At 69.2% G+C, this 57,120-nt stretch carries 49 protein-coding genes (2 of these 49 running past the window's edge); 20 read left to right on the top strand and 29 right to left on the bottom strand.

Translation table 11 applies throughout. The features are described from left to right. The 3 genes in view from ABZW60_RS05115 to ABZW60_RS05125 are tightly spaced (at most 21 nt apart) and all read left to right on the top strand, a layout consistent with a single transcriptional unit that may run on beyond the window. Window positions 1-1,440, top strand: partial view of a tripartite tricarboxylate transporter permease gene (locus ABZW60_RS05115; RefSeq protein WP_355474177.1) — the 3' portion only. The gene continues 69 nt to the left of window position 1, outside the view; 1,440 of the gene's 1,509 nt are visible here — the last part of the coding sequence; the start codon falls outside the window, past its left edge; it ends in the stop codon at window positions 1,438-1,440. Between the two features lie 10 nt (window positions 1,441-1,450). Further along, window positions 1,451-1,885: an EVE domain-containing protein gene (locus tag ABZW60_RS05120; protein ID WP_355474178.1), complete on the top strand. Its 435-nt coding sequence runs from the start codon at window positions 1,451-1,453 to the stop codon at window positions 1,883-1,885. A gap of 21 nt (window positions 1,886-1,906) precedes the next feature. Then, on the top strand, window positions 1,907-3,208 hold the full coding sequence (locus ABZW60_RS05125; RefSeq protein WP_355474180.1) for an MFS transporter: 1,302 nt from the start codon (window positions 1,907-1,909) through the stop codon (window positions 3,206-3,208). A 1,023-nt stretch (window positions 3,209-4,231) separates the two neighbouring features. Here the strand turns inward: ABZW60_RS05125 and ABZW60_RS05130 are convergent. Continuing rightward, complete coding sequence (locus ABZW60_RS05130) at window positions 4,232-4,714, bottom strand: hypothetical protein (RefSeq protein WP_355474181.1); 483 nt, start codon at window positions 4,712-4,714, stop codon at window positions 4,232-4,234. A 664-nt stretch (window positions 4,715-5,378) separates the two neighbouring features. Continuing rightward, on the bottom strand, window positions 5,379-6,332 hold the full coding sequence (locus ABZW60_RS05135) for a phosphotransferase (RefSeq protein ID WP_355474183.1): 954 nt from the start codon (window positions 6,330-6,332) through the stop codon (window positions 5,379-5,381). Between the two features lie 42 nt (window positions 6,333-6,374). Between ABZW60_RS05135 and ABZW60_RS05140 the strand changes: the two genes are divergently transcribed. Further along, complete coding sequence (locus tag ABZW60_RS05140; RefSeq protein ID WP_355474185.1) at window positions 6,375-7,706, top strand: crosslink repair DNA glycosylase YcaQ family protein; 1,332 nt, start codon at window positions 6,375-6,377, stop codon at window positions 7,704-7,706. Here ABZW60_RS05140 and ABZW60_RS05145 read toward each other — a convergent pair. From ABZW60_RS05145 to ABZW60_RS05160, 4 genes are read right to left on the bottom strand one after another with little or no spacing between them, the layout of a single operon-like run. Then, the gene (locus ABZW60_RS05145) at window positions 7,637-8,881 is read right to left on the bottom strand and encodes an MFS transporter (RefSeq protein ID WP_355474187.1); all 1,245 of its coding nucleotides are present in this window, start codon (window positions 8,879-8,881) and stop codon (window positions 7,637-7,639) included. The two genes, ABZW60_RS05140 and ABZW60_RS05145, sit on opposite strands and share 70 nt — an antisense overlap. A 4-nt stretch (window positions 8,882-8,885) precedes the next feature. After that, complete coding sequence (locus tag ABZW60_RS05150) at window positions 8,886-10,283, bottom strand: GH1 family beta-glucosidase (protein WP_355474189.1); 1,398 nt, start codon at window positions 10,281-10,283, stop codon at window positions 8,886-8,888. Continuing rightward, window positions 10,273-10,857, bottom strand: a complete 585-nt coding sequence (locus ABZW60_RS05155; RefSeq protein WP_355474191.1) for a YbjQ family protein — start codon at window positions 10,855-10,857, stop codon at window positions 10,273-10,275. Before ABZW60_RS05155 ends, ABZW60_RS05150 begins: the two co-directional genes overlap by 11 nt. 27 nt (window positions 10,858-10,884) lie before the next feature. Further along, the gene (locus ABZW60_RS05160; RefSeq protein WP_355474193.1) at window positions 10,885-14,037 is read right to left on the bottom strand and encodes a penicillin acylase family protein; all 3,153 of its coding nucleotides are present in this window, start codon (window positions 14,035-14,037) and stop codon (window positions 10,885-10,887) included. A 116-nt stretch (window positions 14,038-14,153) separates the two neighbouring features. Here ABZW60_RS05160 and ABZW60_RS05165 point away from each other — a divergent pair, with 116 nt between their 5' ends. After that, complete coding sequence (locus ABZW60_RS05165) at window positions 14,154-15,242, top strand: aminotransferase class V-fold PLP-dependent enzyme (protein WP_355474195.1); 1,089 nt, start codon at window positions 14,154-14,156, stop codon at window positions 15,240-15,242. A 59-nt stretch (window positions 15,243-15,301) separates the two neighbouring features. On the opposite strand, the gene ABZW60_RS05170 is transcribed toward ABZW60_RS05165, so the two are convergent. Next, on the bottom strand, window positions 15,302-17,209 hold the full coding sequence (locus ABZW60_RS05170) for a DEAD/DEAH box helicase (protein WP_355474197.1): 1,908 nt from the start codon (window positions 17,207-17,209) through the stop codon (window positions 15,302-15,304). 369 nt (window positions 17,210-17,578) lie between these two features. Here ABZW60_RS05170 and soxR point away from each other — a divergent pair, with 369 nt between their 5' ends. After that, on the top strand, window positions 17,579-18,055 hold the full coding sequence (gene soxR / locus ABZW60_RS05175; protein ID WP_355474198.1) for a redox-sensitive transcriptional activator SoxR: 477 nt from the start codon (window positions 17,579-17,581) through the stop codon (window positions 18,053-18,055). Here the strand turns inward: soxR and ABZW60_RS05180 are convergent. Next, a complete protein-coding gene (locus ABZW60_RS05180) occupies window positions 18,052-18,636 on the bottom strand; it encodes a helix-turn-helix domain-containing protein (RefSeq protein WP_355474200.1) in 585 nt (194 codons plus the stop codon). The genes soxR and ABZW60_RS05180 overlap by 4 nt on opposite strands. A gap of 54 nt (window positions 18,637-18,690) precedes the next feature. Here ABZW60_RS05180 and ABZW60_RS05185 point away from each other — a divergent pair, with 54 nt between their 5' ends. From ABZW60_RS05185 to ABZW60_RS05195, 3 genes are all read left to right on the top strand, one after another. Next, window positions 18,691-19,581: an alpha/beta hydrolase gene (locus tag ABZW60_RS05185; protein WP_355474201.1), complete on the top strand. Its 891-nt coding sequence runs from the start codon at window positions 18,691-18,693 to the stop codon at window positions 19,579-19,581. A 163-nt stretch (window positions 19,582-19,744) separates the two neighbouring features. Next, window positions 19,745-20,428, top strand: coding sequence for a snapalysin (gene snpA, locus ABZW60_RS05190; protein WP_355474203.1), 684 nt, complete (start codon window positions 19,745-19,747; stop codon window positions 20,426-20,428). Window positions 20,429-20,564: 136 nt separating this feature from the next. Then, a complete protein-coding gene (locus ABZW60_RS05195) occupies window positions 20,565-22,343 on the top strand; it encodes a sialidase family protein (RefSeq protein ID WP_355474205.1) in 1,779 nt (592 codons plus the stop codon). Here ABZW60_RS05195 and ABZW60_RS05200 read toward each other — a convergent pair. Beyond that, window positions 22,327-23,355 (bottom strand): LacI family DNA-binding transcriptional regulator, encoded by a 1,029-nt coding sequence (locus ABZW60_RS05200; protein WP_355474207.1) that lies wholly within the window; start codon window positions 23,353-23,355, stop codon window positions 22,327-22,329. The genes ABZW60_RS05195 and ABZW60_RS05200 overlap by 17 nt on opposite strands. A 222-nt stretch (window positions 23,356-23,577) precedes the next feature. Between ABZW60_RS05200 and ugpC the strand changes: the two genes are divergently transcribed. After that, on the top strand, window positions 23,578-24,657 hold the full coding sequence (ugpC, locus tag ABZW60_RS05205) for a sn-glycerol-3-phosphate ABC transporter ATP-binding protein UgpC (RefSeq protein ID WP_355474209.1): 1,080 nt from the start codon (window positions 23,578-23,580) through the stop codon (window positions 24,655-24,657). Between the two features lie 18 nt (window positions 24,658-24,675). On the opposite strand, the gene ABZW60_RS05210 is transcribed toward ugpC, so the two are convergent. Further along, the gene (locus ABZW60_RS05210) at window positions 24,676-25,656 is read right to left on the bottom strand and encodes a glycosyltransferase family 2 protein (protein WP_355474210.1); all 981 of its coding nucleotides are present in this window, start codon (window positions 25,654-25,656) and stop codon (window positions 24,676-24,678) included. Between the two features lie 105 nt (window positions 25,657-25,761). Between ABZW60_RS05210 and ABZW60_RS05215 the strand changes: the two genes are divergently transcribed. Next, a complete protein-coding gene (locus ABZW60_RS05215) occupies window positions 25,762-28,269 on the top strand; it encodes a YfhO family protein (RefSeq protein WP_355474211.1) in 2,508 nt (835 codons plus the stop codon). Between the two features lie 546 nt (window positions 28,270-28,815). On the opposite strand, the gene ABZW60_RS05220 is transcribed toward ABZW60_RS05215, so the two are convergent. From ABZW60_RS05220 to ABZW60_RS05240, 5 genes are all read right to left on the bottom strand, one after another. Continuing rightward, on the bottom strand, window positions 28,816-29,904 hold the full coding sequence (locus tag ABZW60_RS05220) for a CU044_5270 family protein (protein ID WP_355474213.1): 1,089 nt from the start codon (window positions 29,902-29,904) through the stop codon (window positions 28,816-28,818). Further along, complete coding sequence (locus tag ABZW60_RS05225) at window positions 29,901-30,410, bottom strand: sigma-70 family RNA polymerase sigma factor (protein ID WP_355474215.1); 510 nt, start codon at window positions 30,408-30,410, stop codon at window positions 29,901-29,903. Before ABZW60_RS05225 ends, ABZW60_RS05220 begins: the two co-directional genes overlap by 4 nt. 262 nt (window positions 30,411-30,672) lie before the next feature. Beyond that, window positions 30,673-31,662, bottom strand: coding sequence for an ABC transporter permease (locus tag ABZW60_RS05230; RefSeq protein ID WP_355474217.1), 990 nt, complete (start codon window positions 31,660-31,662; stop codon window positions 30,673-30,675). A gap of 19 nt (window positions 31,663-31,681) precedes the next feature. Then, the gene (locus ABZW60_RS05235; RefSeq protein ID WP_355474219.1) at window positions 31,682-32,095 is read right to left on the bottom strand and encodes an ATP-binding cassette domain-containing protein; all 414 of its coding nucleotides are present in this window, start codon (window positions 32,093-32,095) and stop codon (window positions 31,682-31,684) included. A 576-nt stretch (window positions 32,096-32,671) separates the two neighbouring features. Beyond that, window positions 32,672-33,535: an aminoglycoside phosphotransferase family protein gene (locus tag ABZW60_RS05240; RefSeq protein ID WP_355474220.1), complete on the bottom strand. Its 864-nt coding sequence runs from the start codon at window positions 33,533-33,535 to the stop codon at window positions 32,672-32,674. Window positions 33,536-33,904: 369 nt separating this feature from the next. Here ABZW60_RS05240 and ABZW60_RS05245 point away from each other — a divergent pair, with 369 nt between their 5' ends. From ABZW60_RS05245 to ABZW60_RS05260, 4 genes are all read left to right on the top strand, one after another. After that, window positions 33,905-34,186 (top strand): metal-sensitive transcriptional regulator, encoded by a 282-nt coding sequence (locus tag ABZW60_RS05245; RefSeq protein ID WP_130383668.1) that lies wholly within the window; start codon window positions 33,905-33,907, stop codon window positions 34,184-34,186. Window positions 34,187-34,387: 201 nt separating this feature from the next. Beyond that, window positions 34,388-34,609, top strand: a complete 222-nt coding sequence (locus ABZW60_RS05250) for a heavy-metal-associated domain-containing protein (RefSeq protein ID WP_355474222.1) — start codon at window positions 34,388-34,390, stop codon at window positions 34,607-34,609. Then, window positions 34,606-35,607 carry a hypothetical protein gene (locus ABZW60_RS05255; RefSeq protein WP_355474223.1) on the top strand — a complete coding sequence of 334 codons (1,002 nt, stop codon included), beginning with the start codon at window positions 34,606-34,608 and terminating at the stop codon, window positions 35,605-35,607. The genes ABZW60_RS05250 and ABZW60_RS05255 overlap by 4 nt, the downstream gene beginning before the upstream one ends. Before the next feature lie 16 nt (window positions 35,608-35,623). Continuing rightward, entirely contained in the window at window positions 35,624-37,852 is a 2,229-nt protein-coding gene (locus tag ABZW60_RS05260) for a heavy metal translocating P-type ATPase (protein WP_355474225.1), read from the top strand. 63 nt (window positions 37,853-37,915) lie between these two features. Here ABZW60_RS05260 and ABZW60_RS05265 read toward each other — a convergent pair whose 3' ends face one another. The 5 genes from ABZW60_RS05265 to ABZW60_RS05285 all read right to left on the bottom strand — a co-directional run bounded on the left by ABZW60_RS05265 (window position 37,916) and on the right by ABZW60_RS05285 (window position 43,863). Continuing rightward, window positions 37,916-39,457, bottom strand: a complete 1,542-nt coding sequence (locus ABZW60_RS05265; protein WP_355474227.1) for a glycoside hydrolase family 13 protein — start codon at window positions 39,455-39,457, stop codon at window positions 37,916-37,918. Window positions 39,458-39,465: 8 nt separating this feature from the next. Then, window positions 39,466-40,335, bottom strand: a complete 870-nt coding sequence (locus ABZW60_RS05270) for a carbohydrate ABC transporter permease (RefSeq protein ID WP_355474228.1) — start codon at window positions 40,333-40,335, stop codon at window positions 39,466-39,468. Continuing rightward, window positions 40,332-41,339: a sugar ABC transporter permease gene (locus ABZW60_RS05275; RefSeq protein ID WP_355474230.1), complete on the bottom strand. Its 1,008-nt coding sequence runs from the start codon at window positions 41,337-41,339 to the stop codon at window positions 40,332-40,334. Before ABZW60_RS05275 ends, ABZW60_RS05270 begins: the two co-directional genes overlap by 4 nt. Next, window positions 41,339-42,697, bottom strand: a complete 1,359-nt coding sequence (locus ABZW60_RS05280; RefSeq protein WP_355474232.1) for an extracellular solute-binding protein — start codon at window positions 42,695-42,697, stop codon at window positions 41,339-41,341. Before ABZW60_RS05280 ends, ABZW60_RS05275 begins: the two co-directional genes overlap by 1 nt. A gap of 173 nt (window positions 42,698-42,870) precedes the next feature. After that, window positions 42,871-43,863, bottom strand: coding sequence for a LacI family DNA-binding transcriptional regulator (locus tag ABZW60_RS05285; protein ID WP_355474233.1), 993 nt, complete (start codon window positions 43,861-43,863; stop codon window positions 42,871-42,873). A gap of 100 nt (window positions 43,864-43,963) precedes the next feature. Between ABZW60_RS05285 and ABZW60_RS05290 the strand changes: the two genes are divergently transcribed. Together ABZW60_RS05290 and ABZW60_RS05295 are read left to right on the top strand one after the other, a co-directional pair. Continuing rightward, on the top strand, window positions 43,964-45,190 hold the full coding sequence (locus ABZW60_RS05290) for a DUF4032 domain-containing protein (RefSeq protein ID WP_355474235.1): 1,227 nt from the start codon (window positions 43,964-43,966) through the stop codon (window positions 45,188-45,190). 104 nt (window positions 45,191-45,294) lie between these two features. Next, window positions 45,295-46,263: a hypothetical protein gene (locus ABZW60_RS05295; protein ID WP_355474237.1), complete on the top strand. Its 969-nt coding sequence runs from the start codon at window positions 45,295-45,297 to the stop codon at window positions 46,261-46,263. On the opposite strand, the gene ABZW60_RS05300 is transcribed toward ABZW60_RS05295, so the two are convergent. Genes ABZW60_RS05300 through ABZW60_RS05320 form a run of 5 tightly spaced genes read right to left on the bottom strand, consistent with a single transcriptional unit; the run spans window position 46,252 to window position 51,062 of the window. Next, the gene (locus tag ABZW60_RS05300) at window positions 46,252-47,103 is read right to left on the bottom strand and encodes a glycoside hydrolase family 16 protein (protein WP_355474239.1); all 852 of its coding nucleotides are present in this window, start codon (window positions 47,101-47,103) and stop codon (window positions 46,252-46,254) included. The genes ABZW60_RS05295 and ABZW60_RS05300 overlap by 12 nt on opposite strands. A gap of 12 nt (window positions 47,104-47,115) precedes the next feature. Continuing rightward, entirely contained in the window at window positions 47,116-47,937 is an 822-nt protein-coding gene (locus tag ABZW60_RS05305) for a carbohydrate ABC transporter permease (RefSeq protein WP_355474241.1), read from the bottom strand. Beyond that, on the bottom strand, window positions 47,934-48,914 hold the full coding sequence (locus ABZW60_RS05310) for a sugar ABC transporter permease (RefSeq protein ID WP_355474243.1): 981 nt from the start codon (window positions 48,912-48,914) through the stop codon (window positions 47,934-47,936). Before ABZW60_RS05310 ends, ABZW60_RS05305 begins: the two co-directional genes overlap by 4 nt. Next, window positions 48,911-50,272, bottom strand: coding sequence for an extracellular solute-binding protein (locus tag ABZW60_RS05315; protein WP_355474245.1), 1,362 nt, complete (start codon window positions 50,270-50,272; stop codon window positions 48,911-48,913). Before ABZW60_RS05315 ends, ABZW60_RS05310 begins: the two co-directional genes overlap by 4 nt. Before the next feature lie 10 nt (window positions 50,273-50,282). Beyond that, a complete protein-coding gene (locus ABZW60_RS05320) occupies window positions 50,283-51,062 on the bottom strand; it encodes an NAD(P)-dependent oxidoreductase (RefSeq protein WP_355474247.1) in 780 nt (259 codons plus the stop codon). A gap of 145 nt (window positions 51,063-51,207) precedes the next feature. On the opposite strand from ABZW60_RS05320, the gene ABZW60_RS05325 reads away from it, so the two are divergent. The 3 genes from ABZW60_RS05325 to ABZW60_RS05335 are packed head-to-tail and all read left to right on the top strand — an operon-like array spanning window position 51,208 to window position 54,838. Further along, the gene (locus tag ABZW60_RS05325) at window positions 51,208-52,455 is read left to right on the top strand and encodes an ROK family transcriptional regulator (RefSeq protein ID WP_355474249.1); all 1,248 of its coding nucleotides are present in this window, start codon (window positions 51,208-51,210) and stop codon (window positions 52,453-52,455) included. After that, window positions 52,452-53,597 carry a galactonate dehydratase gene (dgoD, locus tag ABZW60_RS05330; RefSeq protein ID WP_355474251.1) on the top strand — a complete coding sequence of 382 codons (1,146 nt, stop codon included), beginning with the start codon at window positions 52,452-52,454 and terminating at the stop codon, window positions 53,595-53,597. The genes ABZW60_RS05325 and dgoD overlap by 4 nt, the downstream gene beginning before the upstream one ends. Next, on the top strand, window positions 53,591-54,838 hold the full coding sequence (locus ABZW60_RS05335; RefSeq protein WP_355474253.1) for an alpha-galactosidase: 1,248 nt from the start codon (window positions 53,591-53,593) through the stop codon (window positions 54,836-54,838). Before dgoD ends, ABZW60_RS05335 begins: the two co-directional genes overlap by 7 nt. Window positions 54,839-54,842: 4 nt before the next feature. On the opposite strand, the gene ABZW60_RS05340 is transcribed toward ABZW60_RS05335, so the two are convergent. The 4 genes from ABZW60_RS05340 to ABZW60_RS05355 all read right to left on the bottom strand — a co-directional run. Continuing rightward, window positions 54,843-55,109 carry a hypothetical protein gene (locus tag ABZW60_RS05340; RefSeq protein WP_355474255.1) on the bottom strand — a complete coding sequence of 89 codons (267 nt, stop codon included), beginning with the start codon at window positions 55,107-55,109 and terminating at the stop codon, window positions 54,843-54,845. A 97-nt stretch (window positions 55,110-55,206) separates the two neighbouring features. Then, on the bottom strand, window positions 55,207-55,659 hold the full coding sequence (locus ABZW60_RS05345; protein WP_355474256.1) for an NUDIX hydrolase: 453 nt from the start codon (window positions 55,657-55,659) through the stop codon (window positions 55,207-55,209). Further along, window positions 55,659-56,426: a 3-hydroxyacyl-CoA dehydrogenase gene (locus ABZW60_RS05350; RefSeq protein ID WP_355474258.1), complete on the bottom strand. Its 768-nt coding sequence runs from the start codon at window positions 56,424-56,426 to the stop codon at window positions 55,659-55,661. The genes ABZW60_RS05345 and ABZW60_RS05350 overlap by 1 nt, the downstream gene beginning before the upstream one ends. Continuing rightward, window positions 56,426-57,120 carry the 3' portion of an acyl-CoA dehydrogenase family protein gene (locus ABZW60_RS05355; protein ID WP_355474260.1) on the bottom strand. The gene runs 454 nt beyond the window's last position, so the window shows 695 of its 1,149 coding nt (coding positions 455-1,149); its start codon lies off the right edge, out of view; its stop codon occupies window positions 56,426-56,428. Before ABZW60_RS05355 ends, ABZW60_RS05350 begins: the two co-directional genes overlap by 1 nt.

Raw genomic sequence — 57,120 nt, forward strand, 5'->3', positions numbered from 1 at the left:
CTGCTGGGAGTCACCGTCGGGACGGCGGTCGGCGTCCTGCCCGGGATCGGGCCGGCGATGACGGTCGCGCTGCTGCTGCCGATCACGTACGGGCTCGAGCCGGTGCAGGCCTTCATCATGTTCGCCGGCATCTTCTACGGCGGCATGTACGGCGGCTCGACCACGTCGATCCTGCTCAACACCCCGGGCGAGTCGTCGTCGGTGGTGACGGCGATCGAGGGCAACAAGATGGCCCGCGCCGGGCGGGCCGCGCAGGCGCTCGCGACGGCCGCGATCGGGTCGTTCGTGGCCGGGACGATCGGGACCCTGCTGCTGGTGCTGGTGGCGCCGCAGGTGGTGAAGTTCGCGATCAGCCTGGGCGCGCCGGACTACCTGGCGATCATGCTGCTGGCGTTCGCCGGCGCCACGTCGGTGCTCGGCTCGTCGCGGATCCGCGGCTTCGCGGCGCTGCTGCTCGGCCTGGTGATCGGGCTGGTCGGGATCGACAAGGTGACCGGCCAGCAGCGGCTGACGCTCGGGATCCCGCAGCTCGCCGACGGGATCGACGTCGTGGTGGTCGCCGTCGGCATCTTCGCGGTCGGCGAGGCGCTCTGGGTCGCGGCGCACCTGCGGCGGAACCCGGGCACGGTGATCCCGGTGGGCCGGCCGTGGATGGGCAGGTCCGACTGGCGGCGCTCGTGGAAGCCCTGGCTGCGCGGGACGGCGTACGGGTTCCCGATCGGTGCGCTCCCGGCGGGCGGCGCGGAAATCCCGACTTTCCTGTCGTACGCGACCGAGAAGAAGCTGTCCAAGCACCCCGAGGAGTTCGGGCACGGCGCGATCGAGGGCGTGGCGGGACCGGAGGCCGCGAACAACGCGTCGGCCGCCGGAACGCTGGTGCCGATGCTCGCCCTCGGTCTGCCCACGAACGCGACCGCGGCGGTGATGCTGGCCGCGTTCACCTCGTACGGCATCCAGCCCGGCCCGCTGCTGTTCCAGCGCGAGCCGAAGCTGGTGTGGGCGCTGATCGCGAGCCTGTTCATCGGCAACCTGTTCCTGCTGCTGCTGAACCTGCCGCTGGCGCCGGCCTGGGCGAAGCTGCTGCAGATCCCCCGCCCGTACCTGTACGCCGGGATCATTTTCTTCGCCTCGATGGGCGCGTACGCCGTGAACGCGCAGCCGCTCGACCTGCTGCTGCTCCTGCTGCTCGGCCTGCTCGGGTTCGGGATGCGCCGGTTCGGGCTGCCGGTGCTGCCGCTGATCATCGGCGTGATCCTCGGTCCGATCGCGGAGCGTCAGGCCCGGATGGCGTTGCAGCTGTCCAACGGCGACGCCTCGGGGCTGGTCGGCGGCCCGGTCGCGTACGTCATCTACGCCGTCATCCTGCTGCTGATCGCGGCGCCGCTGCTCGGCAAACTGCGCCGCCGAATTATGACGAAAGATGTCGCATATTCGGCCTGACAGTTGGTGCATGAACGATCTGAACAAGGCCTGGCTGGGTGTGGTCTCCGCGGACCACACCCGGCGGGCCGTCGACGGCGGTTTCATCCAGCTCAACCACGGCAAGCGGTACGGCGTCGCCCGGCTCCGCAAGGGCGACGGTTTCGCGATCTATTCCCCGACCGAGCGGTACGGCGAGAAGTCGCCGCTGCGCGCGTTCACCGCGCTCGGGGTGGTCGCCGACGACGCGCCGTACCAGGCCGAACCGATGAGTATGGGCGCTCGCGGGACGATCGAGCCGTGGCGGCGGCGGATCGAGTTCCTGCCGGTACGCCGGGCCGCGCTGCGCGACCTCGACCTGAAGCTCACCCGCCAGGCGAACTGGGGTTACCAGCTCCGCCGCGGCCTCGTCCCGCTCGATCCGGACGATTTCGCCGTTCTTCGCGACGTCATGTCAATTCCGTGAAGCCGCGTTCGACGTAGGAGTATGACCACGACATTCCGGCGGTTGCTGATCAACACCCTGGTCGCGAACGTGACCACCACGTTCCTGAGCTTCGGCTTCGCGTTCTGGGTGTACCTGGTGACGCACTCGGTGCTCGCGGCGTCGGTCGTCTCCGGCGTCTCGATGCTGATCGGGGCCGCCTCCGGGACGATCTTCGGCGCGGTCGTCGACTCGCACCGCAAGAAGACCGCGATGGCGTTGTCGTCCTCGATCACGGGCGTCGCGTTCGCGCTCGCCGGCGTCCTGTACGCGCTGGTCGGCCGCCGGCTCACGGACTGGCACGGCGCTTGGTTCTGGGTGTTCACGCTGCTCGTCCTGGTCGGCAGCACGGCCGGCCAGCTGCGCAGCATCGCCCTCTCGACCGCCGTGACCCTGCTCGTCCCGGCCGACCGCCGCGACAAGGCGAACGGCCTGGTCGGCACGGTCAACGGCGTCGCCCACCTGATCACCAGCGTCCTCAGCGGCCTGTCCGTCGGGTTCGTCGGCATGGGCGGCACGGTCGCGATCGCCGTCGTGTTCACCGTCGCGGTGCTCGTCCACCTGCTGCTCGCGATCCACCTCGACGAGCCGACGCCATCGCATCACGAGCGCGGCCGGATCGACGTACGCGCCGCGTGGCGGACGATGCGCGGCGTACCCGGGCTGCTTCCGCTGGTCCTGTTCAGCACCTTCAACAACCTGATCATGGGCGTCTTCATGGCGCTGATGGACCCGTACGGGCTGAACCTGTTCTCGGTCCAGTCGTGGGGCGTCGTCCTCGGCATCACCAGCGTCGGCTTCATCGCCGGCGGCGCGCTCGTCGCCCGCTTCGGCCTCGGCCGCTCGCCGCTGCGGTTGCTGCTGCTGGCCAACGTCGGTATCGCGATCGTCGGCCTGGGCACGGCGGTGCGCGAGTGGCAGTCGCTGCTGGTGCTCGGGATGTTCGGCTTCCTGCTGCTGATCCCGATCGCCGAAGCGGCCGAGCAGACGATTCTGCAGCGGATGGTCCCGTTCGAGAAGCAGGGCCGGGTGTTCGGGTTCGCCCAGAGCATCGAGACCGCGTCGACCCCGATCGCCGCGTTCGCGGTCGGTCCGGCTGCACAGTTCCTGCTGATCCCGTACATGGACTCGGCGTCCGGTCGGGATACGTTCGGTTGGCTGCTGGGCGCAGGTCAGGCCCGCGGGATCGCCTTGGCGTTCGTCGCCGCGAGCCTGTTGATGCTGGTCGTCGTCCTGCTGGCCTTCCTGAGCGCGGCCTACCGCCGGTTGGACCTCAACTACCAGACCGAGCCCGTCCCCGCCTGACAAGCAGCCCACGCGTGCTACGCCGGCGATTCCTCGTCGCCCCGCTCCTCGTCACACCCGCTACGCGCGCTCCCACCCTCCGCGCGCTTAGCGCGGTGCATCCGCTTCCGGCTGACGCCGGGATGTTGCCGGCTATCACCGGCGAGCTGCGGGCTGCCGCCCGCGAGCGAACACCGCGCGGACGACAAGGCGACGGGCTCGTGACCTGGCGGCACCACGGTCCAGGGCTGACGTCCCCCGCAGGCTCCATCGCCGCCTGAGAGCAGCCCACGCGTGCTACGCCGGCGATTCCTCGTCGCTCCGCTCCTCGTCACACCTGCTACGCGCGCTCCCGCCCTCCCCCCCCGCTCAGCGCGGTGCATCCGCTTCCGGCTAACGCCGGGATGTTGCCGGCTATCACCGGCGAGCTGCGGGCTGCCGCCCGCGAGCGACCACCGCGCGGACGACAAGGCGACGGGTTCGTGACCTGGTGGCACCACGGTCCAGGGCTGACGTCCCCCGCAGGCTCCATCGCCGCCTGAGAGCAGCCCACGCGTGCTACGCCGGCGATTCCTCGTCGCTCCGCTCCTCGTCACGCCCGCTACGCGCGCTCCCACCCTCCCCCCGGCTTAGCGCGGTGCATCCGCTTCCGGCTAACGCCGAGATGTTGCCGGCTATCGCCGGCGAGCTGCGGGCTTCCGCCCGCGAATGAATACCGCGCGGACGACGAGACGACGGGTCCGCGGCCACCACGGCCCAAGTGCCTGCGATCCCGTGGCGGTGACGTTGCCGCGCTGCCCGGCGTCGTCCAGCAGGCCAACCCGCCAAGGACCGTGCCGCGCAGAACCGCCGCCAATGCCCAATCGCCCAGTGCCGAGGACGTCAGGCGCTAGTCCGCTCGCGATCCGCGGCGGATTGTGATCTGACAACAGATCCGCGACACATCTCCACCAACTGACGTGCGACAGCCAACAACCCTGTCCACGTGTCGGGAGCAACGTACGGATCTGCCGATGAGCGAGCAGTTCCCCGCGCGCTCGGCCGCTATTCCGTCGGCCCCAGGAATTCATGAAGTGCGCCCATCGTCCGGCCGGTGAGCTTGGCGCCGTCGTCGTCAGAGCTGACCTCGCAAAGGGCCCACGACGGGAGGTCGCTCGGGTCGTCAAGCTCGTCGTCGCGGGGGTCGCCAAGGAGGTATGCAAAGCCCTGCGCTGTGTCGGACGCGACGTCCTCGACAATCACCGCCAGCTCGTCCAAGGTGATCCCGGCCGCGAGACACTTCCCGATCACCTCTGCGACAGCAGTTGAGGGTGACCCCGGGCGACGATCTCGCTCACGTTGAAGGTTGGTCCACCAGACGTCCATGCTCTCGCGTCGGCCCAGCAGATTCGTCCGCACGAGTCGTTCTAGTCGGGCATACGCCAACTGGGGGATGTTTTCACTGATCTCGGACCGCGCCGCGGCCTGCCGATCATCGACACCCAGTCTCGTCAACTTCTCAATCAGCACACCTTCGTCTGCGTGCATCAGTTTCGCCTCCTCGTGGCCGCATGCCGACCCGTCGCAGCCTAGGACCGGACGGTGGCTGTCAGATATCCGTCCGCGCGCTCATGCCGCCCAGAGAGCGTGCGCTGCGGCGTCCGGAGCTGCCGCGATCAGCGCTCTCACTCCGACGTTGGTGAGACTCCCAGGGACGGCCGTTTCCGGGGAGCGGTGCGAGCTCTGCAGTGTGATCATGTGCTCGATCCAGCGGCGGTTGGCTGACGTGGCCACGGCCGCTACATGCTCGCGTGTAGGTCGACAACGACGGGAGTGCCTGGCGGATGCGCGGCGGCCCGCAGGATGCCAAGCAGGCCAGACGGCTCATGAGGCGCCCAGACGTTCACGTCGTACGCGCCCACGAGCTCACTGTGGCCGAGGTGCGCGGCGCCGAGCCAGGCGACGAGGTACGACCCTGGTGAAGTCGAGTAGGCGAACGGATTCCAGGCGAGAATCCGAGCGCACGGAACTCATCGTCATCTTCGACCAGGACCCTAGTCCCGTCTGGGCGTTGAGGGTCGCCTCTCAGTCGTTCTCAGGCAACACAAGCCGTCGGCCGTGGTTTCGCGGAGACGGCCGCCTATAAGCCCGCCGCGATCGGTGCCCGCCCAGGTCGCCGAGGGTGGCGGCTCTGGTCCCGGCTGGGCATCAGCTAGCCCGCACGGCCTTCCAGCTTGCCGGAAAGGTCTTGGAGGCGATTGCCGATAGCAGCGTCGATTGTTCGGTGGTCGCCCATCCAGGGGGCCGCGGCTGTCTGTCCAAGTGACGCCTGGACAAGGTCGCTCAGCACCTGGAGGTGATTTCTCGCCACGCTGAGGAACAGATCCGGGCCGGCCCAGGCCAGGGCACCACCAGCATCGACGTACGCAGCGAGTATTCCCCGGATCCGCTCGGGATCGCCCCCTCCGAAGATGTAGGCGGTGCGACCTGCCTCCAGGGCTGCGCTGTCGATGCGGACGCTGTCCCAATCCACCAGGACGGGTCCGGACAGAGAGCGCACGATGTTGTGGGGCTTGAAGTCGCCATGAGTTGTCACGAGGTCCGGTACTCCGTTGTCGCAGAGCTCGGCGAGGCGCGCGGTGGCGGCGTGGATGAGCGGAAGGCTGTCCGACAGCCGATCCGCCCACCCGACATCCCGGCTTGGTGCCTCGGCGATCCAGTCGTCCCAGACCGCGGGCGGTTTGATCGCTTGCCGCCACCACTCAGGCAAGTCTCCCCCGCCGAGTGGCTCCAACTGATGAACTTGTGCCATCGTCCGGCCGAGCCAGATGTCGACGTCGGGCGCGCAGCTCAACGGCTCGATCCATCGGTGGACCCGGAACAGCCGATCCTCGACTCGGGCGGCCCATCCCACCACCGGATCGGCCGGCTCGACCGGCTCCGGCATGTCCAGGCCCGCCTCGAGCGCGCGCCCCTCGAACGCCATCGCGACCGTCAGCTGGTCGGTCACGTCCTGGAGGTATCCCTTGACGAAGTAGCTTCCGGTGGAGGTGTCCAGCCGCCACGCGTCGGCATCGCCGCGCCGGACGTGGGTGAGCCCGCCGTCGGGATCCCCTAGCTCGAATGCGCGCGCAATTTCGTGCGGGGTGGGCGTGAGCAAGTCCATCTCCAGCGTCCAAGTGTTCCCGACAGCGTATAGGTTCGGTTCATGGCGGCCGTTGGTGATGACGTCTCGGTGGTGAGCGCGCGGCGGATCGCCCTGCGGGCGCAGGGGTTCGGCGGTGCGCGCGGGCGGACCGACGTACGGCGGGTGCGGACGGCGATCCGGCACGCCGGCGTCCTGCAACTGGACTCGGTCAACGTGTTGTGCCGGTCGCACTACCTGCCGGCGTACGCGCGAGTGGGCAACTACTCGCGGGCGAGCCTGGACCGGCTGAGCTGGGGTGCGGACCGGGAGCTGTTCGAGTACTTCTGGGGTCACAAGGCAGCGCTGCTCCCGTTGAGCGTCTTCCCGTTGCTGCGGTGGCGGATGCTGGCCGCCGAGCGGCAGGTGTGGGGCGAGGACCTGAGCCCGGACGTGACCGCACCGTGGTCGGTCGTCGCCGGGATGCGCCGGCTGACGGCGGAGCGACCCGGGTACGTCGACCAGGTCCTGCGGCTCGTGACCGAACAAGGGCCGCTGACCGCGGGCGAGGCGAGCCCGGACGGCGTCCGGCGCAAGCGCACCGATCCGGACCCCGATCCGACCACCGGCACGATGTGGAACTGGCAGGACGCGAAAATCGCGATCGAGTACCTGTTCTGCACCGGCCAGGTGACGATCGCGGGCCGCCGGCACTTCGAGCGGATCTACGACCTGACCGAACGTGTGCTGCCCGCCGACGTGCTCGACGCGCCGGTGCCGACCGCCGACGAGGCACGGCGTGAGCTGGTCCGGATCGCGGCGCGCGGTCTGGGCGTCGCGACGCTGAAGGAGCTCTGCGGCGGCAGCGGCCAGGCGCACTTCCCGTTGCCTGCCGCAACCGGTCGCGAGGTGATCGCCGAACTGGTCGAGGCCGGCGACCTGGTCCCGGTGCGGGTCGAGGGCGTGAAACAGCAGTCGTACCTGTGGCACGAGGCCGAGGACCGCCCGGTCGAGGCGCAGGCGCTGCTCTCGCCGTTCGACCCGCTGATCTGGAACCGCGACCGCACGCACCACCTGTTCGACTTCTTCTACCGGATCAGCATCTACACGCCGGCGCCGCAGCGCGTCCACGGGTACTACGTTCTCCCGTTCCTCCTCGGCGACCAGCTCGTGGCACGCGTCGACCTCAAGGCCGACCGGCCCAACTCGACCCTGGTCGTGCCGACCCTCACCGCCGAGCCGGGGGCACCCGACTTCGTCGAGCAACTGGCGGCCGAGCTCCACCTGATGGCGGACTGGCTCGGTCTGGAGCACATCGCCGTACCCGCCGACGGGCGGCTGGCCGCTCAGCTCACCGATCGGATCCGCGTGACGAGTACGCCGGCCAGAAGCGTGACCGCGGACGCCAGGAAGTAGAGCACCGGATAGCCGCCCAGGTGCTTGACGATCGGCGCGGCGATGGCCGGTGCCAGCACCTGCGGCAACGAGTTCGCGATGTTGATGACGCCGAGGTCCTTGCCGCGGTCGCGGGCGCTCGGCAGGACCTCGGTCAGCAGCGCGAAGTCCACGGACAGGTACACGCCGAACCCCGAGCCGAGGATGATCGCGCCGAGGATCGCGCCCGGCCAGGTCGGCCAGACCGCGAGGACGACGCCCGCCACCGCCATCACCCAGCCGGATGCGGTGACGAACACCTTCCGCCGGCCCGACCGGTCCGACCATCGTCCGGAGCTGATCGCGGTCACCAGCACACACACGCTGTAGATCGCGGTCAGGATCAGGACGCCGGTGTCCGGGTCGTCGATGCCGACCTTGTCCTGCAGGTAGTAGAAGAGGTACAGCGTGCCCAACGCGTTGCCCACGTTGAACAGGAACCGCGTCAGCCACGCCCAGCCGAAGTCCGGGTAGCGCCGCGGGCTGATCCAGAAGCCTTTCAGGAACGCGCCGAGCACGAACGGCGGACGCTCCGTCAGCGGGACGTCGTGGCTGCGGAGCAGGTACGGCACCACGGAAACCAGCAGGAACGCGGCGCAGGCGACGTACCCGAGCGTGTAGCTCTCGAACGCGGCCGCGAGTGCCGTTCCGACCAGGGCGCCGAGGACCTGGGAGATGGCCACCCAGCCGCCGACCACACCCCGTTGGGCGACGGGAACCCGGTCGGGTACGACGGCCGTGGCCGCGGCGAGGAGGGCGTTGCCGAACAGCTGCATCAGGCACCAACCGACCAGCATCAGCGCGATCACGTGTGCGCCGGACAGGATCCCGAGACCGATGGCCCCGCCAACGGCACCGGCGATCACCCACGGAACACGCCGGCCGTGCCGGGACGTGGTCCGGTCGGACAGCGCACCGAACGCCGGATTCGCCGCCACCGACACCGCCGCGCCGACGCCGGTCACCAGCCCGAAAACGTATTCCTTGTTGCCCGGTGCAACGGCTTCGGACTGCTTCGCCAGCAGCACCTGGATCGGCCCGAGCCAGGCCGCGAAGACGCCGACGTTCGCCAGCACGACGGCGGCCGTCCAGCCGCCGCGCACCCGGACCGTCGGCTCCGCCAGCGCGGACGGCACGACCCCCGGCTCGGGAAGCATTCCCCTAGTCCCCGCGGCTCTGGGCGATCACGTCACGGAACCAGTGGTACGACGCCTTCGGTGTCCGCTCCTGCGTCTCGAAGTCCACGTGCACCAACCCGAACCGCTGCGAGAACCCGGCCGCCCACTCGAAGTTGTCGAGCAGCGACCACTGGAAGTACCCGCGCACGTCGATCCCGTCATCGATCGCGGCCTTCAACGACCGCAGGTAGCCGTCCAGGTAGTCGATCCGCCGCTGGTCCGACACCACCCCGTCGACAGGCCCGTCGTTGATCGCGCACCCGTTCTCGGTGATGTAGATCGGCGGCAGCTTGTCGCCGTACCGCTCCTTGAAGGTCCGCAGGATCTCGCCGAAGGCCTCCGGCACCACCGGCCACCCGAAGTCCGTGGTCGGATACCCCTGCAGCTGTCGGGGCTCGAACGGCAACCCCGGCGGCAACAGGACCCCATCGGTCGCCGCGGTGTCCGGCTGACCGGTCGCGACGCCGACCGACACCGGCGCGTAGTGGTTGATACCGAAGAAGTCGAGCGGCGTCGAGATCACCGCCAGGTCGTCCGCGACCGGACCCGGCATCGCGTCCCCCATCCCCGCCGGATACTCACCGAGCAGGATCGGATCGGCGAACAACCAGTTGATCAGGTTGTCGTAGAGCGCCGCCGCTTCCTTGTCCTCGGGGCTGTCGCCGGCCGGCCAGGTCGGCGCGTGGTTGGACGCGATACCGATCGACTGCGCACCGGCCGCCCGCAGCGCCTGCACCGCGCGGCCGTGCGCGAGCAGCTGGTGATGCGCGACCGGGAGCGCGTCGAACAGCAACTCCTTGCCGGGCGCGTGCGCGCCGAGCGAGTACCCCATCAACGTGAGCACCATCGGCTCGTTGATCGTGATCCACTGCGGCACCCGGTCCGCGAAGCGGGCGCCCAGGATCGCGGCGTACTCCGCGAACCGGTCGGTGATGTCGCGCGACAGCCAGCCGCCGGCGTCCTCGAGCGGTTGCGGCGTGTCCCAGTGGTACAGCGTCGGCGCCGGCTGGATCCCGGCGCCGAGCAGCGTGTCGATCAACCGGTCGTAGAAGTCCAGACCGGCCGCGTTCCCCGGTCCGCTCCCCGACGGCTGGATCCGCGGCCAGGCGAACGAGAAGCGGTAGGTGTCGACCCCGAGCTCGCGCATCAGCGCGACGTCCTCGGCGTACCGGTGGTAGTGGTCGCACGCGACCGCACCGGTGTCGCCGTCGAGGATCCGGCCGGGCTCGGCGCAGAACGTGTCCCAGGTCGAGGGACCGCGACCGTCCTCGGTCACGGCACCCTCGATCTGGTACGCCGACGTCGAGACCCCCCACCGGAAACCGGGCGGCATTACCAGTTTTTCGCTCGCTGCGCTCGCCGGGTGAAGGTCAGCTGTCATGCGCATCGTCCTCGTCGGGTGTCTTGTCCTGGGCGCGCGGCGGCTCGGTCTTCCGGACGACGACCGCCGTACCGTAGGCGGCCACCTCGCTCATGGTCTGGGCGATCTCGTTGCAGTCGAAGCGCATCGCGAGGATCGCGTTCGCGCCCATCTGCTGCGCCATCTGGCACATCCGCATCACGGCGACGTGCCGTGACTCGGCCAGCATCTGGGTGTACTCCGGCACCTCGCCGCCGCCCAGCGACCGGAAGCTCGCGGTGAAGTTCGACCCGATGTTGCGGCTGCGCACCGTCAGCCCGAAGACCTCGCCGAACACCTGCTCGACGGTGAAGCCGGGCAGGTCGTTCATGGTCGAGACCAGCACCGGGTACGGCGACCCCTGCGGGGCGACGTGCGGCGCCGTCGGCTGGGCGGGCTGGGCCGGCTGGCCGTAGCCCTGCTGCTGGTACCCCTGCTGCGGCGGACCCTGCTGGTATCCCTGCTGCGGCGGACCTTGGTACCCGGCCGGCGGGCCCTGCTGGTAACCCGGCTGCTGCGGCGGATACGGCTGGTTCGGGGGAAAGTTCTGGTTCATGCGCCAATCCTGACAGGCGCCGGGGTATCACCATCTGAAGACTTGCAGCTCGTAGAGGGAATACCCGTACGACGTCGCACGCTGGGTGCCCGTCACGCGCACGAACCGGGCCGGTACGGCGCTGAACCGAACCACGTCCTGGCCGCCGTCACCAGCCGTCGTCGCGTACACCTGCTGCCAGGTGGACCCGTCCCGGGACACCTCGACCCGGTACGACCGGGCGTACGCGGCCTCCCAGTGCAGCACCACCCGGCCGACCGTCTGCTCGTTGCCGAGGTCAACCTTCAGCCACTGCGGATCGGACCAGTCGCTGGCCCACCGGGTGTCCAGCTTCCCGTCCACGGCCTGGGCCGGCGGCGAGTTGTACCAGCCCTTCTCGTAGCTGCTCGCGGTCGCCGTCTTCCCGGCCGCCAGGTTGCTGACGTCGTCGCCCCGCCGCGCCGGGAATTCGATCACCTGCTGGTACGTCGGCCGGTTCACCCACGCGATCCGGTCCTGGGTGATGCCGCCCATCGGGTTGTGCGCGATCTGGTCGGCACAGAACTGGTCACCCGCGGCGCAGTCCGCGGTCGCCGGGTACGTCGTCGACGCCGGCACCTTGGTCGCCGCGAGCAGCGTCTCGGTCAACGTGCTCCGGCACGCGGCGAGCGATCCGCCGCCGCAGAACGTGACCGGCTGCGGCGCCTGGACCGGATCGCCGAGGACCTTGCGGAGGTCACGCTGGACGAAGCCCCACCAGCCGCTCTGGAAGGCGGATCCCTGCGCGCTCGGGCGCTCGTCGATCTTCAGGTTGGCAGTCAAAGAGCCGTAGAGATCCGGTCCGAGGTCCTTGAACTGTGCGGGGACGAGCAGCGGCCACCAGGCGTCGAGGATGCGGATGGCGTCGGCGTTGTCGTAGGTGCGGGACGACGCGTTGGGGGTCTTGCGGTGGGCGCCGGCCTGGTCCCAGGCGGTCAGCTTCGCGACGGCGTCGGCGACGGCCGGATCGGTGATCGGCGCCGACTTGAGAACCCGCAGCAGATAGGGCAGGACCTGGTCGCCGCGGAGGTCGACGGTGGCCGCGTCCTCCATCGCCTCGACCAGCTTGCCGCGGGTGAACTTCTGGCCGCCGCCGATGACCGCCTTGATCCGGTCGTCGAGCGGCTGGCTCCGGTAGACCGCGTTGTAGCCCCACTGACCGTCCGACGCCGAGAACCCGGGCGCCTGCTTGTTGTTCCAGCTGGTCAGGTAGTCCTGGTTGACCACCTGCGGGTGCTGCGCCGCCGGGGTGTACGTCGCGCGGTTCGTGACCGGGTTCCAGCCCTGCCACTCGTACGAGCTCCAGGTCGGCAGGTTCGGGTCGGCGCCGGCCGCGCGGACCGGGTTGTCACCGGAGTTGAAATACGCGATCGAGTCCTTGTCGGTGTAGAACCAGTTGAAGGTGTACCCGATGTTCGCGGCCGCCTTCTGGAAGTCCGCGGCGGATTTGACCTTGTCCGGGTCGTTGAACTGCATGAACCCGAGCGCCGACCCCGCCTCGTTGCCGTAGGTCGACCGGTTCCTGGTGAACAGCACCGGCGTGCCGCCGACCGTGCCGCGGTGCGTGACGATGCCGTACTTGGTGCGCAGGGCAACCAGCGTGTACGACCCGGCGGGCTCCGACGACCCGAGGCTGGAGTACCACTCGTTGTGCCGTTCGAGCCGCTCGATCGGCACGCACTGGCCGCGGAAAACGTAGTACTGCGACGTTTTCGTCGGCGTTCCGCCGTTCGGCTCACACAGCGGGACGGCGAACGTGTCGGTGATGTCCTGACCCGCGGACGTGGCGCTCCACGAGTAGTCGGGGCCGCGGCCGATCAGCGTGTAGAAGTTCAGGCCGGCGAACGCGATCCCGCGCGAGCTGACGCCGGGGCCCTGCAACTCCTGGCGGAGCAGCAACTGCGGCGCGAAGTAGCCGGTCTGCGGACCGTAGACCGCGATCGGGTGGCCGGACTGGGTGTGCGCGCCGGAAACCAGGAGGGCGTTCGACATGCCCTTCTTTCCGAAACCTTCCGGAAAGAGTCCGCCGTCGAAGATTCCGCGCAGGCTTTCCGCACCCTTCGGCGCGGGCGCCGCGGTCGCCGTCCTCGCGGCCGTCTGGTCGATCACCTCGGGCTCCGGCGTGACCGAGCCGCGGTCCGGCAGCGCGCGGCCGGCCGGGTTCGGCCCGGTCGTCCCGTACGGGAAGGTCGTTCCGTTGTGCACCGTCGTACTGGCCTCCGGGTCGTTCTGGGACCGGAACGACTCCCACACCTTGGTGCCCTGGGCAACGCCGTACTTCGCCTGCGCCTCGAGCAGCGCGAGCGCCGACGTCACCTCGGACCCGCCGCCGGTGCCGAAGATGCCCGCGACCACGGCCGCGGTGGCGACCACGTCGGTCACCTTCCAGTGCGGCGTCGGCCACTGCAGCCCGAGGGCGACGTACTCACCGGGATACGCGATGCCGACCGTGTCGATGTAGTGGTTGACGCCGTCCACCCAGGCCTGGATGTCCTGCTGCATCTTGACGCCGTCGGCGCCGTACAACTCGTCGGCGTCGTCGAACTGCCGCTGCAGGTCCGCCTCGGTGTACGGCGCGGTCCGCCAGAACTCCTGCTCGAACGCCCGGTTCGCCGCCGCACCGCCCGCGAACGGGGTCAGTTGGCCGCGGCCCAGGTGCCGGAACACGTCCATCACGAACAGCCGGTCCTGCGCGCCGGCGTACCCCGCGCCGAACATCGTGCCCAGCCGGGTGGTCCCGGTGATGTGCGGGATGCCGCGTGACTTGTCGCGGACGATCGTCACGTCGCTGCGCGGCTGGACGGTGCTTGCCACGTCACCCGGCTTCACCCCGTACGACGAGTCGTCGAAGTACGGTGCGAGGCCCGCGTCGGTGACGCCCTGCGAGTTCCAGACCAGGTCCTGGTACGGCTTGACCGTGTCGCTGAAGTGCGCCGGACGGACCCCCAACGCCTTGAAAGCAAGGAGATCCGTGAAGGTGGCGTTGCCGTTCTGCCCGGGCGGCAGGATGTCGCGACATTGCTCCAGGCAATAGTCCGTGGTGTTGGCGGCAACGACCTGCGTGGCCGCTTCGGTCGGCGCGGGCAGGGCCGCGAGGACGGCGGTGACAGCAGCCGCTGCAACTGCCGTACGAAGGCGGGTTCGGAGTGCGGGGCGGGGCACGGTTCCCTCCTCAGGTCGGTAAAAGTGAGAATGACTCACGAGTAGCTTCGGGTCAATAACTCGCACGCTCAGACTCTCGCCAATTGCTGTCCGTGACCACTACGCTCGGCAACACCATGAGCATCCACGATCGTTATCGGTTGAGTGTGGTGATCAACGCCAAGGGGACGTACACCCCGCTGGGGGTGTCGAGGAGCTCCGACGGGGTGGCGGCGGCCGTCGCACAGGCGTTGCCCGAGTTCTTCGACATGGACGAGCTCGGCGACCGGGCCAGTGAGGCCATCGCGCAGGTCACCGGCGCCCAGGCCGGCGCGGTCGTGCACTGCACCGCGGCCGGCATCACCCTCGCGGTCGCGGCCACCATGACCGGCGGCGACCCGCGGCGGACGGCCGCGTTGCCGGACGCAACGGACATGCACAACCGCGTCATCCTGCCGGCCTGCCACGTGATCGACTACGGGCACTCCAACCTGCAGGGCATCCGGCTGGCCGGCGCACAGGTGGACCTGGCCGGCGACGAGGACGGCTGCACGATCGACGACCTGGAGGCCGAGCTCGACGGCCCGGACGTCGCCTGCCTGATGCTGGTGTCGTCGCGGCTGACGCGCGGCGAGCCGATCGACCTGGTCGCCGCGATCCGGGCCGCGCACCGCCGCGGCGTCCCGGCGATCATCGACGGCGCGGCGCAGTTCCCGCGGATCGCGGACCTGCTCGCGACCGGTGCGGACCTGGTGCTGGTGAGCGGGCAGAAGTACTTGGGCTCGCCGACCGCCGGGCTGGCGGCCGGGAGCTGGGGCCTGGTGCAGGCGCTGCGCGCCCAGGAGAAGGGCATCGGGCGGGTGATGAAGCCGACGAAGGAGGCGATCGTCGGTGTCCTCGCGGCGCTCGAGGAGTGGCAGGCGTTCGACCGGATGAAGTGGGAGGCCGACGAGCTCGCGAAGGTGGACGCGTTCGTCGACGCGGCCTCGCGGATCCCCGGCCTCACGGCCGAGGCGGTGCCGGATGCCACCGGCCTGCAGGTGTCCCGGGTCCGGCTGACGGTCCCGGACGCCAAACGCGTCGCGACCGAGCTCGAGGCCGGCACACCACCGATCTACGTGATGACGGACCGGATGGCCGACGGCGAGCTGCTGCTGGAGCTCGTCCCGCTCGACGCGGACGAGATCGCCACGATCCTCGCGCGCCTGTGGGCGGTGCTGACCTGACACGACAAAAGGTGGGCTGACGCAGGTCGTTGCCTGTGTCAGCCCACCTTTGCCTCAGCTCAGTGCTGGTAGGACTTTCCGTCAGTACGGCGGGGGCCGTTGCCGCCGCGGCGCGGACCGCTGCCGCCGCGCCCCTCGTGGCCGCGGCCCGGGCGGGTGCTGCCGAAGCGCTTGCCGCCGCCCTTGTTGAAGCGCTGCGGCTTCGGGGCGGGGAGCTTCACCGGGTACCCGGAGGGCTTGCTGCCGCCGGTCAGCTCGGTCACCAGTTCGTCGCCCGGACGGGCACGAACCGGCTCGGCCTTGACACCCGCGGACTCGGCCATCCGCATCATCCCGCGCCGCTGGTGCGGCAGGACGAGCGTGACGACGGCACCCTTGCCACCGGCGCGCGCCGTACGGCCGGCGCGGTGCAGGTAGTCCTTGTGCTCGGCCGGCGGGTCGGCCTGGACGACCAGACCGACGTCGTCGACGTGGATGCCGCGCGCGGCCACATCCGTTGCCACGAGCACCGGCACCGAACCGTCCTTGAACTGGTCCAGCGTCCGGTTCCGCATGCCCTGGGTGAGACCGCCGTGCAGGGCCGCGGCCATCACACCGCGGTCGCGCAACTGCGTCGCGATCCGGTCGGCGCCCAGCTTGGTCCGGACGAACACGATGGTCCGGCCCTCGCGGCTCGCCAGTTCGGCGGTCAGCGACTGCTTGTGCGCCGGCTCGATGACCAGCAGGTGGTGCTCCATCGTGCTGACCGAGGCCTGCCCGGACTCGGTCGAGTGCTGCACCGGGTCCTTCAGGTAGGTCTTGACGATCTTGTCGACGTCGTTGTCCAGCGTCGCCGAGAACAGCAGCCGCTGGCCCTCCGGAGGCGTCATGTCGAGCAGCGTGGTGACGGCCGGCATGAAGCCCATGTCGCACATGTGGTCGGCCTCGTCGAGCACCGCGATCTCCACGGCGCCGAGGTCGGCCGCGCCCTGCTCGCACAGGTCGATCAGCCGGCCCGGGGTGGCGATCAGCAGGTCGACGCCGCGACGCAGCGACTCGATCTGCTTCGGGTACGGCAGGCCGCCGGCGATCAGCTTCAGCGACACGTTCATCACGTGCGCGAGCGGCTCGAGGGCGTCGTGCACCTGCATCGCGAGCTCACGGGTCGGCACCAGGATCATGCCGCGCGGACGGCGCGACTCGGTCCGGCCGCCGGCCAGCCGCATCAGCGTCGGGAGGCCGAAGCCGAGGGTCTTGCCGGAGCCGGTCTGGCCGCGGCCGAGCACGTCCTTGCCGGCCAGCGCGTCCGGGATGGTCGCGGCCTGGATCGGGAACGGCGTGGTGATCCCGTCCCGGGCCAGCCGCTGCACCAGCCGCGGCGCGAGCCCGAGCGCGGCGAACTGGTTGTCCTCGGCAACAGTACCGAGATCCACCGGCTGCTCCGCCCGCTCGCTCCGCCGGTCGTCCCGCTGCACTCGCTCGTCCCTCCGATAGCTCTTGTCGTCCCGCTCGAAACGCGGCCGGTCCTGCGACCGGTTGTACTGCGGCCGGTCGTCGCGGTTGAACCGCGGCCGGTCGCTCCGCCCACCCTGCGAACGCTCGTCGCGGTTGTACTGCGGGCGGTCGTCGCGGTTGTACTGCGGACGGTCATCACGGTTGAACCGCGGACGCTCGTCACGGTTGTACTGCGAACGGTCATCACGGTTGAACCGCGGACGCTCGTCACGGCTGTACGACCGGTCGTCGCGGTTGTACTGCGGGCGCTCACCGCGGTTGTACTGCGGACGCTCGTCACGGCTGCGCTGGCCGCGGTCGGGGCGGGGCTGCTCGGAGCGGTAGCCCTTCACCGGGGCCCGGTCCGCGCGGGGTGCGTCGTACGTCGCGTCAGCGGCCATACGCTCGCCGTACGACTGGTTCTGGTGCTTCTTGTGCCGGGGCTTCTTGGCCCGCCCGTCGGCGGACTCGTCGTGCTGGTGGTGCTGGGTCACGCAAACTCTCTCTCGGATTCACGGACGATTGGCGCCGGATCGCAGCCGCACGTGAGCGCCGGTCACGAAACATGACCGGGCAAGCTACGTACTCAGCAGGAGACGGGCATCGACCTGCGGGTGCTATCGCGTTGCACCCATGTCGCCGGAATCTTCAGCCGGATGCTGAAACCGACGGGTCGGAGCGCCTGGGAACATCTCTGGTGACGCGACGCGCGCACCGACACCAGAAAAGTATAACCGATCGTGACGACCGCCCTGACCACCCCGCCGCGGACCAGACCACCCGCACAACTGGTGCTCCCGGCACCCGTCACCACACAGTTCAAGCATGGTTGAGTTTTTGGAATGCCGTCCTAGGGTGGCGGTATGGGTGAGGAGAACGTCCCCAGCAAAGAGCACTGGCTCTCGATCGGGGAGATCGCGCATCGGTCCGGGGTGGCGGCGTCGGCATTGCGGTTCTACGAGGACCAGGGCCTGATCGCGTCCCGGCGGACGGCCGGCAACCAGCGGCAGTACCAGCGCAGCACGCTGCGGCGGATCGCGTTCGTGCAGGCGGCGCAGCGGGTCGGCCTGGCGCTCGCTGAGATCAAGCAGGCGCTGGATTCGCTCCCCGAGGACCGGACGCCGACACGCGCCGACTGGAGCAAGCTCTCGAAGACCTGGCGCAGCCGCCTGGACGAGCGGATCGCCGAGCTCGAGCGACTCCGCGACGACCTCGACTCCTGCATCGGCTGCGGCTGCCTCAGCCTCCAGCGCTGCAACCTGTACAACAAGGAGGACCGCCTTTCCACCCGCGGCCCCGGCGCCCGCCTCCTCAACGTCGGCATCCCCGGCGAGGCCTAACTCAGGAAGCCACGCTCCACCACGCCGACCAGCAACTCGGCAGCAGCAGCGGCGTCGTACGACGGATCGGCGAGCGACTCGGCCACGATCGCATCGATGCCGCCGCCGACGAGCAGCGCGGCGGACCGTGCATCCAGCGCACCCGCCAGCCCACGAGCAGCACGCGCCGCCGTCAGCAGGTCCGCGACCGGGGACCAGCGAGCCTTCGAATCGGTCAACGGGGCGACCGACGTCATCGCCTCGACGAGCATCCGCACGTGCCGCGGCCGCTCGCGCAGATGCCCGACCATCGACCGGATGTACGCCGACGGACCATCGACGGGTCCCGCCGCGTCGACCGCCGCGGCCACCGACGCCACCAGCGCCGACAGCACGTGCTGATAGGCGGCCTCGACCAGGGCCTGTTTGGACGGGAAGTGGTACAGCACGCCGGCCTTCGTGATGCCGGCACTCTCCGCGATCCGCCCCAGCGAGGCCGCGGCGTACCCACGATCGGCGACAAGCTCGATCGTGACGTCGACCAGCTGCGCCCGGCGGGCCTCCTCGGTGAACGTGAGGTTCCGGCCGCGCGCTGAAGGCATGACCTCAACTTACCGTAGGGTGGGATTACCTACCACGCGGTTAGGAGAGCTCCGATGCCCAAGAATCTCGGCGGCTGGAACAGCGCGTCCGGGTACGACGACTACCGCTCGAAGTACGACGCGGCGATGCGCGCGGTCCCCACTCCGGACGCGGTGCGCGACATCCGTACGGAGTTCGGCCTGGTCCGCACGTACCGGTTCGCCGGCGCGGAGGGGAACCACCATCCGCTCGTCCTGCTCCCGGGCACCTCGTCGGGCACGCCGGTGTGGGCGGACAACCTGAAGTCGCTGCTCGCGATCACCGACGTCTACGCGATCGACCTGCTCGGCGAGCCCGGAATGAGCGTCCAGAGCCGACCGATCACCTCCGATGCGGACAAGGCCGCCTGGCTGGACCAGACCCTGGCCGCACTGCCGGAGAAGCGGTTCAACCTCCTCGGGCTGTCCATCGGTGGCTGGACCGCGATGAACCTCGCCGTCCGGCACCCGGAGCGGATCGCGACGGTCACCACCCTGGACGCGGTCTTCGTGTACGACGGACTGCCGCTCGAGGTCGTGATCCGCTCGCTGCCGGCCACGGTGAAGTGGTTGCCGCGCTCGTGGCGGGACAGTTTCAACTCCTACACGGCCGGCGGCAAGCCGGTGGAGCACGTGCCGGTGGCCGACATGATCGAGTCCGGCATGAAGAACTACACGATCCGCCAGCCGCAGCCGCACCGGATCACCGAGGAGCAGCTGGCCGGGCTGCCGATGCCGGTGCTCGCGATCATCGCCGGGCGTTCGGTGATGCACGATCCGGCGAAGGCCCGCGGCACCGCCGAGCGCGCTCTGCGCACGAAGACCGTCGCGTTCTACCCGGACGCGTCGCACGCGGTGAACGGCGAGTACCCGGACCGGATCGCGAGCGACCTGCGCGGTTTCCTCGGCACGTACGACAACTCATAACCGCGAAGCTATGGATGGCATAGAACGATCGGCCCGGTTCGCGGGTTAACCCGAGGGTTTTCCGCGATCCGATGCGAAATCCGGTGAGTCTTGGCAGCATCCGTTGGTAGCGATCGGTGATCCGCCCGTCGCTATCCGCCACCGATCCGGAGTGAGGCCCTCCATGTCGCATCGCCGTATCCTGACCAGCTTCGCGGGGCTCGCCGCCGCGGCGCTGGCCGTGCCCGCGTTGGCAGCGTCCCCCTCGACTGCCGCGCCGGCCACCGACCAGACCGTCTCCACCGCCAGCACCCGGGCGGCCTACGTCGGCTCGCCGCAGGACGAAGCCGCCACCAAGGCGTTCTACGACGCCGTCATGAAGTCCGCGCGGACCAAGATGGCGCAGCAGGCGAAGTCGGGCCGCAAGCCCACCGCGGTGACCGTCACGTACGCCGTCGACGCGCCGACGTTCGCGTCGCAGATCTCCTCCAGCACGCAGATCTGGAACTCGTCGGTGAGCAACGTGAAGCTCGTCGAGGGCAGCAACTACGACTTCTACTACACCGAGGGCAACGACCCGCGCGGTTCGTACGCGTCCACCGACGGTCACGGCGGCGGGTACATCTTCATCGACTACGCGCAGTCCCAGCAGTACGACAAGACCCGGATCGTCGCCCACGAGACCGGCCATGTGCTCGGCCTGCCCGACCACTACTCCGGCCCCTGCTCGGAGCTGATGTCGGGCGGCGGCCCCGGCCCGTCCTGCACCAACCCCTACCCGGACTCCACCGAGCGCTCGAAGGTGAACCAGCTCTGGGCCAACGGCTTCGCCGCCGCCGGCACCTCGGCCTTCCACACCTCCAAGTAGTCCCCCGAGTCCTCCGGCCCGGAGCCGCCCGGCAGGGGACGGCACCGGGCCGGAGCTTTCCCGCAAGACATAGGACGTACTACGACACGCCGCGGAACCCGTCGCTCCACGCCGGTTCTCCCGAAGACTGGTGCGCATGAGATTCCGCCGGGTGGTGCTTGCGCTTCTCGTGATGGTCACGGCCTGTCTGACGTCTCCGGCGTACGGAGCAGGTCTGGAAGGAAAGGCGATCCTGTCGCCCGGGACCGCGGGGTACACCTGTTTCCGGATCCCGGCCCTGGTGCGCGGGAACGACGGCACGCTCGTACTGTTCGCCGAGGGCCGGAAACCGACCTGTGGTGACGTCGGCACGCACGACGTCGTGATGGTGCGATCGACCGACGGCGGCGCGACCTGGAGCGCGCCGCGGGCCGTGCACGCGGGCGTGGACTCGACCGCGCACAACCCAGCCCCGATCGTCGATGCCGAGACCGGCCGGATCACCTTGCTCACCACGCGCGACTACAACACTGTGTGGGCCCAGCACAGCGACGACAACTGGGCGACCTGGACCGCGCCACGCGAGATCACCAGCAGCGTGAAACTGCCGGAGTGGAGCAGTTACGCGACGGGCCCGTCGCACGGCATCCAGTTGCGGCGCGGACCGCACGCGGGCCGGTTGGTCGTCGGCACGCACTACTCCACCACCGACGGCGACCACAAGGGCGGCGCCCTGGTCTACAGCGACGACAGCGGTACGACGTGGCACCTCGGAGCCCATGACAACTCCGCGGATCCGGCCCTCCGCGTCCAGGAGCTGTCCGTCGTCGAGCGCCCGGACAGCTCCCTGTTCGCGTTCGCCCGCGACGAGGGCGGCACCAACCCGTCGACGGTCGCGTCCGCCGTTTCGAGCGACGGCGGCCAGACGTTCTCCACCGGCTTCCACGCCGACGCGGCCGAACAGAGTCTCGCCGTACCGACCGTCCAGGCGTCGACGCTCGAGCTTCGGGCCACCGATCGGGGCGACCGGTACAACCGTGTGCTTCTCGCCACCGAGACCCGTCAGGGCACGACCCGGGAGAACCTCACGATCCGCTCCACCTTCAAGGGCGGCACCGAATGGGTCGACCCCGGCGGCGGCACCGTCATCTACAGCGGCATGGCGGCGTACACCGACATGACCAGGGTCGACGACAGCACCGTCGCGCTCGTCTACGAGCGGGCCGCCAACTGGTCGCACGGGTACATCTGGTTCACGACCTTCACCGAGTCCGATCTCGGTCTGCCCGACGGCAACACCACCGGCGTACCCACCACACCTGATGCCTCCGGCAACAACCTCGACGGTTACCTGCGCGGGCCGGCGTCAGTGACCGGCAGGTTCGGTACGGCGATCTCGCTCGACGGCAGCGACGACTACGTCCAGCTCCCGTTCGCGGAGCAGCTCGCGGTGAGCAGCGGCGACTTCACCTGGACCGGCTGGTTCAAGTACGGCGCGAGCACCGCCGACCAGCCACTGCTCTGGGCCTACAACCAGGGCGACGTCTACTCCCAGCTCTGGCTCCGCGCTGAACCGTCCAAGAATCGGCTGCGCGCACTGGCCCAGAGCGGCGAGACCGCGATCACCCTCCAGACCGCCAAGCCCTACAACGACCAGGCCTGGCACCACTTCGCACTGAGCCGCCAGGGCAGCACCTTCACCCTGTACGTCGACGGCGCGGCAGCCGCAACGACGACGGGCAGCATCGGATCGGTCAGCCCGAAACGGCCGTTCCAGATCCACCTGGGGCAACGCCTGGACGGCCTGCAGAACCTCAACGGCGCGCTCGACGACCTCCGCCTGTACACGCGCGCATTGACGCCGGCCGAGATCTCCGGGATCTACACCAGCAACTCGACCACAGCTCCCGGCCTGCGGCTCAGATACCCGTTCTGACCGGGCCGGTCGAACCACGGACGACGAGTTCCGGGCGGAACAGGAACTCGGTATGGGGTGTGGTGTGGCCGCGGACCTCTTCCAGCAGGGACTGGACCGCGGCCAGGCCCATCGCCTGGACGGGCTGGCGGATCGTGGTCATCGGCGGGTCGGTGAACTCCATCATCGGCGCGTCGTCGTACCCGACCACCGAGACGTCCCCGGGCACGGCGAGCCCACGCTGCCGGGCGGCCCGGATGACGCCGAGCGCCATCATGTCCGAGCCGCACACGACCGCGGTCACCCCGGCGTCCAGCAACTGCCGGCCGGCCGCCTCGCCGCCCTCGACACCGAACATGCTCAGGGCGACCATCGGGTCCAGGTCCTCGTCCGGCAGGCCCAGCTGTGCCTTCATCGAGGTCCGGTAGCCGGCCAGTTTCCGCTGCACGACGATGAACCGCTCCGGCCCGGACGCGAACCCGATCCGGCGGTGCCCGAGGGCCACCAGGTGCGACACCGCGAGCTCCATCGCGGCGTACTCGTCCGACGACACGAACGGCGCCTCGACCGACGGCAGCCAGCCGTTCACGAACACCACCGGCAGCCGGCGCTCGACCAGCAGCTGGTAACGCTCGTGGTCCGCGCCGGTGTCCGCGTGCAGGCCGGAGACGAAGATGATCCCGGAGACGCCGCGCTCGAGCAGCATCTCGACGTACTCCTCCTCGGTCGCACCCGACGGCGACTGCGTGCACAGCACCGGGGTGTACCCGCGCTGCGACAGCGCCGACTCGATGACCTGGGCGAACGCCGGGAAGATCGGGTTGATCAGCTCCGGCATCACCAGCCCGATCAGCCCCGCCGACCGCCGCCGCAGCCGCGACGGCCGCTCGAACCCCAGGACGTCGAGGGCGGTCAGGACCGACTGCCTGGTGTCGTCGGCCACCCCCGGCTTCCCGTTCAGCACCCGCGAGACCGTCGCCTCACTGACCCCCGCCTTGGCCGCGATGTCCGCCAGCCGCGCTCTGCTGCTCACGCCCGGCACTGTACCCAGCCCCTGCTGACTTTTCAGCAAGATCCTGCAAGAACTTGCAGGCTGCACAGAGGTGTCCACAACGTGAACAGAACGGACACGTCACACGCCGTACACCTTGTCAGGACGAGCCGGGCCGGGCGAGGATAGGCGGACTCCCCCGGCCGGGGGAACCTTTACTCGGATCGTCCGGCACGTTCCTGCCGGTGAAGGGAAAGATCAGTCATGGCTACTGTGTCGTTCAAGGCGGCAACCCGGATCTACCCCGGTGGTGACACCCCCGCCGTCGACAAGCTCAACCTCGAGATCGAGGACGGCGAGTTCATGGTGCTCGTCGGCCCGTCGGGTTGCGGCAAGTCCACCTCGCTCCGGATGCTCGCCGGCCTCGAAGAGGTCAACGAGGGTTCCATCTACATCGGCGACCGCGACGTCACGCACCGTCCGCCGAAGGAGCGGGACATCGCGATGGTGTTCCAGAACTACGCGCTCTACCCGCACATGTCGGTCGCGGACAACATGGGCTTCGCGCTGAAGATGCAGGGTGTCTCCAAGGAGGACCGGGCGAAGCGCGTCGGCGAGGCCGCCAAGCTGCTCGGCCTGGAGGAGTACCTCGACCGCAAGCCGAAGGCACTGTCCGGTGGTCAGCGCCAGCGCGTCGCGATGGGCCGCGCGATCGTCCGTAACCCGCAGGTCTTCCTGATGGACGAGCCGCTGTCGAACCTCGACGCCAAGCTGCGTGTCCAGACCCGTACGCAGATCGCCGAGCTGCAGCAGCGTCTCGGTGTCACCACCGTCTACGTCACCCACGACCAGGTCGAGGCCATGACGATGGGCGACCGGGTCGCGGTGCTCAAGGACGGTCTGCTCCAGCAGGTCGACACCCCGCTGAACCTGTACGACAACCCGAAGAACAAGTTCGTCGCGGGCTTCATCGGCTCGCCGGCGATGAACCTGATCACCGCCGACATCGCCGACGGTGGCGCCAAGGTCGGGGACTACGTGATCCCGATCGGCCGCGACATCCTGGCCAAGGCCGGCAGCGACAAGACCCTGACCGTCGGCGTTCGCCCGGAGGCCTTCAAGGTCGCCGACGAGGGCCTGCCGGTGAAGGTCGCCGTCGTCGAGGAGCTCGGCGCCGACGCGTACCTGTACGGCACCGCGGAGCACAACAACGAGCACCAGCAGATCGTGGCGCGTATCGACGCCCGGATGCCGGTCGAGAAGGGCTCGACGGTCCGCCTGGCGGCGGTGCCGGACAAGCTGCACCTGTTCTCGACCTCCACCGAGGAGCGGCTCACCGCCTGATCCTCAGCAGTAGCTGTCCTACCGGCCCTGGGTGGTTCTTCCGCCCGGGGCCGGTGGTTTGTTCAGCCGGTCCGCGGGGTCCATGTTGGTCTGCTTGAGCAGGTAGTGCGGGCGTTTCTTGGTCTCGTAGTAGATCCGGCCGATGTACTCGCCGATCACGCCGAGCATCACCATCTGCAGTCCGCCGAGCCCGACGATCGCCGCGATCAGCGTCACGTAGCCCGGCATGTCCACGCCGTGCAGGATCGCGGCGACGAGCACCCAGACGGCGTACCCGGCGGCGACCGCGGTCAGCAGCAGACCGACGTAGATCGCCATCCGCAGCGGCTTGCTGTTGAACGACAGCAGCCCGTCGAAGCCGTACTCCAGCAGCCGCCGGAATGTCCAGCGGCTCTTCCGGTCCGCCGGCGCCTTCACGTTGTCGTACTCGAACAGGATCGACTCGAACCCGATCCAGGCGAACAGGCCCTTGGAGAACCGGTTGTACTCGTTCAGCTCGAGCAACCCGTCGACCGCCCGCCGCGACAGCAGCCGGAAGTCGCCGACGCCGTCCATCAGCTCGACGTCGGCCCACTTGTTGATCAGCCAGTAGTACGCGCGCGCGAACAGCGTCCGGGTCGCCGGGTCGCCGGTCCGGTTCCGCCGCGCGATCACCTGGTCGAACCCGCGCTGGTGCTCCGCCAGCATCCGGCCGATCAGCTCCGGCGGGTGCTGCAGGTCGGCGTCCATGATCACCACGGCGTCGCCGGTCGCGTACCGCAGGCCGGCCAGCATCGCGGCCTCCTTGCCGAAGTTCCGGCTGAAGGACAGGTACCGCACCGATTCGTCGCCGGCTGCCAACCCGACCAGGGCGTCGAGCGTCCCATCAGAACTACCGTCGTCGACATAGACGATCTCGTACGGCCGGCCGATTGCCGCGAGCTCGTGGCTGAGCGCCTGATGGAACCGCGAGATCACCTCGACCTCGTTGTAACACGGCACCACCAGACTCAACCGCATCGTCGTCCCCGTCCGCCCCGCACACCGACAGTGATGCGATTCTTGTCCATACCAGAACTACCCGCTAGTTTTGGCGACCGAACGAGCGGAACGAAGGGGCGGCCAATGGTGTCCGAGGACAGCGTCGAGGGAGGGACTGTCCGGCGACGATCGGCGTTGTTGCCGGCCGCCGTCGCAGCTGTCGTGGTGGCGGCGGTGTTCGCCGCCTCCGGAATCATCCGCGGTACCTTTCCCTTCGGTTCACTGTCCCGCAGTACCAACGATCTTGGCACGCAGTACGTCCCTTTCTTCGCCCACCTGTGGGACGTCCTGCACGGCCGGGCCCAGGGCGACCTGCTGTTCAACTGGCAGAGCGCCTTCGGCGTCGGCTTCCTCGCGGACGTCGGAGTCGATCTCGGCAGCCCATTGTCACTGCTGGTGGGTCTGTTCCCCCGGGACCAGATCGATCTCGCCGTCTACGTCGTCACCACCCTCAAGCTCAGCCTGGCCGCGGCCGCGATGGCCGCCACACTTCTGAAGATGCGCCCAGGCCCCCGCTGGGTTGCAGCGATCCTGGGTGTTTCGTACGGCGTCTGCGGCTGGGCACTCGACGACGGATCCTACGTGCCGATGTGGCTGGACGGCCTGATCGCCCTGCCGATGTTCTTCCTGGTCGCCGAGTGGTCACTGCGCCGGACCAACCGGCTGCTGAGCGTGCTGGTCGTGGCCGTCTTCTGGCTGTCCAACTTCTACACCGCCTACATGGCAACGATCGCGGGTGGGATCTACCTGCTCGCCCGGCTGCTCAGCAGCGACCTGAGCTGGTCGCTGCGCCTCCGGTCTGTCGTGCGGCACGGTGTCTCGTTCGCGCTCGGCATGGCCCTGGTCGCGCCCATCCTGCTCCCGATCATCACCACGAACCGGGCCGCAACGCCGTCCCCGTCCGGGATCTTCCACGCGTCGGCGATCGACCTGTTCCTGTCCCGGCTGCTGCCGCTGTCCGAGGGCGTCGGCCGGACGGCCAGCCTGTACGTCGGGACGATCGCGCTGCTGCTCGCGCTGACGATGCCGTTCAACAAGTTCGTCCCGTGGCGGACGAAGGCGGTCTGGGTGGTCACGATCGTCGCTGTCGCCTGGTCGTTCCGCTGGGCGCCGACGCAGGAGTTCTGGCACGCGTTCGACACCCCGAACGGCAGCCAGTACCGCGAGGCGTTCGTGCTCTGCGGGTTGGTCGTCGCTGTCGCCTGGGTAGCGGTCGCCTGGAAGCTGCCCGGTCCGGTCGCGCTGCTGTGCGGTGGCGCGCTGCTGGCGTTGATCGCCGTACTGTCCAACGGCAGTCCGCTGCTGACCGAGCACTGGCTGAGCGTGCTGATCGCGTCCGGAGCCGTGACGCTGGTTGCGTTCGGCATCATCTGGACGCTGCGGCGGATCCCGGGCACGCGCCGTACCAAGTGGCCGGTCGCGGCGGCGTTCGGCGTACTGCTGGTGGTCGTGGCGGTGGAGACCACGTGGACCGCGGTGATCACCGACGAGCGGCGATCGAAGGTGCTCAGCACGTCGGCCGCGCCGTGGGACGACAAGCAGACCGCGCGGTACGACGCGCTGCGGGACGCCGGCGGGTGGCCCGCGTACCGGACCGAGCCGGGCACGTCGATCACGCCGAACGACCCGATCCTGCTCGGCGGGCAGGGCGCCGGCCTGTACAGCAGCCTGTTGCCGCACTCGGTGAACGAGATGATGACCGAGCTCGGCTTCGGCTGGTCCGGGTACGGCCGCGCGGCGCACACGCTCGACAACCCGGTGACGGACGCGATCTTCTCGGTCGGCGCGCGGATGCGGCTGGTCGACGACGGCGCCCCGCGGATCAGCCGGTCGACGGTGCCGCCGCTGGTCACCGTACGCCGCCGGCTCGACGCAGCGGTCCCGCTCGACACCAACGCCCCGAACGCGTACGCCGCGCAGGAGCGGCTGCTCGGGTCTTCGGTGTACGAGGTGCCCGAGTACAAGGGCACGCGGTTCGCGTCGGGTGACGTCAAGCTGGTCGCGGCGTGCAAGCCGGGCAGCTCGGCGTACCTGTTCATGCCGCGCGTCGGCGGCCGCGCCCGGCTGGCCGACGGCCGGTGGTGGGAGCTGAGCTCGACGCGCCGGCCCGGGATCAACACCAGCAGCGCGATGGTCGGGCTCGGCACCGTACCCGCCAGCGGGATCGTGCTGATCGAGGTGAACTTCGGCGACGCCCCGCAGGGCATCCCGCCGCGCAACGCGATCGGCTGCCTCGACCAGCAGGCGCTGAACAGCGCGATCAAGAAGCTGCGGACGACCGGGGCGACCGACGTCGAAGCGACCGGCCACTCGCTGCACGCGACCCTGCCCGCGGGCAGCAAGGGCTGGGCGGTCATCGGCGTACCGAAGATCGACGGCTGGACCTGCCGCGTCGCCGGCGGCAAGGCGCAGACCCCGCGCAACTTCGGCGGCCTGATGGCCGTTCCCCTGACCGGTGCGGCAGACCGGGTCGACTGCACGTTCGTGCCGCCAGGACTACGCCGAGGCCTCGCAATCGGCGCAGCCGCCGCGGTGGCCACGCTCGGGATCGTACTGATCGGCGCGGCCCGGCGGCGCCGTACCGCTGGTTAAGCGGTGGAGCTGGTCCATCCCACGCCCGGCGGGCACTTGCCTCGTCGCTACGCTCCTCACCGCGCCCGCTCGACCGGACTCCCACCCACCGGCTACCGCCGGCAGCTCCCGGCTACCGCCGGGCATCTGCGAGCCACCGCTCGCGGATGACTGCTCAGCGGAGCATGCTCGGTGAACCCAGGCCTGGTGAGCGGCGATGCCGCCGCCTCGGGGAGCGCCGCGGCGGGTTTCTTGGCCACTGGCGGGTTACAACCGGCCAGCAGCGCAACAACCCGCCAGCGGCCTCGGTCAGCGAATGCCGTAGGCGCGGATGGTGGCACGTCGACAGCAAGCTGGACATTCTGCGCCCAGCGAACCCAGCCACGCACTCAACCACGCTCTGACTTTCTCTTCTTCCCTGTTCCTTCGCCGCTTCATGTGGAGAGCTGGCTCGGCCGGGGCCTGCTGAGCTGCTAGGGCGTGTCTCTCAGATGAGTGACACCTACCTGACCCCTGCAGCAGAAGCCCAGATCAGGTATCGGTCTGAGCTTCTGCTGTTGTGGTGTTTCAGACCTTGGGGTGGCTCGGGGTGATGCGCTTCGCGATCGAGGTCCAGCTGAGCACATCGCCTGCCTTGATCGGCATCGGGTCGCCGTCGCCGTTGAGCGGCGCCGTAACCGTGGCGACCTCTCGAAGACCGATGAACTGGCCGGTCTTCGAGTCGATGATCAGCTCCTTGCGGATCCCGAACAGCTCCACCAGCCCGATCGCCCGGCCGGCCTTCCCGTCCAGGTTGACCGTGTCCGGTACGAGCTGGATGCCGTGGATTCTGCGGAGCGCCTTGTACAGCGTGGCGCGCTGCTCCGACGTCGCGAAGCCGGAGACCAGGATGCTCCCGGCGCGCTCGAACGCACGATAGTCGCCCTGTGCCGGTGTATTGCCCAGACCGGGCCAGCTGTGGTCGTTCTTCCGCAGTGCCGCGAGCAGGGCGGCCGGGTCCTTCGGGAGCGCTGCGACGAAGTCGGCCGACGGGTTCAGCCAAGTGGCCTTGCAGCTGTTCGTCGTCACCGTCGGCTGCACCAGGACGCCGCCGTTGGTCAGGACGGCGCAGGCCTTCGCGGTCCGGATCCTCTGAGGCTTGATGTTCAGCGGATCGGTCCGGTGCCAGAGCTGCTCGGCAGCCTTGCTGGAGAACTCCTGCTTGACGCCGAGCACCGCGATCGCGGTGAACGGCGGCCTCTGCGTGGACGGAACCCACAGGTCGGTGACCGAAAGGCGAGTGCCGTGGTACGTGTTGCGCGGACCGAAGTTCCATCCGGTCTGGATCCGCTGGGTGACCTGCCGGTACTGGCCGGCCGGAATCGGTGCGTCCGGGGCACTGATCGACTGGTCGGCGGCAGTCGCCAGGAACGTGCCGGCGTCGGCCGTCGCGCCGGGTGCGACCGTCCCGTCGGTCTTGGTGACGACGTCGTTGACGAGGAAGCCGACGGCCAGCGTTCCGGCAAGGGCGCCGACGAGCACCATCCGTCGACGTCCGGTGGAGCGGCGCTCGGCAGGCTGCGCGGTCAGCAGCCGTTGACGGGCGCGGGCGAGGGCCAGCGGCGCAGCCGGGGGTACGTCTTCGTGCAGGCGCTTGAGGGCATCGATCTCGGTCATGAGCGGTTCTCCTGGAAGTCCGAGCCGAGCGCGGCGCGCAGGACTCGACGGGCACGGTGCAGGCGGGACGCGACCGTCCCGGCGGGGATGTTCAGGGCAGCGGCGATCTCGGGATAGCTGAGGTCTTCCCACGCGTAGAGCAGGAGGACGTCCCGGTCGGTCTGCCGGAGGCCGGCCAGTACGCCGGCCAGGGTGCGTGACGTCGTCTCCGCGTCGACCCGGTCGACGACCTCGGCCGAGAGAGCGTCCGGGCCGGCCGGGGTCGTGCCGGGGTCGGATCGCGAGTACGCGCGGTACTGACGGATCTCGTCACGGCGGCGGCGCCGGATCAGATTGGTCGCGATGCCGTACAACCACGGCAGCTCGCCGGACGGTGAGTCCCGGTAGCGGTCTCGCCGTTCGTAGGCGATCAGGAAGGTCTGACCGACGAGATCGTCCGCCTCGCCGGTACCGAGCCGCCGGGCGATGTACCGATGGAGCGCGGCGGCGTGCCGATCGAACAGCACCGCGAAATCCTCCGGAGTCCGACGGCCCGCGGGCTCCAGATCCGGGTCGGTGGATGAGGCCGTCACGCCGGGTACGGCGGTCTCTGCGTCCGGCTCCGGTATCGGGGACGGCCTCAGCCCTGGTATCGCAGGCGGGCTGTGGACCTCAGGTATGCGTTCGCGACCGAGCGACGCTGTCCGCGGTTGGTTCATACCTGCTACTGCCCGATCCCCTGGCTTCGCTTCTCAGAAAACCCAGGCACGCTTGTTCCGGGCGGTGCAGCTAGTTGATGTCGCGGCGGTGGAAGACCCAGCCGCCCAGCAGGATCAGGATTGCCGTGAGGGCCGCCAGGTACCAAGCGCCGTGTTCGAAGGACAACGTTTTCTGCACGTAGTCGCAGGCGTAGCTGCCGTCGCTGCCGGTCTTGCATTCCGTCACGTAATACTGCGCGTCATGCCGGACGAAGGCGTCGAAGTTCAGCTTCACCAGCCACGGCTGGGCCTTCTCCAGGAACGCAGCGAAAACGCCTTCCGCGAGCACCAGGTACGCCATCACGACACCGATCGCTGCGGCCGTGTGCCGCAGCAACAGGCCGACGACGCTGCCGAGCGCCGCCGCCAGCGCGGTCGTCACCACGGCGCGTCCCCCGATCGCGGCCAGATCGCCCCAGACCTTCGCCGTCGTACCCGCGGTGTCGCCGAGCTTGTCGACGATCAGAAACGTTCCGAACAGCACGACCGCCAGCACGACCGCGGCAATCGGCACGAATCCGGTCGCGGCCGCGAGCAGCTTGCTGCCGTACACCCGCAGCCGGCGCGGCTCGAACGTCAACCAGTTGCCGATGGCACCGGAGCTGAACTCGGCGCCGAGGAGGCTGGCGCCGATCAGGAACGCCGCGAAGGCCAGGAAGTACGACGAGCCCTGCAGCAGCTCCGGCGTGATCTGGCTGAACACGGTCCGCGGCTTGCCGAAGTCCTCCAGCTTGGGCTCCGGGTACGTACACATGTCCTCGAGCTTCGGCTTCGGGTCCGGCTGCGCCTTCCAGTCCGCCTCGCACCGCTTCAGCGTCTCGTCGGCGTGCTCGACCCACTCGTGGTGCGCGATCTCGAACTGCTGCTGCGCCCGCTGCTGCTCGGCAGCCGACAACGGCCGCGCGTCGAACCAGGTGGCCACCAGCAGCAGAATCGTGATCAGGAACAGGCCGGCGAGCCCGATCACTGTCAACCGCCGCGCGGTCAGCCGGCGCAGCTCGACCTTCGTCAGGCGGATCATCGCAGCCCCTCGCCTTCGGTCAGCTCCAGGAAGACCGACTCGAGATCGGCGCGGACCGGGACCGCTCCAGCACCTCACCGACGCGCGGTCTCGGCGCACCGATCGCCTCCGCGAGCAGCTCCAGGTTCTTCTCCCCCGTGAACGCCGGGAAGAACTTCGGCGACTCGACGATCGCCCCCACCCGCCCGACCACCTCCGGCAATCGCTGCGGGACGGGCTCCCCGAACACCGTCATCGTCCCCGCATCGGCCCGCACCAGCCCCAGCAGCATCCGGATCGAGGTCGTCTTCCCCGACCCGTTGGGCCCCAGAAACCCATGCACCCCACCAGCCGGAACCTCCAGATCCAGCCCCTGCACCGCCACCACCTTGCGCCCCCGCCGGGTCCGATACGTCTTACGCAACCCACGCGTACTGACGGCCACGTCGGACATCCACACCCCTCTCGTCGATCAGCAGACGCACAGCGTGCCAGCTTTGTTCATCTCCCGCACTCACCAGCGGGGGCGCGTACGCCGGGAGGTGGTGAACGGGCGGAGGTGGTGGCGCATGTAGTGAGCAGGAGATGTGGTGAGGAGTGGATGTGGTGAGGAGTGGATGTGGTGAGGGGGCGGAAGTGGTGTGGGGTCGAGGGCGTGGAGGTGGGAGGCATGGAGGTGGAGAGTTGATGTTGTGAGCGGGGGGATGTAGTCAGCCCCACGCACGCTACGCAGGCGCTTGCCTCGTCGCTGCGCTCCTCACCGCGCCTGCTCCACGCGCTCCCACCCACCCACCGGCTACCGCCGGCACCGTCCGGCTACCGCCGGCATGTTCCCGGCTACCGCCGGGGGCGTGTCCCGGCTACCGCCGGGTGTTCCGGCTGCCGCCGGGCGGGTGCCGGCTGGCGCCGGGCGGGTGCCGGCTGGCGCCGGGGTGTTGCGAGCTGGCGCTCGCGGTGACTACTCGGCAGAGCAGGTCGCGGCGCGCGCGTGAACAGCCGGCTCCGGGCTACCGCCGGGCGTTGGCGGGTTCTACGGACCCAATCGGCGGACGACTGCGTCGAGTGTGGGCCATGGAGGGCCTTCGCGGAGGAGGCTCAGGAGTTCTTCGCCGAATTGCCTGCCGTTGGGGAACTGGTCGCCTGCGTCCCAGCGCCAGGCTGCGACCATGGCGAGGACCAGCTCCCGGCAGTCGTCGAGCAGTTCTTGGTCGACGTTCGGGTAGTGCTCGCAGACCGGCTCAGGAACGTGGGCCAGGTCGAACTCGACCGGTCCACTGCAGCACGTCTCGAAGTCGATGAACAGCGGGCCGTTCTTCGTGTTGAGGAGATTGCCCGGATGGGGCTCGCCGTGCAGCAGTTGCTCCGCAGCGCCGTGAGCCTCGATCGTCTGTCGCACGTTCTCCAGTCGGCTGCTGAGGAACGCTCGGTCGGCGTCCGAGAGCTTCGGCGAGAGATCCGGGGTCGCGACGATGTTTTGCGCCTCCGTGATTCGATCCGTGAACCGTGAGATCGGCACGTCGACCTTGCGCATTCCGATGTGCAGCTGCTCCAGCGCGTTGGCGAAGTCGGCCGGGGAGACCTCGGGTGCCACCGGCTCGTAGTAGGTCCAGAGCGTGATTGCGAAGCCGTCGCGTGTGTATACGAGCGGCTCCACCCGAGGGTCCAGAGCGGCCACAGGGCATCCGACCTCGGCGAGCTGCTGAGCGAGCTCGACTTCGAGCTGTGCAACCTCTTGCCCTACATAGGCGACCCGGGCGAAGACGTCGCATGGCGTCAGCCGCAGAGCCAGCTTGTTCGAGTTGTGGAGAACGATCGCGTCGTCGGCTGTCAGGTCGAGCGATGCGGCGACCGCAGTCGCGGCCGCGGTCGCACGGGTGATTTCGGAGGTCTCCATGGCTTGGTCAGGCTACGCGCGAGACGAGGTTCCGTCTCCCGGATTTGGGAGCTGGTCCAGCAGATGCGCCCGCGGTGACGTGACCCGACCGCGGCAAACAACCGACAGCACTACGCCAGCCGCAGGCGGGTGCGACTGGCCAAACCCGCCACACACCGCGCCCGCTCAGACGAACTGCTGTGCCGACCGCCCGGCGTACTGGCCGTTCTTGCCAGCTGGCGTACGCAGGTCGGAAGAATACCCCCAGCCGGTATTGCTGGAGGACTTGCATTCGATACCCATAGGGGGTAACTTCTTGGGCGTGGAGATACCCCGGAGGGGTAGCGAGGCGAGGAAGAGGGTCGTGGGATGAGCGTCGACGAGGGACATGTGCACGGATATACCGCTGAGAAGAGCAGTCATCTGAAGCGGTTGCGGCGGATCGAGGGGCAGGTTCGGGGGCTGCAGCGGATGGTCGAGGAGGACAAGTACTGCATCGACATCCTGACGCAGGTGTCGGCGGCCACCAAGGCGTTGCAGTCCTTCTCGCTGGAGTTGCTCGACGAGCATCTGTCGCACTGCGTGGTCGAGGCCGCGCAGAAGGGTGGGCCGGAGGCCGACGAGAAGGTTCGTGAGGCGTCCGACGCCATCGCCCGGCTCGTCCGCAGCTGAACGCTCGGATCGGGTTCGGCAGGTGAATGGCTCCGATCAGGTCCGTAGCTGAACACCGCTCATCGGGTTCAGCGGCAGGAGACCTTCCAACCAGCTCTCCGCATCGCCTCGGCGGCTGAGCGTCTCCAGATCAGTTCAGCAGTTGACGGCTGAACGTTTCGCAGTGAACAAACCAATCCGTTTCCAGCAAGGAGCATTGATATGAGCACCGTGGCTACCTACTCCGTCACCGGCATGACCTGTGGGCACTGCACTTCTGCTGTCACCGAGGAGATCAGCAAGCTCGTCGGTGTCCAGGACGTGAAGATCGATCTCGTTGCGGGCGGCACCTCCGCGGTGCACGTGACGAGTGAGTCCGCTCTCGACGAGGCCGCTGTGCGCGACGCCGTCGACGAGGCGGGCTACGAACTGGCGGCGTCGTGAGCCGGGCCGTCGCGCTCCGGCTCGGCGCGTTCGCCGGTGCGGTGGCGCTCGCCTTCGGGGCGGCGTTCGGCATCGGTTCCGCGATCGACCCGATCGCGGCGGCCGACGACACCTCCGCGGCACCGGCCCACGGAGAGGAGATGGGTGGTATGGAGCAGACCTCGGGACACGGTGGACACGACGGCGGCGGGCAGTTGCCCGGGCTGGCGGTGTCCGAGGCCGGGTACACGTTCGCGCCGGCGCAGACGTCGTTCACGTCCGGCGAGAAGACCGGGTTGCGCTTCACGATCCAGGGACCGGACGGCAAGCCGGTCACGCGGTACACCAAGACGCACGAGAAGGACCTGCACCTGATCGTGGTGCGGCGGGACCTGTCCGGGTTCCGCCACGTGCACCCGACGATGGCAGCAGACGGGACGTGGAGCATCCCGTTCACGTTCACCGCGGGCGGCACCTGGCGGCTGTACGCCGACTTCCAGCCGGCCGGCCACGACAGCACGATCACGCTGGGCACGGACGTCAACGTGACCGGTATGTACGTCCCGGTCCCGGTCGCCGACCCGGCGAGCATCTACAGCTTCGACGGGTACGACGTGACGCTCCAAGGCACCCCGGTCGCCGGCAAGGAATCCGAGCTGACGTTCACGGTGAGCCGTGACGGAAAGCCCGTCACCGACCTGCAGCCGTACCTGGGCGCCTTCGGGCACCTGGTCTCGCTGCGCGGCGGCGACCTGGCCTACCTGCACAACCACCCGGCGGAGCACGCCGAGCCGGGCATGAAGGGCGGACCGTCGATCACCTTCGGTACGACGTTCCCGACCGCCGCGACGTACAGCCTGTTCCTGGACTTCCAGCACGCGGGCAAGGTCCACACCGCCGAGTTCACCGTAAAGGTGGGCTCCACCGGTACGACGATCGTCCCGCCCACCGCAGTACCGACAGCAGTACCGACCACGTCCAAGACCCCGGCGCACGCCGAGACTCCGCACGGCCACTGAGAGGAGGCACATCATCATGACCAGCACCGAGCCCGGTCAGTCCGTCGAACTCATCATCGGTGGCATGACGTGCGCCTCGTGCGCCGCCCGGGTGGAGAAGAAACTGAACCGGATGGACGGCGTGACCGCGACCGTCAACTACGCCACCGAGAAGGCGAAGGTGACGTACGCGGACGGGATCTCGACCGACGACCTGGTCGCCACCGTCGAGAAGACCGGCTACACCGCGAGCCTCCCGGCGCCCGCCGTCGAGGCCGCGGACGACGAACCGGACGAGCTGAAACCGCTGCGGGACCGGCTGATCGCGAGCATCGTGCTCGCGGTCCCGGTGATCGCGTTCGGGATGATCCCGGCGCTGCAGTTCGACTCGTGGCAGTGGGCGTCGCTGACGCTGGCGTTCCCGGTGGTGACGTGGGCGGCGTGGCCGTTCCACAAGGCCGCCTGGACCAACCTGCGGCACGGCGCCGCCACGATGGACACGCTGATCTCGCTGGGTGTGGTGAGCGCGTTCCTCTGGTCGCTGTACGCGTTGTTCTTCGGCTCGGCAGGCGAGCCCGGCATGAAGATGCCGTTCACGCTGATCCCGTCCCGGGGCAGCGGGGCCGAGGAGATCTACCTCGAGGTCGCGGCCGGGGTGACCACGTTCATCCTGGCCGGCCGGTACTTCGAGGCGCGCGCCAAGCGCCGCTCGGGCGCCGCGCTGCGGGCCCTGCTCGAGCTCGGCGCGAAGGACGTCGCCGTCCTGCGGAACGGGACCGAGACCCGGATCCCGGCCGATCAGCTCGTCGTGGGTGACGAGTTCGTCGTCCGGCCGGGCGAGAAGATCGCGACCGACGGTGTGGTCGTGACCGGCAGCAGCGCGGTCGACGCGTCGATGCTGACCGGTGAGTCCGTGCCGGTCGAGGTCGGCGAGGGCGACGCGGTCGTCGGCGCGACCGTCAACGCCGGCGGCCGGCTGGTGGTGCGGGCGACCCGGGTCGGTGCGGACACGCAGCTGGCGCAGATGGCGCGGCTGGTCGAGGACGCCCAGAACGGGAAGGCCGCGGTCCAGCGGCTGGCCGACAAGGTGTCCGGGATCTTCGTACCGATCGTGATCGGGCTGGCGCTCGCGACGCTCGGCTTCTGGCTCGGCAACGGTTCGCCGCTGGAGGTCGCGTTCACGGCCGCGGTCGCCGTACTGATCATCGCCTGCCCCTGTGCGCTGGGGCTGGCCACGCCGACCGCGCTGATGGTCGGGACCGGCCGGGGCGCCCAGCTGGGCATCCTGATCAAGGGTCCGGAGGTGCTGGAGTCCACGCGGCGGGTCGACACCGTCGTACTCGACAAGACAGGCACCGTCACCACGGGCCGGATGGAGCTGGTCGACGTACTGCTGGCTCCGGAGCAGGACCGCGCCGAGGTGCTGCGGTTGGCGGGAGCGCTCGAGCACTCGAGCGAGCACCCGATCGCCCAGGCCATCGCCCGGGCCGCAGCCGCCGAAGGGAAGCTCCCGGATGTCGAGGACTTCGGCAACGTCGAGGGTCTCGGGGTGCAGGGCATCGTCGACGAGCACGCCGTACTCGTCGGACGGACGCGGTTGCTGGAGGAGTGGAGCCAGTACCTGCCGGAGAAGCTCGCGCACGCCAAGGAGCACGCCGAGGCCGAGGGCAGTACGGCGGTCGCGGTCGGCTGGGACGGGCAGGCGCGAGCCGTGCTGGTCGTCGCGGACACCGTGAAACCGACGTCCGTGCAGGCGATCCGGGACCTCAAGGCGCTCGGGCTGCGTCCGGTGTTGCTGACCGGCGACAACGAAGCGGTGGCGACGAAGGTGGCCGGCGAGGTCGGCATCGACGAGGTCATCGCGGAGGTCCTGCCGGCCGGGAAGGTCGACGCGGTGAAGAAGCTGCAGGACGAAGGCCGCGTGGTCGCGATGGTCGGCGACGGCGTCAACGACGCGGCCGCGCTCGCACAGGCCGACCTCGGCCTGAGCATGGGGACCGGTACGGACGTGGCGATCGAGGCGAGCGACCTGACGCTGGTACGGGGCGACCTGCGCGCGGCGGCGGATGCCATCCGGCTCTCGCGCAGCACGTTGCGCACGATCAAGGGCAACCTGTTCTGGGCCTTCGCCTACAACGTGGCCGCCCTCCCGCTGGCCGCGGCCGGCCTGCTCAACCCGATGCTGGCAGGCGCGGCGATGGCCTTCAGCTCGGTCTTCGTGGTCTCGAACAGCCTGCGGTTGCGCCGCTTCCGCCCGCTGGCTTGAACAAGCGCCGGGGACCTTGGACAGGCAATAGCTTGTCCAAGGTCCCCTGCTGGTGGTCGCGGTTCAGCGGACCCAGGCAGTAGCGTCCGACGGGAGACGGCCGTCGTCGAGCGGGATGCTGGAGATCAGCACCTCCTCGTGCGGCGGCAGGTCGATCGGCTCGGCCCACAGGTTCGTGACGCAGGTGAGCTGCTCGCGGCGGAAGATCAGTACGTCGGCCGGCGAGTCCACCCAGGTCAGCGTGCCGTCGCCGAGCAGGCTTCGCCGCAGCGTCAGCCCCGAGCGGTACAGGGCCAGCATCGAGTTCTGGTCGTGGAGCTGGGATTCGACCGTGAGGTTCTTCCAGTCCGCCGGCTGCGGCAACCACGGCGTACCCGCCCCGAAGCCGAACGGCGGTTCCTTGCCCGACCACGGGAGGGGTACGCGGCAACCGTCCCGGCCGCGGTCGAGACCGCCCGAGCGGGCGAAGATCGGGTCCTGCAGCAACTCGTCCGGCAGGTCCTCGACTTCCGGGAGACCGAGTTCTTCGCCTTGGTAGACGTAGAGGCCGCCTGGTAGCGCCATCGCCAGGAGCGCCGCCGCGCGGGCGCGGCGTTCGCCGAGCACCAGGTCGGTGCGCATCCCGTGCTTGCGGTCCTGATGCGAGAACGACGTGTCGGGTCGGCCGTACTTCGTGACCGGGCGGGTCACGTCGTGGTTCGACAGCACCCAGGTGGGCGGCGCACCGATCGGCACGTGCGTGGACAGCGTCAGGTCGATCGACGCGCGCAGCTCGCCGGCCTCCCACGGGCGGGACAGGAAGTCGAAGTTGAACGCGGTCTGCATCTCGTCCGGCCGCAGGTACAGCGCGAACCGCTCCTGGTCCGGCATCCACATCTCGCCGACGAAGAAGCGGTCGTCGTAGGCGTCCGAGACTCGCCGCCAGCCGCGGTACACCTCGTGCACCTCGTCGTGGTCGGTGTACGACTCCTCGGCGCTGTCCAGGTCCTTGAACAGGACGGCGGCACTGTCGATCCGGATGCCGTCGACACCGCGGTCCAGCCAGAACCGGAGGATGTCGTGGAACTCCTCGACGACCTCGGGGTTGCGCCAGTTGAAGTCGGGCTGCTCGGGCGCGAACAGGTGCAGGTACCACTCGCCGTCCTCGACCTGGGTCCAGGCGGGCCCGTTGAAGATCGACTGCCAGTCGTTGGGCGGCCCGTCGCCCCGGCCCGGACGGAACAGGAAGCGCTCGCGTTCGGGAGACCCCGGGCCGGCCCGGAGCGCGTCGACGAACCAGTCCTGCTGGTCCGACCCGTGGTTCGGCACGATGTCGATGATCGTGCGGATGTTCAGCGCGTGGGCCTCGGCGATGTACGCCTCGGCCTCCGCGAGGGTGCCGAACGCCGGGTCGATCGCGCGGTAGTCGGCGACGTCGTACCCGCCGTCGGCCATCGGCGACGGGTACCACGGGTTCAGCCAGATCGCGTCGATCCCGAGCTCGGCCAGGTACGGCAGCTTCTGCCGCAGCCCGGCGAGATCGCCGATCCCGTCGTCGTTGCCGTCCGCGAAACTCCGCAGGTAGACCTGGTAGATCGCAGCGCCGCGCCACCATTCGTCGGCCATCGAATCTCCTAACCTTTCAGGCTTCCGGCCGTCAGACCGGCCATGATGCTGCGCTGGAAAATGAAGAACACGAGGATGGTCGGCAGGCTGGCGATCACCAGGGACGCGATCAGGACGTTCTGCGGCATCTGCGCGGACAGCGAGGCGATGCCGACGCTGATCGACATCTTCTCGGTCTCCGGCAGCACCAGCAGCGGCCAGACGAAGTCCTTCCACACCGTGACCACGGACAGGATCGACACCACGCCGATGATCGGCCGCGACACCGGCAGCACGATCGACCAGAGGATCCGCAGCGGCGACGCCCCGTCCATCTCCGCGGCCTCGAGCAGTTCGCGAGGGATCGAGTCGAAGAACCGCTTGAGCAGGAACACGAAGAACCCGTTCGCCGCCGCCGGCAACCAGATCGCCCACGGCGTGTTCAGCAGGTCCAGGTGCAGGACGGGCAGGTCCTTCGCCACCAGGTACGTGGGCAGCAGCAGAACCATCGGCGGGATCATCAGCGTCGCCAGCATCGCGCCGAGGACCAGCTTGCCGAGCACCGGCCGCAGCTTCGACAGCGCGTACGCCGCGGTGACGTCGACCGCCAGCGTGAACAGCCAGGCGCCACCGGCGTACAGCGCGGTGTTCTTGAGGAAGACGCCCAGCTGGAGCTGGTCCCAGGCTTCCTTGTAGACGCTGAAATCGGCCGACTTCGGGAAGAAGCCGGGCGGGATCTGCGCCAGCTCGTCGGGCGACTTGAGGGCGCCGCTGACCATCCAGTAGAACGGGAACACGAACGCCCCGGTGAAACCGACGACCGTGACGGTGAGCACCGTCCAGTAGATGATCCGGCCGTGCGGCGTCCGGAGCGCCAAGGGTGACACGAGGGTTCTCATCGCTGGGCCTCCTCACGCGACACCCGCAGATAGACCGCGGAGAACACCAGCAGGACGATCATCAGCATCAGACCGAGCGCGGAGCCGCCGCCGAAGTCACCGAAGTTGAACGCGTACTGGTACATCAGGTACGCGACGGTGACGGTCGCGTTCTCCGGGCCGCCGCCGGTCAGCAGGTACGGCTCGATGAAGACCTGCATGGTGGCGACGATCTGCAGCAGCAACATGACCAGCAGGATCAGCTTGGTCTGCGGGATGGTCACGTGCCACACCCGCTTCAGCAGTCCCGCGCCGTCCAGCTCCGCGGACTCGTACAGGTCGCCCGGGATGCTCTGCAGCGCGGCGAGGTAGATCAGCGTCCCGGTGCCGAGGTTCATCCAGGTCGACACGATCACCAGGCTGACGAGGGCCGTGCTGGTGGAGTCCAGCCAGCTCAGCGGCGGCAGATGCACCGCGTCGAGCGCCTGGTTGAAAAGGCCGGCGCCGGGATCGTAGAACCACTTGAACAGCAGTACGGCGACAGCGGGCGGAAGCATCACGGGCAGGTAGACCACGAACCGCAGGTACGCCTTCGCGTGCTTCAGCTCGTTCAGCACGACGGCCAGCACGAACGGTACGGCGTACCCGATCACCAGCGCGAGGCCGCTGAACGCCGCGGTGTTCAGCCACGCGGACCGGAACGCCGGGTCCGACACGACGGTCCGGAAGTTGTCGAACCCGACCCACTCCCCCGGGTCGACGAAGTTGTTCTGCTGGAAGCTCAGCACGATCTCCCGGATCATCGGATACCAGGAGAACAGGGCGAAACAGATCAGAGCGCCGCAGAGGAACCCGTACGCCGTGAGGTTGCGGCCGACCGCCCGCCGCAGGGCGCCGGCGGTGTCGGGGAGGAGGAGCTCGTCGGAGCCTTCGCCGCCGACCGGCCGGCCGGGCTGCTTCGCCTCGCCCCCACCACCCGCCGTCCCCGCGGAGCGGGGGCGGCGGGTGCTTGTCGGGCTGACCATCAGGTGTTCTTCGCCAGGATCTTGTTGGCCTTGCCCTCGGCGTCACCCAGCAGCTTGTCGATATCGGCGTCCTTGCGGGTCAGGACGGCGGACATCGCGACGTCGAGCACGGCGTACAGCTCCTGCGCCTTCGGCGGCTCGAGCTTGTTGGTGATGTTGCCCTGGGCACTGACGTACGGCGTGAAGTTGTCGACCGGAACGGTGGCGTACTGCTTCCGCAGCGTGTTGATCTCGTTGCCCGGGGCGCTGTTCCCGTACAGGTCCGGGATCGGCAGCCCGACCGGACGGCCCTGCTCCTTCGACCGCGCGTAGTTGAACTGGCCCTGTCCCGGCGTCAGCTCGTGGAACTCCAGCCACAACAGACCGGCCTTGATCTTCTCCGGCGACGCCTTCGGGTTGAACATGTACCCGTCGCCGCCGCTGAGCGAGAACTTCCCGTCCGACTCCGGCACCGCGGTGACACCGTAGTCCTCGAACTTGCCCTTGAAGTCGTTGTTCACCGACTGCACGACGTCCGGCGCGCCGATCATCATCCCGAGCTTGCCGCCACCCATCATGCGCATCAGGTCCTCCCACTGCAGCAGTTGCTTGCTGCCCATGGAGTTGTCGTCCCAGCGCATCTTCTTCAGGTTCTCCAGGACGGCCTTGCCCTCGTCGCTGTTGAACGCCGCGGTCTTGCCGTCGTCGCTGACCATCGACCCGCCGCGCGCGTACAGCGACGCGGCGAAGTGCCAGCCGCCGGTGTTGCCGGCCGAGTACTCACCGAACCCGACGTACCCCGGGCCGAGCGCGGCGATCTTCTTCGCCGCCGCCCGGACCTCCTCCCACGTCTTCGGCGGGTTGGCCGGGTCCAGGCCGGCCTGGGTGAAGAGCTTGCGGTTGTAGACCAGGCCCATGTTGTAGTTGTTGCGGGGCAGGCCGTACGTCTTGTCGCCGTCCTTGAAGACGCTCATCACGTCCTGGCGCAGGTCCTTGGCCTTGCCGACCGTGCCGACGTACTGGCTGATGTCGGCGGCCTGCTTCTTCTCGATGATCTTCCGGACGTCGGTGTAGTAGACGTAGAAGAGGTCCTCCTGGGTCCCGCCGGCCAGCTTCGCCTGGAACGTGTCCGGGTTGATGCAGGGGAACGCGTCCTTGCCCTCGACCGTGATGTTCGGGTGCGCCTTCTGGAACGCGGCGACGTCCTCCTCCCAGGCCGTCCGCTCCTTCGGGTTGCTCTTCGGCGGCTCGCAGCCGACCGTGATCGTGACCGGGCCGTCGGCGGCCGGTGTCTTCTCGTCCCCCGAGCCGCAGGACGCGGCCACCAGCCCGAGTCCCGCAACCAGCAGCAGGCTGAGCCCGCGGCGCGTTGTCGTCATGTCCACCCTCTCCCTCGGATCGTGGGGCAACCGTAGGGAAGTAGACCCATGAACGCAATACTTCGATCTGAGATTGCAAAAACGTGACTTCCTATGGGAGATTGCCTGGCGCATGGCAAACGACAGCAGCCGCCGACCCCCAGGGGTCAGCGGCTGCCTGGTGCTGTGCGGTACTAGATCCGGGCCCGGGCGGTCGAGGCGCGGACGACGAGCTCGGGCTCGAAGAGGAGCTCGTCGGCGGGCACCGCGGCACGCTCGATCAGGGCGACCAGCATGTCGACGGCGGCGCGGCCCATCGCGTCGATCGGCTGCCGGACGGTGGTCAGCGGCGGGTCGGTGCAGTTCATCATCGCGGAGTCGTCGTACCCGATCACGGACACCTCGTCGGGGACGCTCAGGCCGGCGCGGCGGACGGCGCGGATCGCGCCGAGCGCGAGGATGTCGCTGGCGCAGACGATCCCGGTGACGCCGCTGTTGACCAGTTTGGTCGCGGCCGCGTGACCGCCCTCGAGCGAGAACATCGTGTGCTCGACGAGATCCGGATCCGCCTCCTCCGCCGCCAGGAACGCCTCCAGCTTCCGCCGCGACGGGATGTGGTCACGCGGGCCGAGCACCATCCCGATCCGCCGGTGCCCGAGCGCGCGCAGGTGCCCGATCGCCATCTCGGCGGCGACGTAGTCGTCCGACGAGACCTGCGGGAACCCGAGGTGGTCGACGGCCGCGTTGACCAGGACGGTCGGCAGCTTGCGCTCCTGGATCAGCTCGTAGTGCTGGTGCGGGGCGTCCGCCTGCGCGTAGAACCCGCCGGCGAACACGACGCCGGACACCTGCTGCTGGAGGAGCAGATCCACGTAGTCGGCCTCGGACACGCCGCCGACCGTCCGGGTGCAGAGCAAGGAGGTGAAACCTTGCTGCGCGAGCGCCCCGCCGACCACCTCGGCGAACGCGGGGAAGATCGGGTTCTGCAACTCCGGCAGCACCAGCCCGACCAGCCGGGCCCGGTCGCCGCGGAGCTGTGTCGGCCGCTCGTACCCGAGCACGTCGAGCGCGGTGAGCACGGCTTCGCGGGTCGCCTCGGACACCCCGGGCTTCCCGTTCAGCACCCGGCTGACGGTGGCTTCACTGACGCCGACCTTCTTGGCCACCTCTGCAAGTCGTCGTGTCATGACGCAAACTCTACGCCCGTTCACGCAAGAATTTGCAACCACTTGCGTACGTCGCTGAACACTCAGACACACTCCGGGGATTCCTGACACACTGGTGGCCGTGCCTCGATTCGTCGCCACCCGCCCGGACACCGGTCTGCTGTCGCTCCCGTGGGACGTCCCGCTGGAGGACTGGCCCGAAGACCAGTTGGTCGCGCTGCCGCGCGGTATCTCGCGGCACGTGGTCCGCTTCGTCCGGGTCAACGGCAGTGTGTACGCGATCAAAGAGGTCCTCGAGCACCTGGCGATGCACGAGTACCGCCTGCTGCGCGACCTCGAGCGTCTGGAGGCTCCGTCGGTCGAGCCGGTCGGCGTCATCACCGACCGCGTCGACCGCAACGGCGAACCGATCGACTCGATCCTGATCACCCGGCACCTGCAGTTCTCCCTGCCGTACCGCGCGCTGTTCTCCAGCACGCTGCGCCCGGACACGGTCAACCGTCTGATCGACGCGCTGGTCGCGTTGATCGTGCGGCTGCACCTGCTCGGTTTCTTCTGGGGCGACTGCTCGCTGTCCAACACGCTGTTCCGCCGTGACGCCGGTGCGTTCGCGGCGTACCTGGTGGATGCCGAGACCGGTGAGCTGCACCAGGACATCTCCGACGGGCAGCGCGCGCACGACCTCTACACCGCGGAGATCAACCTGTTCGGCGAGTTCCTCGACCTGCAGGAGGGCGGTCTGCTCGACGAGTCGATCGACCCGCAGGAGACCGTCGAGTCGATCCAGAAGCGGTACGAGGCGCTCTGGGCCGAGCTGACCGCGCCGGAGGAGTTCGCGGAAGACGAGATGCACCGGCTCGACTCGCGGATCCGGCGGCTGAACGAGCTCGGCTTCGACGTCGCCGAGATCGACATCATCACCGACTGGGACGGCAGCCAGGTCCGGATCCAGCCGAAGGTCGTGGACGCCGGCCACCACTCCCGGCGCCTGCTCCGGCTGACCGGTCTGGACGTCGAGGAGAACCAGGCCCGGCGGCTGCTCAACGACCTCGACTCGTTCGCGGCCGCGACCGACCAGCAGAACGAGGACGAGGAGATCGTCGCCCACCAGTGGCTGACCGACGTGTTCGAGCCGGTCGTGCAGTCGGTCCCGCGCAACCTGCGCCGCAAGCTCGAGCCCGCCGAGGTCTTCCACGAGGTGCTCGAACACCGCTGGTTCCTGTCCGAGCAGGCCGGCCACGAGGTCGACACGATGGAGGCCGCCCGCTCGTACGTGAACGACGTCCTGTCCGCCAAGCCCGACGAAAAACTCTCACTCCCGACCCCGGCCCTCCCCGAAGCCGACTAACCGCTGCAACGTTCCGGCCCCCGCCCGCGTGAATTGGGTGGAGGTGCCGGATGGAGACGCCGGAGTTCGACGCACTGCCATCGGGACCGAGGAGGTCAGGGCTGATGGACGCGTCCGAGAAGCTGATCGTGGACAGCCTGGCGAAGCGCGCGGGTGACGCGCCGGGCGACGACCACCTCCTGGCCGTGGTCCACGCTCGCCTGCGCCGTCGTCGTACCGGTCGGTCGATCGGTGTTGTCGTGGTTGCCGCGGCGGTCGTCGCCACGGCGGCGACCGCGTCGCGGAGCCTCGGCACCGAGCTCCACACCGATCCGCCGGCCGCTCTGGAGCCGGCGCCGGGGTGGCAGTGGGAATCCTTCAAGACGGTCCAGGTACAGGTGCCGTCGAGCTGGACCCAGTACGTGTCCGGCTCGGCGCCTTGTCCCTCCTCTCTCGGCAGCCCGGTGATCGGGCGGTTCAACGACTGGCTCGGCGGCCGGCGGCTGCCGTGTGTGGCGGCGGTCCTGCCGCTGGCGGAACGGCAGGACTACCTGTGGTTCAACGACGTCCAGGCACCGGGGATCACGCGGTACGACGGTGGCTGGACGGAGGAGACGCGCCTGGTCGGCGGCGTGAAGCTGAGCGTCCTCACCCGGGACGACACACTCCGCGAACGCATCCTCGACTCGGCCCGCCCGATCACCGGCACCGACTACTACGGCTGCACGCCACGCGACCCAGGCGACCAGCCCGGCAAATTGGGCGAGGACGAGGTGACCTCGGTCAGCGTCTGCGAGTACTACAAGAACTCGCTTGTTGCCGGTTCGGCCATGACCGCGGACCAGACCACCGAGTTCACGCATCAACTGCGCAGGGTAGGGCCCGGGTTGCAGATACCGGCAACCTCGTGTGTGGACCCCGCTCCCCGCACCTTCGTCATCACCGTGCACACCCGCACCACGTCCTGGCCGCTCCGAATCTTCGTCTGCGGCACCAGCTCCGCGTACGACCTGTTCCGTCAAGGCGCGCACCGGCAAGCCCAGCCGGGCGACACCGCCCTTCCGCCGGCAGGAGCCACTCCGTCACCGCGGTGAATACACCCGGACGTAGTCGACGTCGAAGGAGTTCGGGAACGGGGTTGTCGCGTCGGGTGGGCCGCCGCGGTCGGCGTTGGCCCAGGTGCCGCTGTTGAGGACGACGTACATCGGTTTGTCCGGCACCTGGGCGCCGGTGATCGTCGAGGTGGGTGCGCCGTCGACCGTGAAGGTGATGCGGTCCGCGGTCCACACGACGCCGTACCGGTGCCATCCGGTGGTCGGTGCGAGCCCGGTCGCCCAATGGCTGTCCCAGCGGACGTCCGGCCAGGTGCCCGACGCCAGACCGCTGTGCATGCTCTCGATGCTGCCGAACCACTCGGCGACGTCGATCTCCGGCGGCCAGCTACGGTCCTGCGGAATCAGCCAGAACGCCGGCCACAGCCCCTTCCCGGCCGGGAACTTCGCGCAGATCTCCCAATACCCGTGGGCCTGGGAGAACTTGTCGTGCGAGGAGATGAAGCCTTCGGTGTACTGGTACGTCCCGGCGGGATCCGTGCCGACCACGGGTTTGTTGTCGGTCACCAGCCGCAACTTCCCACCCGCCAGCACGACGTTCTCGTCGACGGCGTAACTCCCGTACGACGTGTTGTGGTAATGCCCGCCCGCACGGCCGGGGAAGTCCATCACGGTGTTCCAGCGGCTGCGGTCGAGGGTGCGGCCGGTGAACTCGTCCTGCCAGCTCAACCGCATCCCCGGCGGTTGCGCGCTGCCGGTGCAGGTCCTTTCAGTTGCTTGGGGCAAGTGTCCTTCCGTCGCCTGGGCGGTGCTGGTGAGGGATGCGGCGAGCAGGGTCAGCCCGGCGGCACCCAGCGCCAGTGCGCGGCGTCGTGCGGTCATCCGGTATCTCCTTCACTTGATTCCTGAGGTGGAGAAGCCGCTGACGAAGCGGCGTTGCATGAACAGGAACAAGATCAGCACGGGCAGCACGTACATGACGGCGCCCGCGGCGACCAGGTTGTTCATCGGCAGGCCCTTGTCGTTCACGTAGCCGGTGGTCATCGCGACGGCGAGAGTCGTGCTGTCCTGGCTGAGGAACATCGCAGGCCCGACGAAGTCGCCCCACGCGTGTGTGAACGACAGGATCACGCTGGCCGCGATCACCGGCCACGACTGCGGCAGGAAGATCCGCCAGAAGATCCCGACGTACCCGCACCCGTCGATGATCGCGGCCTCCTCCATCTCCCGCGGGATCCCGGCGAAGAACTGCCGGAACAGGAAGATCAGGAACGCGCTGCCGCCGAGCCCCCAGGCGACCCACGGCCAGTACGTGTTGACCATGTGCACCTTCGCGAAGATCAGGTACGTCGGAACCAGCGTGACGATCCCGGGCAGCATCATGGTCGCGAGCAGCACGACGAACAGCTGCTTCTTGCCCGGCGCCGTCAACCGCGCGAACCCGAACCCGACCCAGGCCGAGCTCAGCGTGGTCAGCGTGGTGCTGATGAACGCGATGGTCAGCGAGTTCTGCGTCGCGCCGACGAAGTTCACCTGGCTGATCGCGTCGGTGTAGTTCGCGAACCGCGGCGTCGACGGCCACCAACTCGGCGGGAACGACGCCATCTCGGCCGGCGACTTCAGCGACGTCGACACCAGCCAGAGGATCGGGCTCAGCATCACCAGGACGACGGCCAGCAACAGGATGGAGAGCGCCCATTTCGAGGTCCGGGTCATTTCTGGCCTCCCGGCTCGACGGTGTAGAACACGGTCCGGGCGCTGACCTTGATGATCACCAGGGTCACCAGCAGGATCACCGCGAACAGCATCCACAACATCGCCGACGCGTACCCGAAGCGCGAGGCGCTGAAGTACTGCGCGAACACGTGGATCATGTAGAGATAGTTGCCCTGCGGCACGGTCCCGGCTCCGCTCAGCGACCCGGACGACAACAGCAGCGGCGCGAACGACTGCAGCGACCCGATCACCCCGGTGATGACCTGGAACAGGATCACCGGGGACAGCAGCGGCACGGTGATCCGCGTGAACGACTGCCAGTACGACGCGCCGTCGACCTGCGCCGCCTCGAGCAGCTCCCGCGGAATGTCCTGCAACCCGGCCAGCGAGATGATCATCGACCCGCCGCAGCCCCACAGCACCAACGCGTACAGCACGTAGCGCGCGTTCGGATCGACCAGCCAGGTGATCGGATTCGCCCCCAACCCACTCAGTACGCCGTTCGCGGCGCCGGCGTCGCGGTCGAAGATCAGCCGGAAGGTCAGCGCGGCGCCCACCGGCGGGACGACCGCCGGCAGATAGATCAGGCCGCGCAGCAGACCGCGTCCCTTGATCGGCTGATTCAGCATCACCGCGAGCAGCAGTCCCGCGAGGATCGACAACGGGACGGTGACGAGAGCGAACAGCCCGGTCTTGCCGAGCGAACTCAGCGTCAGCGGGTCCTGGAAGATCTCCACATAGTTGGCGAAGCCGACGAAGTGCGTCCGCGGCGACAGCCCGTCGGAGTCGGTCAGGCTCAGCCAGAACGCGTACCCCAGCGGGAACACGGTCAGCGCGACGAACCCGATGATCCACGGCGCGACGAACAGGTAGAAGGTGCGCGCCTTGCGCAGGCTCGGCGGCTTCTTCTGCCGGCCCGTGGGCTGCGCCTCGGCCGGCGCCGCGCGACGACGTACCTCGGTCAGCGCCGACGTCACCGCAACCGCTTCTTTCCGTCCGCGAGCTGCGCGTTGATCTGGGTGTTCAGCGTGTCCGCGAACTGGCCGACCGACGCGGTGCCCTTGATCGCCTTCGGCAGCTCGCGGGTGATCACCGCGTTGATCGCGTCCTGCCGCACGTACGGCGTGTAGGACGTCACCGAGAAGTGCTCCTTCTCGGCCATCTGCACGTCATAGGCCTGCTTCTGGTACGGCAGCTTCTGCGGCATCAGCTTCTGCAGCGACTTCAGCGGCGGGATGCCCCAGCCGCCGCTCGCCCGCGCCTTGGCAGGGTCGCCGGCCAGATACCACTCCATCACCGCCCAGGCCGCGTCCTTGTTCTTGCCGGCCTTGGGCATCCACAGCCCGGTGGCGCCGAAGCACGGGCTGACCCGGCGGCCGGTGTCGAACTGCGGCGCCGGCGCGAATCCGGCGACCTTCGCCGATTTGGGATCACCCGCGAACAGCCCGCCGAGCCAGTAGCCGCTCAGGGTGGTTGCCATCCGGCCGGCCTGGAACGTCGGACCGTCCCAGCCGTTCGGATCCGGATTCAGGACCGTCGGGCCGATGCCGGCCTTCGCGTACTCCAGATACCAGGTGAGCGCCCGCTGTGCCTCCGGGCTGCTGAAGTCGACCGACGCGAGATCGTCGGCGGTCAGCTTGCCGCCCGCCAGGTCGGTCATCCAGGTCAGCTGACCGAACAGGCCGAGCCCGTTCGGGTTGAGGCCGTAGACGCTGACCTTCGCGCCCTGCCGCTTCACCAGGCGCTTGCCCTCGTCGAGCAGCTCGTCCAGCAGCAGTGGCGTCGTCGCACTCGGCCTGGTCACCTTCGCCGCGTCGAACAGCGCGCCGTTGTACCAGATGGTGCAGTCCTGCGAGTAGTCCTTGGCGAACCCGTACCGCGGCCCGGTGCCCTGTTTCTCCCCGTCGTAGCGCCAGACGTCGTTGACCGGGTCGATGTCGTCGGCCTTGATCAGCGTGCTCTTCGCGAAGTACGGATCGAGGTTCTCCGCGACCTGCCGGGCCACCAGGTACGGCGTCTCGGTCGCGCCCATGCCCCGGACCACGTCCGGCGGGTTGCCGCTGGCAAGCATCGCGGTCAGCTTGGTGAGGTCGTACTCGACCGTCTTCACGGTCAGGCCGAGGGCCTGCGACGCGGCCTTGGCCTCCTTCGGGCCGAACTCGCCCGACTGGGACATCACCGTCACCACGCCCTTGGCGGACGAGCCGGTGCCGGTGGCGGCCGGGGTGTTCGTGGACGAGGCGGGCGAGCAGCCCACTGCGAGCGCTCCACCCGCGGCAGCGCCGCCGAGCGCGAGGAACCGGCGGCGGGACAACCCCGGATTCGTTGTGGTCATGGCCAACCTCTCATTCGGATGTCTCTGGATCGAAGAGCCGGCAGACCGGGCCGGAGGAGGGCCCGGCCCGGTCGGCCAGTGCTTCGCTGTCGTCTTCGGGGCGGTAGCCCAGCTCGTGCCGGGCCGAGGTGGTGTCCCAGTAGTTGCGGGTGTTCGCGGAGACGCCGAAGTGCACGCCGAACCGCTCCCGCGCGTGCAGGGCGGCGAGCATCAGCCGCCCCGCGTCGTCGTCGGATAGCCACTGCCCGAGATAGCGGCGCTCGGCCGGTGGCCAGCCGGTGAGGCCGAGACGCAGGCAGGTGACCGAGGCGCCGGTGCGCTCGGCGTGCATCCGGCCGAGCGCCTCCAGCACGACCTTGCCCAGTCCGTACGGACAGCAGGGGCGCGGGTCGAGCCGTGGATCGACAGGCCGGTACTGCGGGCGGTTGTACTCCCCCGCTGCATGCAGCGAACTGGCCAGCACCACCTTCGGCACGCCGTGCGCCGCGGCAGCCTCGAGGGTGACCTGGGTGGTCCACACATTGGCGGCGTACACGCTGTCCCAGGTCTGCCATGGGCTGCTGTTGCCCGCGAGGTGGAGCACAGCGTCCGCGCCGGCCAGGACCTCACGGGCCTCGTCGGGATCGCCGATGTCGGCCTGCACCAGCCCCTCGATCCGGCGCGCCGCCACGGCGCTGTCGACCACCCGGACCCGGTAGTGCTTGCGCAGCCACGGCACCACCACCGTGGCGACACGCCCCAGTCCGCCGGTCACCACCACCAGCGGTGCCTTGCTCAGCTCAGCGTCCATGTCGTTCGTCCGGTCGCCGGGCCCGGGGTGATCCCCGGGACTGTGGCCGAAATTGTTCGAGCACTTCGGCGTTTGTGTCAAGTCTTCGGACACAGACTGTCAGGGAAATTGACTCCGTCCCGTCGATTCGCCGATACTCGACGTCGTGACTGCGAAGGACACCGGATCCCTGCGAGCGTTGCGACGCACCAACTCCGAGCGCATGCTGTCCGCGCTGATGGAGCACGGCGCGCTGCACCGCGCGGAGCTGGCGCGGATCTGCGGCGTCTCACGGACGACCGTGTCGACGATCGTGGCCGACCTGATCACCGGCGGCGTCGTGATCGAGGTGATCGGCGACCAGGTCGCCCGGGCCGGCATCGACGCGTCCGAGGTCGACGGCCGCGCTCGCGGCTTCCTCCGGGCGAACCCGGCAGCCGGCTCCGCCGCAGGCCTCGACTTCACCCTCGAGCGGGTCTGGTGCCACGTCACCGACCTGTCCGGCGAGACGCTGGCCAGCGACGGGGTCCGGACGGCGCGGGACACCCCGTGGCAGGAGCGGCTCACGGCCGGCGTCATGCTGCTCGACGAGCTGCTGGAGCGCACCGGGCGGCATCGCGACGACCTGGTGGGAGTCGCGATCGGTGTCCCCGGCCCGCTCGATCTGCAGACCGGCGTCGTCGGTCCGTCCCTCCCGGGACAGGCGTGGGCCGGGGTGAACGTCGCGGCGGAGTTCGGCCGGCATCTCGCCGTACCGGTGCTGGTCGAGAACAACACCCGACTCGAGGCGGTGGCCGAGTTCACCTGGGGTGCCGGACGGGACGTCCGCGACGTGCTCTACCTCGGGTTGTCCACCGGGATCGGCTCCGGACTGCTTGTCGACGGCAACCTTCACCACGGCGGGGCGCGCGGCGGTGGCGGCGAGATCGGTCACCTGTCGGCGGACTCGTCCGGCGCGCCGTGCCCGTGCGGGAATCGCGGCTGCCTCGTGCAGTACGCGTCGCTGCCCGCCGTGCTCGACGCGCTCGCGCCGGTCCTCGGCGAGGGTGCGGGCCTCGACGAGCTGCTCGCGGCCGCCGCGGACGGTCAGCCCGACACTCTCCGGGTGTTGCGGGAAGCCGGTGAACAGACCGGCCGGGTGCTCGCGAACATCTGCAACCTGCTGAACCCGGAGCGGATCATCGTCGGCGGTGAGCTCGCCCGCGCGGGTGACCTGATCCTGGACCCGATCCGCGCCACGCTGCGCCGGACGGCGATGACGCTGACCCGCGACGCCGACGTCGTGGCCGCCGAGCTCGACCTCGGCGCCCGCGCCGGCGCATCCGGCGCCGCCGCCCTGGTGCTCCGCCAGACCGACCAGCTGGTCACCGCCCTGCTGTCCGCTCCCGACCGGCAACCGAATGAGGCATCGTGAAGATCGTCGGCTACGAAACGTTCCTGGTGGCGCCGCGGTGGCAGTTCCTGCGGATCGACACCGACGAAGGGATCAGCGGCTGGGGTGAGCCCATCGTCGAGGGCCGGGCCGAGGCCGTGCAGGGCGCGGTCGCGGCCCTGATGGAGTATCTGGTCAGCACGGATCCGTTGCGGATCGAAGAGCACTGGCAGGTGATGGCGAAGGGCGGCTTCTACCGGGGCGGTCCGGTGCTGTCGAGTGCGCTGGCCGGGATCGACCAGGCGTTGTGGGACATCAAGGGCCGCTACCACGACGTCCCTGTGCACGAGCTGCTCGGCGGCCCGGTGCGGGACCGGGCACGCGTCTACACCTGGGTCCACGGTCGCGACAACGCGCAGCTCGTCGACGAGGCGAAAGCCAAGGTGGAGAAGGGCTTCACGGCCCTCAAGCTCAACCTGTCCGAGGCGCTGCCCCCGATCCCGTCGGCCGCGCAGCTGCGGTCCGCGGTGAGCCGGGTCGAGGCCCTCCGCGACGCGCTGGGCGACGGCATCGACATCGCGCTCGACTTCCACGGCCGGTTCAGCACGGCGGCGACGCGGCAGATCCTGCCGCTGCTGGAGCCGCTGCTGCCGATGTTCGTCGAGGAGCCGGTGCTGCCCGAGTTCGCCCGCGACCTGCGCCGGATCACCGAGTCGACCAGCATCCCGATCGCCACCGGCGAGCGGCTGTTCTCCCGCTGGGACTTCCGCGACGTGCTGCCCACCGGCATCGCGGTCGCCCAGCCGGACATCTCGCACGCCGGCGGCATCTCCGAGGTCCGCCGGATCGCCGCGATGGCCGAGGCGTACGACGTGAGCGTCGCGCCGCACTGCCCACTCGGGCCGATCACGCTGGCCGCCAGCCTGCAGCTCGACTTCGCCGTCCCGAACTTCCTGATCCAGGAGCAGAGCCTCGGTATCGAGTACGGCGGCGGCAACGCGCTGCTCGACTACCTGGTGGATCCGGCCGTGTTCGCCTTCACCGACGGGCATGTGCAACGACCCGCCGGTCCGGGCCTGGGCATCGAGGTCGACGGGGACGCCGTCCGCGCCGCGGCGGCGGAGCCGCACCGGTGGCGGTCGCCGGTGCTGCGGCACGACGACGGCTCCTTCGCCGAATGGTGAGCGCCGCGACCCCGCCGATGGGGTGGAACAGCTGGGACTGCTTCGGCACGACGGTCACCGAGGCCGAGGTGCTGGCCAACGCGCAAGTGATGCACGACCGGCTGCTGCCGTTCGGGTGGGACACGGTCGTCGTCGACATCGCCTGGTACGACCCGACCGCCAGGTCGCACGGCTACAACGAGAACGCGCCGGTCGTCCTCGACGACTACGGCCGCCAACTGCCGGCGCCGCTGCGGTTCCCCTCAGCCGCGGGCGGCGCCGGCTTCGGGCCGCTGGCCGCGAAGGTGCACGAGCTCGGGCTGAAGTTCGGGCTGCACATCATGCGCGGCATCCCGCGGCGCGCGGTCGAGCTCGACCTGCCGGTGTTCGGGACGGAGTGGACGGCGCGGCAGGTCGCGGACCCCGAGCATGTCTGCCCCTGGAACCCGGACAATCTCGGGCTGAACCACAACCACCCCGGCGCGCAGGCGTACTACGACGCGCAGGTCGCGCAGTTCGCCGCGTGGGGCGTGGACTTCGTGAAGGCGGACGACATGCTGGCGCCGTACCACGATCGCGAGATCGCGGCGTATGCGCTGGCGATCGAGCGGAGCGGGCGGGACATCGTGCTGTCGTTGTCTCCCGGCACCCACCTGTCGACCCACCATGTCGAGCATCTGCGGGCCAATGCGCAGATGTGGCGGATCTCGGACGACCTGTGGGACCGGTGGGAGGACGTGCACGCGCAGTTCGCGCGGCTCGCGCGCTGGGCGCCGTTCCAGCAGGCGGGCGGGTGGGCTGACGCCGACATGCTGCCGCTCGGCCACGTCGGCATCCGGGCCGAACGCGGCGACGACCGCGACAGTCGCCTCACCGTCGACGAGCAGAAGACGCTGCTGACACTGTGGGTCATGGGCCGCTCGCCGCTGATGATGGGCGGCGACCTTCCCACCACATCGCCGGAAACCCTGGCGTTGCTGGCCAATCCGGCGCTCGCCGAGCTGCTGCGGTCGTCCACCGACGGCCGGGAGATCATCCGCGAGCCGCTCGACGACGGCGAGCTGATCGTCTGGACCGCGCAAGGCGAGAACTGCTCATATGCGGCGCTGTTCTGGACCGGTGCCTCACCCCGGGAGGTGTCGCTTCCTGCCGAGCTGCCGACGCCGACCCATAACCTGTGGACCGGTGCGCCGACAACCGAGCGCACGTACGCTGTTCCGGCGCACGGCGTCCGCTGGCTTCGGCTCAGCTCGGCACTGTGAGGAGCTACTTGTAGACGACCCAGAGCTCGTAGTCGTCGCCCGGGAACGCCGAGCCGTCGATGCACTTGTACTTCGTCCACTTGGTGCCGGCCGCACCGGCGGCGTGGCAGTCGGACTGCCAGAAGAAGTCACCGACGTACTCCCAGTTGTCGGCGGCAACAACACTCGAGGACACCGGCGCGTCGGCCGCCTGGGCTGCCGGCACTGCGAGGCTGCCCGCGGCGACCGCTCCACCGGCCAGGACACCGAAGAAGATCTTGCGAATGCTCATGATCCGTACCTTTCGTGGTTGGGTCTGACACTTCGAGAGTGCCGGTCGAACCACGCCGGCGCACCCCGTTTCGGGCGCTGCCGAAAGGGGCGCGCAACTACTCGACGAGTGCCCTGAGCAACCACTTCGACAGCGGCGCATCCCCCAGTTCCTGAAGGTTTTTCACCCATCGGGCCTCGGCGATCTCCGCGGACAGGTGCAGCGCGTCGTCGGAGGCGAACGCGGTGAGGATCGTGAGGGTGTCGTGTTTGCCCTGGAGTGTGGTGACGGCGGTGTCCACGAGCCTGAAGGCGGAGTCGGGCACGGTCAGCCCCAGTTCCTCGTACACCTCCCGAGCCGCTGCCTCCGCGGGGGTTTCGCGGTCGGGGTTGTAGCCGCCGCCGGGGATGGCCCAGCGGCGGGTGTCGGTGTAGGAGTGGCGGACCACGAGGAAGCGGCCGTCTTCAAGGCGCAGCAAGGCTTTGACGCCGAAGGTAGTTGGACGGCGGATCCGCCACCAGAGTTGGAGGAACGGCGAACCCGCGCGCAGCAGCGCCGCGCGGAGGCGCATCAGCGTGGGGGCATGCGGAGGGCGCCGTCGAGGCGGATTACTTCGCCGTTCAGGAGTTGGTTGTCGAGGATGTGGCGGACCAGGGCGGCGTACTCGGACGGCTTGCCGAGGCGGGACGGGTGCGGGACCTGCTGTTCGAGGACTGTGCGGGTTTCCTCGGGGAGGCCGGCGAGCATCGGGGTCTCCATGGTGCCGGGGGCGATCGTGACGACGCGGATGCCCTTGTCGGCGAGGTCGCGGGCGGCGGTCAGGGTCAGCGCGACGATGCCGCCCTTGCTCGACGCGTACGCGGCCTGGCCGACCTGACCGTCGTACGCCGCGATCGACGCCGTCATCACCACGACGCCGCGGTCGCCGTCCGCACCGGGCTCCGACGCGATCATCCGCTCGGCGGCCAGTCGGAGCACGTTGAAGGTGCCGATCAGGTTGATCTCGATCACCTGCCGGAAGGTTGCGAGCGGCAACGGACCCTTGCGGCCGACGACCCGGCCGGGGGTCGCGACACCGGCACAGTTCACGACCACCCGCAACGTGCCGAGCGCCTCGGCGGCGTCCAACGCGGCGCCGACCGCGGTCTCGTCGGTGACGTCGGTCGGCGCGAACACCACCCGGTCGCCCAGCTCGTCGGCGACCGCCTTGCCCGCGGACGACGGCAGGTCGACGATGACCACCCCGAGCCCGTCCGCCGCCAGGCGCCGGACCGTCGCCTCTCCGAGCCCGGATCCACCACCGGTGACCAGGGCGACGTCGGACGGGCTGAACTCCATCAGATGCTCCTCAACAGGTCGCGGCTGATCACCAGCCGCTGGATCTGGTTCGTACCTTCGAAGATCTGGGTCACCTTGGCCTCGCGCATGTACCGCTCGGCCGGGAACTCCCGGGTGTAACCGTACCCACCGAGCACCTGGACCGCGTCGGTGGTGACCTTCATCGCCGCGTCCGTGCAGACCAGCTTGGCGATCGCGGCCTCCCGGGTGAACGTCCGGCCCAGGTCGCGGCGCCGCGCGGCGTGCAGGTACGTCGCCCGCCCGGACTCGACCGCGGCGGCCATATCGGCGAGCAGGAACTGCACCCCCTGGAAGTCCGCGATCGACTGGCCGAACTGCTGCCGCTCCTTCGCGTACGACGTGGCGACGTCGAGCGCAGCCTGCGCCAGACCGACCGCACAGGCCGCGATGCCGAGCCGGCCGGAGTCGAGCGCAGACAACGCGATCCGCATCCCGTCACCCTCCGCGCCGATCAGGTTGCCGGCCGGGACGCGGACGTCGTCGTAGTTGACCAGCGTGGTCGTCGACCCGGTCAGGCCCATCTTCCGCTCCGGCGCCCCGAAGCTGAGGCCCTCGACGCCGGCCGGCACATGGAACGCCGAGATGCCGTGCGTCCGGTCCTCGGAGGTGCGCGCGAACGTGGTGTAGAAGTCCGCGTGCGAGCCGTGGCTGATCCACGCCTTGGTCCCGTTCA

The sequence above is a fragment of the Kribbella sp. NPDC003557 genome, assembly GCF_040610805.1.
Taxonomy (GTDB): domain Bacteria; phylum Actinomycetota; class Actinomycetes; order Propionibacteriales; family Kribbellaceae; genus Kribbella.

Bases quoted from the DNA above. Each gene is read 5' to 3' on its own strand.
- ABZW60_RS05235 (WP_355474219.1), bottom strand. From the start codon at position 32,095: ATGTCCGACGTGGCCGTCAGTACGCGTGGGTTGCGTAAGACGTATCGG.
- ABZW60_RS05135 (WP_355474183.1), bottom strand. From the start codon at position 6,332: ATGGACTTGCTCACGCCCACCCCGCACGAAATTGCGCGCGCATTCGAG.
- ABZW60_RS05210 (WP_355474210.1), bottom strand. From the start codon at position 25,656: ATGCGGTTGAGTCTGGTGGTGCCGTGTTACAACGAGGTCGAGGTGATC.
- ABZW60_RS05335 (WP_355474253.1), top strand. From the start codon at position 53,591: ATGGTGAGCGCCGCGACCCCGCCGATGGGGTGGAACAGCTGGGACTGC.
- ABZW60_RS05180 (WP_355474200.1), bottom strand. From the start codon at position 18,636: ATGCCTTCAGCGCGCGGCCGGAACCTCACGTTCACCGAGGAGGCCCGC.
- ABZW60_RS05250 (WP_355474222.1), top strand. From the start codon at position 34,388: ATGAGCACCGTGGCTACCTACTCCGTCACCGGCATGACCTGTGGGCAC.
- ABZW60_RS05150 (WP_355474189.1), bottom strand. From the start codon at position 10,283: ATGACAGCTGACCTTCACCCGGCGAGCGCAGCGAGCGAAAAACTGGTA.
- ABZW60_RS05165 (WP_355474195.1), top strand. From the start codon at position 14,154: ATGAGCATCCACGATCGTTATCGGTTGAGTGTGGTGATCAACGCCAAG.
- ABZW60_RS05280 (WP_355474232.1), bottom strand. From the start codon at position 42,697: ATGACGACAACGCGCCGCGGGCTCAGCCTGCTGCTGGTTGCGGGACTC.
- ABZW60_RS05120 (WP_355474178.1), top strand. From the start codon at position 1,451: ATGAACGATCTGAACAAGGCCTGGCTGGGTGTGGTCTCCGCGGACCAC.
- ugpC (WP_355474209.1), top strand. From the start codon at position 23,578: ATGGCTACTGTGTCGTTCAAGGCGGCAACCCGGATCTACCCCGGTGGT.
- ABZW60_RS05305 (WP_355474241.1), bottom strand. From the start codon at position 47,937: ATGACCCGGACCTCGAAATGGGCGCTCTCCATCCTGTTGCTGGCCGTC.
- ABZW60_RS05350 (WP_355474258.1), bottom strand. From the start codon at position 56,426: ATGGAGTTCAGCCCGTCCGACGTCGCCCTGGTCACCGGTGGTGGATCC.
- ABZW60_RS05300 (WP_355474239.1), bottom strand. From the start codon at position 47,103: ATGACCGCACGACGCCGCGCACTGGCGCTGGGTGCCGCCGGGCTGACC.
- ABZW60_RS05130 (WP_355474181.1), bottom strand. From the start codon at position 4,714: ATGCACGCAGACGAAGGTGTGCTGATTGAGAAGTTGACGAGACTGGGT.
- ABZW60_RS05315 (WP_355474245.1), bottom strand. From the start codon at position 50,272: ATGACCACAACGAATCCGGGGTTGTCCCGCCGCCGGTTCCTCGCGCTC.
- ABZW60_RS05345 (WP_355474256.1), bottom strand. From the start codon at position 55,659: ATGCGCCTCCGCGCGGCGCTGCTGCGCGCGGGTTCGCCGTTCCTCCAA.
- ABZW60_RS05125 (WP_355474180.1), top strand. From the start codon at position 1,907: ATGACCACGACATTCCGGCGGTTGCTGATCAACACCCTGGTCGCGAAC.
- ABZW60_RS05215 (WP_355474211.1), top strand. From the start codon at position 25,762: ATGGTGTCCGAGGACAGCGTCGAGGGAGGGACTGTCCGGCGACGATCG.
- snpA (WP_355474203.1), top strand. From the start codon at position 19,745: ATGTCGCATCGCCGTATCCTGACCAGCTTCGCGGGGCTCGCCGCCGCG.
- soxR (WP_355474198.1), top strand. From the start codon at position 17,579: ATGGGTGAGGAGAACGTCCCCAGCAAAGAGCACTGGCTCTCGATCGGG.
- ABZW60_RS05275 (WP_355474230.1), bottom strand. From the start codon at position 41,339: ATGGTCAGCCCGACAAGCACCCGCCGCCCCCGCTCCGCGGGGACGGCG.
- ABZW60_RS05340 (WP_355474255.1), bottom strand. From the start codon at position 55,109: ATGAGCATTCGCAAGATCTTCTTCGGTGTCCTGGCCGGTGGAGCGGTC.
- ABZW60_RS05270 (WP_355474228.1), bottom strand. From the start codon at position 40,335: ATGAGAACCCTCGTGTCACCCTTGGCGCTCCGGACGCCGCACGGCCGG.
- ABZW60_RS05285 (WP_355474233.1), bottom strand. From the start codon at position 43,863: ATGACACGACGACTTGCAGAGGTGGCCAAGAAGGTCGGCGTCAGTGAA.
- ABZW60_RS05240 (WP_355474220.1), bottom strand. From the start codon at position 33,535: ATGGAGACCTCCGAAATCACCCGTGCGACCGCGGCCGCGACTGCGGTC.
- ABZW60_RS05195 (WP_355474205.1), top strand. From the start codon at position 20,565: ATGAGATTCCGCCGGGTGGTGCTTGCGCTTCTCGTGATGGTCACGGCC.
- ABZW60_RS05145 (WP_355474187.1), bottom strand. From the start codon at position 8,881: ATGCTTCCCGAGCCGGGGGTCGTGCCGTCCGCGCTGGCGGAGCCGACG.
- ABZW60_RS05230 (WP_355474217.1), bottom strand. From the start codon at position 31,662: ATGATCCGCCTGACGAAGGTCGAGCTGCGCCGGCTGACCGCGCGGCGG.
- ABZW60_RS05295 (WP_355474237.1), top strand. From the start codon at position 45,295: ATGGACGCGTCCGAGAAGCTGATCGTGGACAGCCTGGCGAAGCGCGCG.
- ABZW60_RS05140 (WP_355474185.1), top strand. From the start codon at position 6,375: ATGGCGGCCGTTGGTGATGACGTCTCGGTGGTGAGCGCGCGGCGGATC.
- ABZW60_RS05155 (WP_355474191.1), bottom strand. From the start codon at position 10,857: ATGAACCAGAACTTTCCCCCGAACCAGCCGTATCCGCCGCAGCAGCCG.
- ABZW60_RS05185 (WP_355474201.1), top strand. From the start codon at position 18,691: ATGCCCAAGAATCTCGGCGGCTGGAACAGCGCGTCCGGGTACGACGAC.
- ABZW60_RS05260 (WP_355474225.1), top strand. From the start codon at position 35,624: ATGACCAGCACCGAGCCCGGTCAGTCCGTCGAACTCATCATCGGTGGC.
- ABZW60_RS05265 (WP_355474227.1), bottom strand. From the start codon at position 39,457: ATGGCCGACGAATGGTGGCGCGGCGCTGCGATCTACCAGGTCTACCTG.
- ABZW60_RS05320 (WP_355474247.1), bottom strand. From the start codon at position 51,062: ATGGACGCTGAGCTGAGCAAGGCACCGCTGGTGGTGGTGACCGGCGGA.
- ABZW60_RS05220 (WP_355474213.1), bottom strand. From the start codon at position 29,904: ATGACCGAGATCGATGCCCTCAAGCGCCTGCACGAAGACGTACCCCCG.